At 69.2% G+C, this 54,601-nt stretch carries 60 protein-coding genes and 1 pseudogene (1 of these 61 cut by a window edge); 39 read left to right on the top strand and 22 right to left on the bottom strand.

The annotated features are described in order from the left end of the window. A pseudogene (locus ABD378_RS13440) lies at window positions 1–327 on the bottom strand (mycothiol synthase); the annotation flags it as partial. A gap of 249 nt (window positions 328–576) precedes the next feature. On the opposite strand from ABD378_RS13440, the gene ABD378_RS13445 reads away from it, so the two are divergent. Together ABD378_RS13445 and ABD378_RS13450 are read left to right on the top strand one after the other, a co-directional pair. Beyond that, window positions 577–2,400: a bifunctional metallophosphatase/5'-nucleotidase gene (locus tag ABD378_RS13445; RefSeq protein WP_344520945.1), complete on the top strand. Its 1,824-nt coding sequence runs from the start codon at window positions 577–579 to the stop codon at window positions 2,398–2,400. Between the two features lie 97 nt (window positions 2,401–2,497). Beyond that, entirely contained in the window at window positions 2,498–3,805 is a 1,308-nt protein-coding gene (locus ABD378_RS13450) for an LmeA family phospholipid-binding protein (RefSeq protein ID WP_344520946.1), read from the top strand. A gap of 19 nt (window positions 3,806–3,824) precedes the next feature. Here the strand turns inward: ABD378_RS13450 and ABD378_RS13455 are convergent, their stop codons facing one another. The 6 genes from ABD378_RS13455 to ABD378_RS13480 form a co-directional block, all read right to left on the bottom strand. After that, entirely contained in the window at window positions 3,825–5,243 is a 1,419-nt protein-coding gene (locus ABD378_RS13455) for a sensor histidine kinase (RefSeq protein WP_344520947.1), read from the bottom strand. Then, complete coding sequence (locus ABD378_RS13460) at window positions 5,240–5,980, bottom strand: response regulator transcription factor (RefSeq protein WP_344520948.1); 741 nt, start codon at window positions 5,978–5,980, stop codon at window positions 5,240–5,242. Before ABD378_RS13460 ends, ABD378_RS13455 begins: the two co-directional genes overlap by 4 nt. A gap of 45 nt (window positions 5,981–6,025) precedes the next feature. Beyond that, window positions 6,026–6,250: a hypothetical protein gene (locus tag ABD378_RS13465; RefSeq protein WP_344520950.1), complete on the bottom strand. Its 225-nt coding sequence runs from the start codon at window positions 6,248–6,250 to the stop codon at window positions 6,026–6,028. Window positions 6,251–6,278: 28 nt separating this feature from the next. After that, window positions 6,279–7,295, bottom strand: coding sequence for a S1C family serine protease (locus tag ABD378_RS13470; protein WP_344520951.1), 1,017 nt, complete (start codon window positions 7,293–7,295; stop codon window positions 6,279–6,281). Between the two features lie 145 nt (window positions 7,296–7,440). After that, the gene (locus tag ABD378_RS13475) at window positions 7,441–8,463 is read right to left on the bottom strand and encodes a LacI family DNA-binding transcriptional regulator (RefSeq protein WP_344520953.1); all 1,023 of its coding nucleotides are present in this window, start codon (window positions 8,461–8,463) and stop codon (window positions 7,441–7,443) included. Between the two features lie 23 nt (window positions 8,464–8,486). Beyond that, complete coding sequence (locus ABD378_RS13480; protein WP_344520954.1) at window positions 8,487–9,299, bottom strand: winged helix-turn-helix transcriptional regulator; 813 nt, start codon at window positions 9,297–9,299, stop codon at window positions 8,487–8,489. 233 nt (window positions 9,300–9,532) lie between these two features. On the opposite strand from ABD378_RS13480, the gene ABD378_RS13485 reads away from it, so the two are divergent. From ABD378_RS13485 to ABD378_RS13520, 9 genes are all read left to right on the top strand, one after another. Beyond that, window positions 9,533–10,444, top strand: coding sequence for an alpha/beta hydrolase (locus tag ABD378_RS13485; RefSeq protein ID WP_344520955.1), 912 nt, complete (start codon window positions 9,533–9,535; stop codon window positions 10,442–10,444). After that, window positions 10,438–10,692 (top strand): MoaD/ThiS family protein, encoded by a 255-nt coding sequence (locus ABD378_RS13490; protein WP_160505846.1) that lies wholly within the window; start codon window positions 10,438–10,440, stop codon window positions 10,690–10,692. Before ABD378_RS13485 ends, ABD378_RS13490 begins: the two co-directional genes overlap by 7 nt. Window positions 10,693–10,700: 8 nt before the next feature. Beyond that, window positions 10,701–11,963: a hypothetical protein gene (locus ABD378_RS13495; RefSeq protein WP_344520956.1), complete on the top strand. Its 1,263-nt coding sequence runs from the start codon at window positions 10,701–10,703 to the stop codon at window positions 11,961–11,963. A 149-nt stretch (window positions 11,964–12,112) separates the two neighbouring features. Continuing rightward, window positions 12,113–12,865 carry an LmeA family phospholipid-binding protein gene (locus tag ABD378_RS13500; protein ID WP_344520957.1) on the top strand — a complete coding sequence of 251 codons (753 nt, stop codon included), beginning with the start codon at window positions 12,113–12,115 and terminating at the stop codon, window positions 12,863–12,865. Between the two features lie 229 nt (window positions 12,866–13,094). Further along, window positions 13,095–13,175 carry a putative leader peptide gene (locus ABD378_RS44180; protein ID WP_351007875.1) on the top strand — a complete coding sequence of 27 codons (81 nt, stop codon included), beginning with the start codon at window positions 13,095–13,097 and terminating at the stop codon, window positions 13,173–13,175. A 156-nt stretch (window positions 13,176–13,331) separates the two neighbouring features. Continuing rightward, window positions 13,332–14,177, top strand: a complete 846-nt coding sequence (locus tag ABD378_RS13505; protein ID WP_344520958.1) for a sulfurtransferase — start codon at window positions 13,332–13,334, stop codon at window positions 14,175–14,177. Between the two features lie 43 nt (window positions 14,178–14,220). Further along, window positions 14,221–14,508, top strand: coding sequence for a DUF1416 domain-containing protein (locus tag ABD378_RS13510; RefSeq protein ID WP_160505842.1), 288 nt, complete (start codon window positions 14,221–14,223; stop codon window positions 14,506–14,508). Between the two features lie 235 nt (window positions 14,509–14,743). After that, complete coding sequence (locus tag ABD378_RS13515; RefSeq protein ID WP_344520959.1) at window positions 14,744–16,393, top strand: IS200/IS605 family accessory protein TnpB-related protein; 1,650 nt, start codon at window positions 14,744–14,746, stop codon at window positions 16,391–16,393. A 61-nt stretch (window positions 16,394–16,454) separates the two neighbouring features. Further along, window positions 16,455–16,718, top strand: a complete 264-nt coding sequence (locus ABD378_RS13520; RefSeq protein WP_245238742.1) for a DUF3099 domain-containing protein — start codon at window positions 16,455–16,457, stop codon at window positions 16,716–16,718. Here the strand turns inward: ABD378_RS13520 and ABD378_RS13525 are convergent. Then, on the bottom strand, window positions 16,712–17,074 hold the full coding sequence (locus tag ABD378_RS13525; RefSeq protein WP_344520960.1) for a DsrE family protein: 363 nt from the start codon (window positions 17,072–17,074) through the stop codon (window positions 16,712–16,714). The two genes, ABD378_RS13520 and ABD378_RS13525, sit on opposite strands and share 7 nt — an antisense overlap. Before the next feature lie 271 nt (window positions 17,075–17,345). Between ABD378_RS13525 and ABD378_RS13530 the strand changes: the two genes are divergently transcribed. The 3 genes from ABD378_RS13530 to ygfZ are packed head-to-tail and all read left to right on the top strand — an operon-like array spanning window position 17,346 to window position 19,397. Continuing rightward, on the top strand, window positions 17,346–17,918 hold the full coding sequence (locus ABD378_RS13530) for a heme-binding beta-barrel domain-containing protein (RefSeq protein WP_344520961.1): 573 nt from the start codon (window positions 17,346–17,348) through the stop codon (window positions 17,916–17,918). Between the two features lie 32 nt (window positions 17,919–17,950). Then, complete coding sequence (locus ABD378_RS13535; protein ID WP_344520962.1) at window positions 17,951–18,397, top strand: Fur family transcriptional regulator; 447 nt, start codon at window positions 17,951–17,953, stop codon at window positions 18,395–18,397. Window positions 18,398–18,431: 34 nt separating this feature from the next. Next, window positions 18,432–19,397, top strand: a complete 966-nt coding sequence (gene ygfZ / locus ABD378_RS13540) for a CAF17-like 4Fe-4S cluster assembly/insertion protein YgfZ (protein ID WP_344520963.1) — start codon at window positions 18,432–18,434, stop codon at window positions 19,395–19,397. A 21-nt stretch (window positions 19,398–19,418) separates the two neighbouring features. On the opposite strand, the gene dtd is transcribed toward ygfZ, so the two are convergent. After that, on the bottom strand, window positions 19,419–19,856 hold the full coding sequence (gene dtd / locus ABD378_RS13545; RefSeq protein ID WP_344520964.1) for a D-aminoacyl-tRNA deacylase: 438 nt from the start codon (window positions 19,854–19,856) through the stop codon (window positions 19,419–19,421). Between the two features lie 186 nt (window positions 19,857–20,042). On the opposite strand from dtd, the gene ABD378_RS13550 reads away from it, so the two are divergent. The 3 genes from ABD378_RS13550 to ABD378_RS13560 all read left to right on the top strand — a co-directional run bounded on the left by ABD378_RS13550 (window position 20,043) and on the right by ABD378_RS13560 (window position 23,069). Then, window positions 20,043–20,678, top strand: coding sequence for an RsiG family protein (locus ABD378_RS13550; RefSeq protein WP_344520965.1), 636 nt, complete (start codon window positions 20,043–20,045; stop codon window positions 20,676–20,678). A 60-nt stretch (window positions 20,679–20,738) separates the two neighbouring features. After that, window positions 20,739–21,716: an asparaginase gene (locus ABD378_RS13555; RefSeq protein WP_344520966.1), complete on the top strand. Its 978-nt coding sequence runs from the start codon at window positions 20,739–20,741 to the stop codon at window positions 21,714–21,716. A gap of 72 nt (window positions 21,717–21,788) precedes the next feature. Continuing rightward, complete coding sequence (locus tag ABD378_RS13560; RefSeq protein WP_344520967.1) at window positions 21,789–23,069, top strand: GNAT family N-acetyltransferase; 1,281 nt, start codon at window positions 21,789–21,791, stop codon at window positions 23,067–23,069. Window positions 23,070–23,145: 76 nt separating this feature from the next. Here the strand turns inward: ABD378_RS13560 and ABD378_RS13565 are convergent, their stop codons facing one another. Then, window positions 23,146–23,331: a hypothetical protein gene (locus ABD378_RS13565; RefSeq protein WP_344520968.1), complete on the bottom strand. Its 186-nt coding sequence runs from the start codon at window positions 23,329–23,331 to the stop codon at window positions 23,146–23,148. Window positions 23,332–23,538: 207 nt separating this feature from the next. Between ABD378_RS13565 and ABD378_RS13570 the strand changes: the two genes are divergently transcribed. Beyond that, entirely contained in the window at window positions 23,539–24,450 is a 912-nt protein-coding gene (locus ABD378_RS13570) for a FadR/GntR family transcriptional regulator (RefSeq protein ID WP_344520969.1), read from the top strand. On the opposite strand, the gene ABD378_RS13575 is transcribed toward ABD378_RS13570, so the two are convergent. Next, window positions 24,447–24,635 carry a hypothetical protein gene (locus ABD378_RS13575; protein ID WP_344520970.1) on the bottom strand — a complete coding sequence of 63 codons (189 nt, stop codon included), beginning with the start codon at window positions 24,633–24,635 and terminating at the stop codon, window positions 24,447–24,449. The two genes, ABD378_RS13570 and ABD378_RS13575, sit on opposite strands and share 4 nt — an antisense overlap. A 125-nt stretch (window positions 24,636–24,760) precedes the next feature. On the opposite strand from ABD378_RS13575, the gene ABD378_RS13580 reads away from it, so the two are divergent. The 7 genes from ABD378_RS13580 to ABD378_RS13610 all read left to right on the top strand — a co-directional run bounded on the left by ABD378_RS13580 (window position 24,761) and on the right by ABD378_RS13610 (window position 32,149). Then, on the top strand, window positions 24,761–25,651 hold the full coding sequence (locus tag ABD378_RS13580; RefSeq protein WP_344521015.1) for a GntR family transcriptional regulator: 891 nt from the start codon (window positions 24,761–24,763) through the stop codon (window positions 25,649–25,651). A 29-nt stretch (window positions 25,652–25,680) separates the two neighbouring features. After that, window positions 25,681–26,406, top strand: a complete 726-nt coding sequence (locus ABD378_RS13585; protein ID WP_344520971.1) for an HAD family hydrolase — start codon at window positions 25,681–25,683, stop codon at window positions 26,404–26,406. Window positions 26,407–26,571: 165 nt separating this feature from the next. Further along, window positions 26,572–27,435 (top strand): GntR family transcriptional regulator, encoded by an 864-nt coding sequence (locus tag ABD378_RS13590; protein ID WP_344520973.1) that lies wholly within the window; start codon window positions 26,572–26,574, stop codon window positions 27,433–27,435. Between the two features lie 226 nt (window positions 27,436–27,661). Beyond that, on the top strand, window positions 27,662–28,555 hold the full coding sequence (locus ABD378_RS13595) for a winged helix-turn-helix domain-containing protein (RefSeq protein WP_344520974.1): 894 nt from the start codon (window positions 27,662–27,664) through the stop codon (window positions 28,553–28,555). Beyond that, window positions 28,504–29,292 carry an HAD family hydrolase gene (locus ABD378_RS13600; RefSeq protein WP_344520975.1) on the top strand — a complete coding sequence of 263 codons (789 nt, stop codon included), beginning with the start codon at window positions 28,504–28,506 and terminating at the stop codon, window positions 29,290–29,292. The genes ABD378_RS13595 and ABD378_RS13600 overlap by 52 nt, the downstream gene beginning before the upstream one ends. A 94-nt stretch (window positions 29,293–29,386) precedes the next feature. Further along, window positions 29,387–31,234: an HAD-IA family hydrolase gene (locus ABD378_RS13605; RefSeq protein ID WP_344520976.1), complete on the top strand. Its 1,848-nt coding sequence runs from the start codon at window positions 29,387–29,389 to the stop codon at window positions 31,232–31,234. Between the two features lie 126 nt (window positions 31,235–31,360). Next, window positions 31,361–32,149: an ATP/GTP-binding protein gene (locus tag ABD378_RS13610; RefSeq protein WP_344520977.1), complete on the top strand. Its 789-nt coding sequence runs from the start codon at window positions 31,361–31,363 to the stop codon at window positions 32,147–32,149. Here ABD378_RS13610 and ABD378_RS13615 read toward each other — a convergent pair. After that, complete coding sequence (locus ABD378_RS13615; RefSeq protein WP_344520978.1) at window positions 32,130–32,876, bottom strand: ABC transporter permease; 747 nt, start codon at window positions 32,874–32,876, stop codon at window positions 32,130–32,132. The genes ABD378_RS13610 and ABD378_RS13615 overlap by 20 nt on opposite strands. Continuing rightward, window positions 32,869–33,891 (bottom strand): ABC transporter ATP-binding protein, encoded by a 1,023-nt coding sequence (locus ABD378_RS13620; protein WP_344520979.1) that lies wholly within the window; start codon window positions 33,889–33,891, stop codon window positions 32,869–32,871. The genes ABD378_RS13615 and ABD378_RS13620 overlap by 8 nt, the downstream gene beginning before the upstream one ends. A gap of 203 nt (window positions 33,892–34,094) precedes the next feature. Here ABD378_RS13620 and ABD378_RS13625 point away from each other — a divergent pair, with 203 nt between their 5' ends. Next, complete coding sequence (locus ABD378_RS13625; protein ID WP_425583838.1) at window positions 34,095–34,817, top strand: TetR/AcrR family transcriptional regulator; 723 nt, start codon at window positions 34,095–34,097, stop codon at window positions 34,815–34,817. Between the two features lie 284 nt (window positions 34,818–35,101). Here ABD378_RS13625 and ABD378_RS13630 read toward each other — a convergent pair whose 3' ends face one another. Then, entirely contained in the window at window positions 35,102–35,758 is a 657-nt protein-coding gene (locus tag ABD378_RS13630; RefSeq protein ID WP_344520981.1) for a TetR/AcrR family transcriptional regulator, read from the bottom strand. A gap of 67 nt (window positions 35,759–35,825) precedes the next feature. Here ABD378_RS13630 and ABD378_RS13635 point away from each other — a divergent pair, with 67 nt between their 5' ends. The 3 genes from ABD378_RS13635 to ABD378_RS13645 are packed head-to-tail and all read left to right on the top strand — an operon-like array spanning window position 35,826 to window position 39,118. Next, window positions 35,826–37,877 carry a HelD family protein gene (locus ABD378_RS13635; RefSeq protein ID WP_344520982.1) on the top strand — a complete coding sequence of 684 codons (2,052 nt, stop codon included), beginning with the start codon at window positions 35,826–35,828 and terminating at the stop codon, window positions 37,875–37,877. A gap of 52 nt (window positions 37,878–37,929) precedes the next feature. Next, window positions 37,930–38,244 carry an ArsR/SmtB family transcription factor gene (locus tag ABD378_RS13640; RefSeq protein WP_344520983.1) on the top strand — a complete coding sequence of 105 codons (315 nt, stop codon included), beginning with the start codon at window positions 37,930–37,932 and terminating at the stop codon, window positions 38,242–38,244. 22 nt (window positions 38,245–38,266) lie between these two features. After that, entirely contained in the window at window positions 38,267–39,118 is an 852-nt protein-coding gene (locus ABD378_RS13645) for an SRPBCC family protein (RefSeq protein ID WP_344520984.1), read from the top strand. Between the two features lie 22 nt (window positions 39,119–39,140). Here ABD378_RS13645 and ABD378_RS13650 read toward each other — a convergent pair whose 3' ends face one another. Together ABD378_RS13650 and ABD378_RS13655 are read right to left on the bottom strand one after the other, a co-directional pair. Continuing rightward, the gene (locus ABD378_RS13650) at window positions 39,141–40,616 is read right to left on the bottom strand and encodes a peptidoglycan D,D-transpeptidase FtsI family protein (RefSeq protein ID WP_344520985.1); all 1,476 of its coding nucleotides are present in this window, start codon (window positions 40,614–40,616) and stop codon (window positions 39,141–39,143) included. 109 nt (window positions 40,617–40,725) lie between these two features. Next, entirely contained in the window at window positions 40,726–41,652 is a 927-nt protein-coding gene (locus ABD378_RS13655) for an NAD(P)-dependent oxidoreductase (protein ID WP_344520986.1), read from the bottom strand. 141 nt (window positions 41,653–41,793) lie between these two features. Between ABD378_RS13655 and ABD378_RS13660 the strand changes: the two genes are divergently transcribed. Further along, window positions 41,794–42,780 (top strand): GlxA family transcriptional regulator, encoded by a 987-nt coding sequence (locus tag ABD378_RS13660; protein ID WP_425583840.1) that lies wholly within the window; start codon window positions 41,794–41,796, stop codon window positions 42,778–42,780. Window positions 42,781–42,829: 49 nt separating this feature from the next. After that, window positions 42,830–43,291, top strand: a complete 462-nt coding sequence (locus tag ABD378_RS13665) for a pyridoxamine 5'-phosphate oxidase family protein (protein WP_344520988.1) — start codon at window positions 42,830–42,832, stop codon at window positions 43,289–43,291. 53 nt (window positions 43,292–43,344) lie between these two features. Here ABD378_RS13665 and ABD378_RS13670 read toward each other — a convergent pair whose 3' ends face one another. Both ABD378_RS13670 and ABD378_RS13675 read right to left on the bottom strand, forming a co-directional pair. After that, the gene (locus tag ABD378_RS13670; RefSeq protein ID WP_344520989.1) at window positions 43,345–43,761 is read right to left on the bottom strand and encodes a VOC family protein; all 417 of its coding nucleotides are present in this window, start codon (window positions 43,759–43,761) and stop codon (window positions 43,345–43,347) included. A gap of 10 nt (window positions 43,762–43,771) precedes the next feature. Continuing rightward, window positions 43,772–44,146: a helix-turn-helix transcriptional regulator gene (locus ABD378_RS13675; protein ID WP_344521017.1), complete on the bottom strand. Its 375-nt coding sequence runs from the start codon at window positions 44,144–44,146 to the stop codon at window positions 43,772–43,774. Between the two features lie 170 nt (window positions 44,147–44,316). Between ABD378_RS13675 and ABD378_RS13680 the strand changes: the two genes are divergently transcribed. The 3 genes from ABD378_RS13680 (at window position 44,317) to ABD378_RS13690 (ending at window position 45,931) form a co-directional block, all read left to right on the top strand. Next, window positions 44,317–44,805, top strand: a complete 489-nt coding sequence (locus ABD378_RS13680; protein WP_344520990.1) for a helix-turn-helix domain-containing protein — start codon at window positions 44,317–44,319, stop codon at window positions 44,803–44,805. Between the two features lie 25 nt (window positions 44,806–44,830). Beyond that, window positions 44,831–45,430 (top strand): hypothetical protein, encoded by a 600-nt coding sequence (locus tag ABD378_RS13685; RefSeq protein ID WP_344520991.1) that lies wholly within the window; start codon window positions 44,831–44,833, stop codon window positions 45,428–45,430. 162 nt (window positions 45,431–45,592) lie between these two features. Then, window positions 45,593–45,931 carry a DUF2516 family protein gene (locus ABD378_RS13690; RefSeq protein WP_344520993.1) on the top strand — a complete coding sequence of 113 codons (339 nt, stop codon included), beginning with the start codon at window positions 45,593–45,595 and terminating at the stop codon, window positions 45,929–45,931. A 35-nt stretch (window positions 45,932–45,966) separates the two neighbouring features. Here the strand turns inward: ABD378_RS13690 and ABD378_RS13695 are convergent, their stop codons facing one another. From ABD378_RS13695 to ABD378_RS13705, 3 genes are all read right to left on the bottom strand, one after another. Continuing rightward, window positions 45,967–47,166, bottom strand: coding sequence for a PP2C family protein-serine/threonine phosphatase (locus ABD378_RS13695; protein ID WP_425583839.1), 1,200 nt, complete (start codon window positions 47,164–47,166; stop codon window positions 45,967–45,969). Between the two features lie 422 nt (window positions 47,167–47,588). Then, a complete protein-coding gene (locus tag ABD378_RS13700) occupies window positions 47,589–48,638 on the bottom strand; it encodes a C40 family peptidase (RefSeq protein WP_344520995.1) in 1,050 nt (349 codons plus the stop codon). Window positions 48,639–48,888: 250 nt separating this feature from the next. Beyond that, window positions 48,889–49,689, bottom strand: coding sequence for a class I SAM-dependent methyltransferase (locus tag ABD378_RS13705; protein WP_344520996.1), 801 nt, complete (start codon window positions 49,687–49,689; stop codon window positions 48,889–48,891). A 223-nt stretch (window positions 49,690–49,912) separates the two neighbouring features. On the opposite strand from ABD378_RS13705, the gene mshA reads away from it, so the two are divergent. From mshA to ABD378_RS13730, 5 genes are all read left to right on the top strand, one after another. Beyond that, entirely contained in the window at window positions 49,913–51,259 is a 1,347-nt protein-coding gene (gene mshA / locus ABD378_RS13710; protein WP_344520997.1) for a D-inositol-3-phosphate glycosyltransferase, read from the top strand. Further along, on the top strand, window positions 51,252–51,755 hold the full coding sequence (locus ABD378_RS13715; RefSeq protein ID WP_344520998.1) for a type III secretion system chaperone family protein: 504 nt from the start codon (window positions 51,252–51,254) through the stop codon (window positions 51,753–51,755). Before mshA ends, ABD378_RS13715 begins: the two co-directional genes overlap by 8 nt. 124 nt (window positions 51,756–51,879) lie before the next feature. Next, window positions 51,880–53,532: a glycosyl hydrolase family 28-related protein gene (locus ABD378_RS13720; RefSeq protein WP_344520999.1), complete on the top strand. Its 1,653-nt coding sequence runs from the start codon at window positions 51,880–51,882 to the stop codon at window positions 53,530–53,532. 147 nt (window positions 53,533–53,679) lie between these two features. Further along, window positions 53,680–53,889, top strand: a complete 210-nt coding sequence (locus tag ABD378_RS13725) for a hypothetical protein (RefSeq protein WP_344521000.1) — start codon at window positions 53,680–53,682, stop codon at window positions 53,887–53,889. A gap of 75 nt (window positions 53,890–53,964) precedes the next feature. Beyond that, on the top strand, window positions 53,965–54,327 hold the full coding sequence (locus ABD378_RS13730; protein ID WP_344521001.1) for a hypothetical protein: 363 nt from the start codon (window positions 53,965–53,967) through the stop codon (window positions 54,325–54,327). Window positions 54,328–54,407: 80 nt separating this feature from the next. On the opposite strand, the gene ABD378_RS13735 is transcribed toward ABD378_RS13730, so the two are convergent. After that, on the bottom strand, window positions 54,408–54,601 hold the end of the coding sequence (locus tag ABD378_RS13735; protein WP_344521002.1) for a phosphoglyceromutase. The gene runs 568 nt beyond the window's last position; only the last 194 of its 762 coding nucleotides appear in the window; its start codon lies off the right edge, out of view; its stop codon occupies window positions 54,408–54,410.

The following is a 54,601-nucleotide window of genomic DNA, read 5'->3' on the forward strand; positions in this document are numbered from 1 at the left end:
CAGCGCCGTGCCGAGCCCGCGGCCGTGCCCGCCGCCGCGGCGCGCGGGGTGCACGACGAGTTCGGCCGCGGGGGCCTCGATGGGGTCGGTGTCCTCCAGCTGCGCGTACCCGACGAGCTCGTCGCCGACGCCGAGCAGCAGATGCCGCACCCCGGTCCGCGCACCTCCCCGCAGCTGCAGCCGCCCCTGCTCGGACACGGCCTGCTGGCCGTCCGCGCGGGCCGCTTCCGCGATGAGTCCGAGCACGGCGTCGGCCTGGTCGGATGTGAGGGCGGCGACGGTGTCGATCTGCCGCAGGTTGGCGGGAGGCTGCTGCTCGTCAGTCATGGAGTCGAGGGTACGGCGGCGACCGGTCGAGGAGCAGATCACGGACGTACTCGCGGCTCGCGGGAGAGCGCACCACGGCGTACGTGTGGTCGTTCCCGTGCGCCGTCACGCTTGTCCCAAGTGTCCGTGACGCCCTGGACGGCAACCGTCCCGTAACCCGTAACCCCCTGTCGCGCTACGCGCGTTGACTCTAGGCTGCGCACCGAGTGTCACCGCCTCAGCCGCCTCATACCTCTCCCAGGGGGACTCGTGTCAGCCACTCCTCAGCCACGTCGGCCCAGACGCCGCGCCGCCCGTGTGCTCGCCGCCGCGGCCGGTCTCGCCACGCTCGGTGCGCTGGCCGCCGCGCTGCCCGCGAACGCCGGGCAGTCCGCCGGGCAGGACACAGCGGGCGCGGCGGGCAAGAAGCGCACCGTCGACGTGCAGCTGCTGTCCTTCAACGACTTCCACGGCAATCTGCAGCCGCCTGCCGGATCGTCGGGCCAGGTGACGGAGAAGCAGCCCGACGGGACCGAGAAGAAGATCGACGCGGGCGGTGCCGAGTACCTCGCCACGTCGCTTCGTACGGCCCGCGAGGGCAACCCCTACAGCGTCACGGCCGCGGCCGGTGACCTCATAGGCGCCAGCCCGCTCCTGTCCGGCCTGTTCCACGACGAGCCGACCATCGAGGCGATGAACAAGCTCGGCCTCGACGTCACCAGCGTCGGGAACCACGAGTTCGACGAGGGGGCCAAGGAGCTGGCCCGCATGCAGAAGGGCGGCTGTCACCCCAAGGACGGCTGCTTCGAGAAGGGCAAGAAGTTCAAGGGGGCCGACTACCCCTACCTCGCGGCCAACGTGACCGACGAGAAGACGGACAAGCCCATCCTCAAGCCGTACTGGGTGTGGAAGCACAAGGGCGTGAAGGTCGGCTTCATCGGCGTGACCCTGGAGGGCACGCCCGACATCGTCTCCGCCGACGGCGTCAAGGGCCTGAAGTTCCACGACGAGATCGAGACGGTCAACAAGTACGCCAAGATCCTCGACAAGCAGGGCGTGAAGTCGATCGTCACGCTCCTCCACGAGGGCGGCGCCCCCGCGAGCCAGGCGTACAACTACGACTGTGACTCCCCAGGCGCGGGCGACGGCATCTCGGGGCCCATCACGGACATCGCCAAGGGCATCACGCCCAAGGTCGACGCCCTGGTCACCGGGCACACGCACTCCGCGTACGTCTGCACCATCCCGGACCCGTCGGGCAAGCCCCGCATGGTCACGTCCGCATCGTCCTTCGGGAAGCTCTACACGGACACGACGCTCACGTACGACCGCAAGACCAAGGACATCGTCCGTACGAGCGTGAAGTCGGCGAACCACGTGGTCAGCCGGGACCAGGCGAAGGCCCCCGACATGACCTCGCTCATCTCGCGCTGGGACAAGCTGGCCGCCCCGGTCGCCAACAAGCCCGTCGGCTTCATCTCCGCCGACATCCCGGGCCGCGGCGCCGGCGTCCCCGAGGCGCCGCTCGGCGACCTGATCGCGGACGCGCAGCTCGCGCACGGCAAGTCGCTCGACCCCGAGACGGATCTGGCGCTGATGAACCCCGGCGGCATCCGCTCCGACCTCGTCCACAAGGCGAGCGGGAGCGAGGGTGACGGCGTCGTGACGTACGGCGAGGGCTTCACCGTGCAGCCGTTCAGCAACACGGTCAATCTCGTCGACCTGACCGGCGCGCAGCTGATCACCGGGCTCAAGCAGCAGGTGAGCGGGTCGAACCAGGCATCCCCGAAGATTCTGCAGATCTCGGACGGCCTGACGTACACGCTCGACATGACGAAGTCCGGCGCCGACCGCGTCGTCACCGACTCGATCAAGCTGGGCGGCAAGGCGATAGATCCGGCCACCACCTATCGTGTGGCGATGAACTCCTTCCTGGCGGGCGGCGGCGACGGCTTCGCCGAGCTCGGCAAGGGCACGAAGCCGCTGGTCGGCAGTGACGACCTGAAGGCGTTCAACGACTATCTGACCGCCAACTCCTCGGCGGACAAGCCGATCGCGCCGCCCAAGGCGGACAGGATCACCATCGTGAAGTGAATGACGCGTTAACAGATGCGCTCAGAAGGTGGCCTAAATCGGCGGTTACTGGGCGTAAGGCTTGGGGTGGGGTGTGAACGTATGGTGAAATCAGCTGATGCGTTCCCCCCACCGCATAGCCACGCTTCCGCCCGATCACAACCAGGCCTATCCGTCTGATGGTTGGCACGCCGAATCGGTTCCCCCAGAAGCAACTCCAGAGGCGGTAGAGACCACCGCTCCGCTCAATCCGTACGACGAGCTCGGCGCCCTCGCCTCCCCGAATCCGCTGGAGGACTTCCTCCACGAGACGGACGACGACGACAACGCAGATGAAGCCGGCAAGCCGGACGCCCCCTGGCAGCCTCCGAACCACCGCCGCGGCAGCCGCCGCCGCAACCGGTTCGCCGGGCTCCCACTCGCTGCGAAGGCCGTCGTCGCCCTCGTCGTGCTCGCCGCCTTCCTCGCCCTCGGCGACCGCTGGGCCCTGCTCTACGCCGAGCACGAAGCCGCGGAGAAGCTCAAGGACTCCATGCACCTGAGCGCCGCCCCCGAGGTCGAGATCGAGGGCTTCCCCTTCCTGACCCAGGTCTTCGACAAGCGCGTGGACAAGGTCAAGGTCACCGTCCCGGACGTCGCGGCCGACCGGATCTCGCTCGCCCAGGTCTCCGCCACCGCCACGGACGTCAAGATCACCGGCGACGGGCCCACCGACATCAAGGGCGCCCTCATCCGTGAGATGAAGGGCGAGGTGCTGCTCTCCTTCGACGACCTGAACCGTGAACTGGGCGCGTCCCAGGTCACGTTCACCGGCCACGGCCGCGACCAGGTGCTCGCGCGCGGCACACTGCCCGTCGCGGGCCACGACCTGAAGCTGCGCGCCGACGCCCGCATCCAGCGCAACGGCGACCGCGGCATCTCCACCGACATCGGCAGGATGAGCCTGCAGATCGGCGACCTGGCGACCTACCGTCCCGGCACCCGCGAGTCCGAGGGCCTGCACCTCAGCAAGGCCTCCGCGGACCGCCTCGGCGAGGAGACGGCCAAGGCGAAGGCGCTGCTCTCCGTGCCGTCGATCGTCAAGCGGCTCGGCGTCCCGGACTCCGTGGTCAGCGGCGCCCTGAAGAGCGACACCAAGCTGAACGAGCTCGTCGGCTCCCCGCGCTTCGTGAACGACGTGATGGGCCTGAACCTCATCGACGTGGCGATGGGCCACCCCGAGCTCCTGAAGAAGCTGGGCCTGGACCCGGCGCTCCTGAAGGGCCTCTCCCAGCTCACCCGCCCCGTGCTCGCCGACCGCCTGACGCTCGCCTTCCAGCTGCCGAAGCTGCCGGGTACGGGGAACGTGTGGCTGCAGGACGTGAGTGTGCGCAAGGACGGGATCCGGGTGCTGCTTTCGGGGTCGGGGCTCGGCATCGGCAAGTAGCAGGCGACGGCCAGGGGGCTCACGCCGTGGCGGGGGGCGGGGTAGGCGCTCCCGGCAGGCGGACCGTCGCCACCGTCCCGCCGCCCTCGGCGTGCCGGAGGTCGACCCGGCCGCCGGACTGGTGCACGGTGCGGGCCACGATGGACAGGCCCAGGCCCGACCCCGGCAGGCTGCGGGCCGACGGGGAGCGCCAGAACCGGTCGAAGACGTGCGGGAGTTCGTCGGTGGGGATGCCGGGGCCGTGATCGCGGACGGTCAGCGCGCCGCCCTTCAGGGCGACCTCGACGGTGGAGCCCGATGGCCCGAATTTCACCGCATTGTCCAGGATGTTCACGACGGCCCGCTCAAGGGCCGCGGGCTCCGCGCGTACGTACCAGGGGGCGAGGTCCGCGGCGAACGCCAGCTCTGGCCCGCGCAGGCGCGCCCGCTCCAGGGCGGTCTCCACGACGTCGTGCAGGGCGATGACCTGCACCTTGCCGCCGTGCCCGCCGTCGTCGGTGCGCGACAGCTCCTGCAGGTCGCCGATCAGCGCGGCCAGTTCGGTCATCTGCGCCGTGACGGAGGCGAGCAGGGCCTTGCGGTCGTCCGGCGGGATCGCGCGGCCCGTCTCCTCGCTGCGGGCGAGCAGCTCGATGTTCGTACGCAGTGAGGTGAGGGGGGTGCGCAGCTCGTGGCCCGCGTCGGCGATGAGCTGCTGCTGCAGGTCGCGGGACGATGCGAGGGAGGCGGTCATGGAGTTGAAGGACCGCGAGAGGCGGGCGATCTCGTCGTCGCCTTCGGCGGGGATCCTCAGATCCAGGTCCTCCGTACGGGCCACGTGCTCGACCGCCGCGGTGAGCTCGTCGACGGGGCGCAGACCGGTGCGGGCCACCCAGAGGCCGGCGGCGCCGGCTCCGATGACTCCGATTCCGGCGACGACGGCCAGTACGAGGACGAGGTTGCCGAGGGTGTCGTCGACCTCGCTGAGGGGGCGTGCGACGGTGACGGCGAGGCCCTGGGGGCCCTCCAGCGGGTAGGTGAGGACCCGGTACTTGGCGCCGTTCGACGCGGTCACCGTGTGGTAGACCTCGCCGGACTCGCGCTTGGCGACCGCGGTGTCCTCGTCGGTGACCTTGACGGACTGTGTGCCGACGATGACGCAGTGGCCGCCGTGCTGGTCGACGACCTGGATCGTCTGCTTGAACAGATCCGGATCGTCCTTGTCACGGATGACGGAGCGCTGGCAGTTCCCCTCCAGGTCGATCCGGCTGACCACCTCGGGGGTACCGGCCCGGTTGGTGCTCAGCGCGTCGTCCAGCGAGTTCATCAGCGCTTTCCGCACCACGAACCAGCAGGCCACCGCCGCCACCGCGACGGCGACCGCCACCGCGACGGTCACCAGCATCGCCAGGCGCGAGCGGAGCGGCATGGTGCGGTACCGGCGGACCAGCCCCTTCACTCGACGCCCCCGCCGGAACCCGGCCGCAACACGTACCCCACACCCCGCACCGTATGAACAAGGCGAGGCTCGCCCCCCGCCTCCGTCTTGCGGCGCAGGTACATCACGTACACGTCGAGGGAGTTGGAGGAGGGCTCGAAGTCGAAGCCCCACACGGCCTTGAGGATCTGCTCCCGCGTAAGCACCTGCCGGGGATGCGCGAGGAACATCTCCAGCAAGGTGAACTCCGTGCGGGTCAGCTCCACCGTGCGCGCCCCGCGAGTGACCTCACGCGTCGCGAGGTCCATCCGCAGGTCGGCGAAGGCGAGCATGTCGCCTTCCTCGGCCTGCCCGGCGGTGGTGGCGTACGAACTGCGGCGCAGGAGCGCCCGGATCCGGGCGAAGAGCTCGTCCAGCTCGAACGGCTTGACCAGATAGTCGTCGGCTCCGGCGTCGAGCCCCGTGACGCGGTCGCCCACGGTGTCGCGCGCGGTGAGCATCAAGATGGGCGTCAGAGACCCGGTCGAGCGGAGCCGGCGCGCGGCGGTGAGGCCGTCCATGCGGGGCATCTGGATGTCGAGCACGACGAGGTCGGGGCGGTAGGCCGCCGCCTTCTCAAGCGCGTCGGCGCCGTCGACGGCGACCTCCGTGCCGTACCCCTCGAAGGCGAGGCTGCGCTGCAGCGCCTCCCGCACGGCGGGCTCGTCGTCGACGATCAGGATGCGCAGCTGTTCGCGGTCGCCTTCGGCGGGGCTCATCGGCTTGGTACTTCCTCGGGTACGGGGCGGTGGACGGGGCCGGTATCAGCCTCGCACGCGCGCGCGGGGCTTGCGGCGTGCGGCGGGGCGGGACGACGGAGGGGCCGTGGCCACCTCCGGGGCACGGGCCGCGGAGGCGCCGTGCAGTTCCCCGGCCACGGCGAGGGGGAGGCCGAGCCCCGCCGGATCGGTGTCGGGCAGGCTGCCCCAGCCGACGGTGACGGCGAGGGCGTGCCGGGCGCGGTTGACGGTGATCAGGGTTCCGGACATGGCGGCCTCCAAGGGAGCGTGGTCGGGGTCAGTCGGTGGAGCCGGCCCGCAGGGTGTCGAGGTCGGCCTTGACCGTGTTGATCGGGATGCTGAAGCCGAGGCCGACGCTGCCCGAGCTCGACCCGGTGCCGCTCTGCGACGAACTGGGCGAGTACATCGCGGAGTTGATGCCGATGATGTTGCCGTTCATGTCGATGAGCGCGCCGCCGGAGTTGCCCGGGTTGAGCGAGGCATCGGTCTGCATGGCCTTGTACGTGGTCTTCGACGACCCGGTGTCGCCGTTGAACTGCTCGCCGCCGTACTCGAACGGCCAGCCGCCACCGCCCTGCTGTTGCTGCTGACCCTGGTCCTCGTCCGTCGAGACGGTGACGTCCCGGTCGAGGGCGGAGATGATGCCGCTGGTGACGGTGCCGGTCAGGCCCTCGGGGGAGCCGATCGCCACGACGTCGTCGCCGATCTTGACGTTGTCGGAGTTGCCGAGGCTCGCGGCCTTGAGCCCGGATGCGCCCTCGACCTTGATCAGCGCCAGGTCCTTCTTGCTGTCGGTGCCGACGACCTTGGCGTCGTACGACTTCCCGTCGTTCGTCGTCACCTTGACCGACGAGGCACCGGAGATCACGTGGTTGTTGGTGATGATCTCGCCGTCGCCCGTGATGATCACGCCGGATCCGGTGGCCTCGCCCGAGCTGGACTTCGCGCTGATCTCCACGATGCTGGGGCTGACCGCCTCGGCGACCCCGGAGACGGTGCCCTTCTGGCTGGTGGGCACGACGTTCGTGTTGGTGGCGCTGCTGGACGTGCCGTCCTTGCCGGTCAGCTCCTGGAAGGCGTAGGCGGTGCCGCCGCCTACCGCTGCGGCCGCGATGGCGACGGCGGCGAGCAGGGCCAGGGGGCCCTTGGCCCGCCGGCGCGGGGGCTTCGGAGGCTTCGGGGGCTCTTCCGGTGCGAAAGCGGGCGGGGGCGGGTAGGCGCCGCCTTGCGTACCGCCCTGATGAACAGGCGCTGACGACTGCTGCTGCTGGGGGTACTCGCCGCTGTTTGTCATGGAATCTAGGCTGCGGGGTGTTCATGAGAGGCGGCTGAGTGTGCCCTGAGAACACCGGTAGAACCTCGTATGCCCCATATAAAGCCGCCGCTTCGCGGCGATTCTTTCCCGCCCACCCACCCGATCACCCCGCCGCGGGCAGGTGTCAGTTACAGCCGCAGGACTGGCGGACCACAAGACGGGACGGGAACAGCTTCAACCGCTCCCGGCGCGAACCCGCGACCCGGAGTCCGTCGTCCAGGACCAGGTCAACCGCCGCGCGCGCCATCGCAGGCCGGTCCGACGCCACCGTCGTCAGCGGCGGATCCGTCAGACCCGCCTCCTTGACGTCGTCGAACCCGGCGACAGCCAACTGCCCCGGCACATCGATCCGGAGCTCGCGCGCGGCGCGCAGAATGCCGATCGCCTGGTCGTCCGTGGAGCAGAAGATGGCCGTCGGCCGATCCGGCCGGGCAAGCAGCTCAAGCGCCATCTGGTACGCGTCGTACCGGTTGTACGGGGCTTCGAAGAGCCGCCCCTCCACCGAACGCCCGGCCTCCCGCATGGCCCGCCGCCACCCCTCGACATGGTCGGAGACGGGGTCACCGACGGTCGGGGTCTCAGCGGTGCCTCCGACGCAGGCGACGTACTCGTGCCCGTGCTCGAGAAGGTGCCGGGTGGCCAGCTGCGCGCCGCCCAGGTCGTCCGTGACGACGGCGACGTCGTCGATCGCCTCGGGCCGCTCGTGAAGCAGCACGACCCGCGCGTCCCACGCGTCGATCTCGGCGGCGGCCGAATCCGTCAGGCCGTGGCTGACGAGGATGAGCCCGGAGACCCGCATGCCGAGGAAGGCCCGCAGATAGTGGGCCTCACGCTCGTCCACGTAGTCCGTGTTGCCGACGAGCACCATTTTTCCGCGCTCGGACGCCGCCTGCTCCACGGCATGCGTCATCTCCGCGAAGAAGGGCTGACGCGCGTCCGGCACGATCATGCCTATGAGGTCGGTACGCCGCGACGCCATGGCCTGGGCGACCCGGTCGGGCCGGTACCCCAGCTCTTTGATCGCGGCGAGTACACGCTCGCGCGTGGCCGGGGCAACCGGCCGGGGTCCGTTGTTGATGACGTAGCTGACGACGGCGGTGGAAGTACCCGCAAGTCGCGCCACGTCATCCCGAGTCACCTTGGCCACGCGCGGAGTCTACGCGGATGGAACTACCGCTGGGCAGGGCGTACGACAGCTTCCTTCGGCGGGGACACGGCGGGCGCCGCGTCCCGCTTCGGGATCTCCCTGTGTTCGCCCTCGGCCGGCGGCCGCGCCGCCTTCGCCTTCTCCCCGTCGGCCGCACGTTCGACCTTCTCCGGAGTGACGAAGCGATAGCCGACATTCCGGACGGTGCCGATGAGTGACTCGTGCTCGACACCGAGCTTCGCGCGAAGGCGCCGTACGTGTACGTCGACCGTCCGCGTGCCACCGAAGTAGTCGTAGCCCCAGACCTCCTGGAGCAGCTGGGCTCGCGTGAACACGCGCCCGGGGTGCTGCGCCAGGTACTTGAGGAGCTCGAACTCCTTGAAGGTCAGGTCCAGGACCCGGCCCTTCAGCTTCGCGCTGTACGTCGCCTCGTCCACGGAGAGATCGCCGTTGCGGATCTCCATGGGGGAGTCGTCGGCGGTGATCGACTGGCGGCCCATCGCGAGGCGCAGACGCGCCTCGACCTCGGCGGGCCCCGCGGTGTCGAGGAGTACGTCGTCGATGCCCCAGTCGGCGGTGACGGCCGCGAGGCCGCCCTCCGTGACGACGAGGACGAGTGGACAGCCGGGTCCCGTGGAGCGGAGGAGCTGGCAGAGGCTGCGGACCTGCGGCAGGTCACGCCTGCCGTCGATCAGGATGACGTCGGCACCAGGGGTGTCGACGAGGGCCGGGCCTTCGGCGGGGGCCACCCGCACGTTGTGCAGCAGCAGGCCGAGGGCGGGAAGCACCTCCGTCGACGGCTGAAGGGCATTGGTGAGGAGCAGCAGAGAACTCATCGCCGCCCACCTGCCTGGGTCGTCTTACGGTTGTGCACGGTTCGCTCGCCCATAACGTCGGTTCCTCCTCGGTCCCTGCGAGGACGTTTACGGCACTGCTTCGTACTGCGGTACTGCGTACTGCGGTCGTGCGTCGGGGAGCCCGCGCCCTGGGTCCCCACGTGCGGTTCAGAAAGCACGAAAGGACCCGGGGGCGTCGCTGCCCGGATCCTCTGCCAAGGAGAATAGCCCACATGAACTCCGGTCCGGCAGGTCAAGCGGCGGGATCTTCTGTGCCGCCGATCACTCGCACTCCCTCTCACGTTCAACGGCGCGCAACGCTCCGTACACAGGACGGAGTCGATATCGACGCCGCGTACGACCCCGGGCCCGACCCCGCGGGGGAGCTCGCGATCGTGCTCGCGCACGGCTTCACGGGCGGCATCGACCGGCCGCACGTGCGCCGCGCCGCGGGTGTCTTCGCGCAGCGTGCGGCCGTGATCACGTTCTCCTTCCGGGGCCACGGGGCGTCCGGCGGGCTCTCCACGGTCGGCGACCGCGAGGTGCTCGATCTGGCGGCCGCGGTGGAGTGGGCGCGCTCCTTCGGCCATGCGCGGGTGGTGACGGTGGGCTTCTCGATGGGCGGTTCCGTGGTGCTCCGGCACGCGGCGCTCGCCGGTGCCGCGCATGGGGGGCGCACGGAAGCGCGGGTTGACGCGGTGATCGCCGTGAGCGCTCCGGCCCGTTGGTTCTACCGGGGGACGGCGCCGATGCGGCGGCTGCACTGGGTGGTGACGCGGCCCATGGGGCGCGTGGTGGGCCGGGTGGGCCTGCGCACGCGAATCCACCCGCACGAGTGGGACCCCGTCCCGCTGTCACCGGTGGAATCGGTCCCGCTGATCGCGCCCACGCCACTGCTGTTCGTGCACGGCGACCGTGACCCGTACTTCCCCGTGGACCACCCCCGGATGCTGGCCGCCGCCGCCGAGGGCGGGGCGGAGCTCTGGCTCGAGGCGGGGATGGGGCACGCGGAGAACGCGGCGGACGACGCGCTGCTCGGTCGGATCGCCGAGTGGGCCACGGCATCATGGACGTCGGCAACCGCCGAAGGATCGGCATCCGCCGAAGGATCGGCAATCGCCGAAGGAGAGGAGCTGACGTGGTGAACGGCACCATTCGTTACTGGGCCGCGGCCAAAGCGGCCGCAGGCGTCGCCGAGGAGCCGTACGCCGCGACGACACTCGCCGAGGCGTTGGACGCGGCGCGCGAGCGACACCCCGGTGAGCTGGTCCGTGTACTGCGGCGATGCTCGTTCCTCATCGACGGTGATCCCGTGGGTACCCGTGGGCATGAGACGGTACGGCTGGCCGAGGGCGGCACGGTCGAGGTGCTCCCGCCGTTCGCAGGAGGGTGAGCAGCGATATGAGCGATCCGCGATATGAGGGGTACGAGGGGTACGGGGACTACGACCCGTACCGGCAGGGGTATCCCCCTGCCGCTGCCCCTGCGCCCGCGCCTGAGCAGCAGCCCTACGCCGCCCCTGAGCCGCAGCAGGGCTACTCCTCCGAGCAGCCGTACGCACAGCAGCAGTACCAGTACCCACAGCAGCAGGCGTACGCCCAGGACGCGTACACCCAGCAGTGGGAGGGGCAGACCTGGGACACCCAGATCCAGCCATCGCCTGTGGTGGACGTGACGGAGACGGCTTATCTGCCCCCGCAGGCTTACGGCCAGCCGGTGCCTTCGGAACCGCCCGGCTATTCGGAACCCGGCAGCTTCGGTGGCCATGCCCACCCGTCCCGCCCTGCGGGACGCCTGCCCATGGCCGGGGCGGCGGCCGGCCACATGGCCGGGGCGGCAGACCCTGAGCCCGCGCCCGAGACTGACTCCTCCACCTACGGCCCCGCCACCACCACCGGCAACCCCCGTGTCACCGACGCCCAGCGTGCTCGGGCCGAAGGGCGGTCGCCGGTCATAGAGCCGGGGATTCAGCCCGCCGCGCTGACCGCCGTCCTCGGGCTGCTGCTCGCAGGGACCGCGGCCGTCGGGCAGTACGCACTCCTCGTACCGCTGATCCTGCTGCAGGCCGTCACCGCCGCCGGATGGTTCCGGCTCAACGGGATGTGGCCCGCCCGGCAGGGCATCGCGCTCGCCTTCATGGGCGGCGTCGTCGCCGACATCGCGCTGCTCGTCACCGGCAAGGAGAACGCGCCCGCCGCGATCCTCGGCACCCTGGGCGTGTGGGTGCTGCTCGTGCTCGTCCTGCAGCTGCGCAGCCGCGCCTCCGCCGACGAGCGGATGGCCGGTCTCATGGCCACCGTCGCCTCCGCCGCGCTCGCGATCATCGCGACCGGGCATCTCGCGGCGTCGGACGATGCCGTGACGGTGGGCGGCATCGCCGTCGCGGTCGCCGTGATCGCCCGTGCGCTGCCCCTGCCGACGCCCGCCTCCGTCGTCGTCGCGCTGCTCGCCGCCACCGGAGCCGGGATCGCCGTCGGCGGTACGACGGACTTCGGCACCAAGGGCGCGCTGCTCGGCCTCGGCGCCGGTGTCTGCGCGCTGATCGGCCACCGGGTCGCGAGCTACGACTATCCGTCCCGCTTCGTGCACATGACGGCGGGCGTCGCCCTGCCGCTCGCCGCCGCGGCTCCGGCCGTCTACCTCCTCGGCCGGGCCATCGGCTGATCCCGGAAGCCGAACGTCACGGCTGAACGTCCCAGCTGATCGTCACAGCTGATCGACAGGTCCCCGGTCGGGCTCTCCCGCCGGGGACCTGTCCTTTAGGCTCGCGGCAAACGACAGTTGTCGGGGGACAAGGTGGGGGAACACCGGACATGAGCAAGCGGGCCGTACGAATACTTCTGACCGTCGTCGTGATCCTGGGCGGCCTCTTCGTGGGTGCCGACCGCCTCGCGGTGGGTTTCGCGGAGGACGAGGCGGCGGAGAAGCTGCGTACCAGCGAGGGGCTCGGCGAGACCCCCGACGTCTCCATCAAGGGCTTTCCCTTCCTGACCCAGGTCGCGGGCGGCACGCTCGACGACGTCGAGATCGGCATCGAGAACTACGACGCCACCTCCGGCTCCGACAAGATCCGCATCGCCGATCTGAACGCCCGGATGCAGGGCGTCGAGTTCTCCGGCGACTACAGCTCCGCCACCGCGCAGACAGCCACCGGCACGGCCCGGATCTCGTACGACGAGCTGCTCAAGGAGGCGCAGGGCGAGCCGGTCGAGCTGCCCCTCGGCGCCACCGGCAAGGTCGTCGGGCTCTCGGACGGCGGCGACGGCAAGATCAAGGTCGAGGTCGAGGTGAGCAAGGGCGGCACGAAGCTGCCCAAGCCGGTGCACGTGCTCAGCTCGGTCCGGGTCGAGGGCGACACGATCAAGGTGAACGCCGACGAGATCCCGAAGAAGTTCGAGGTCATGGGCATCTCGATCCCCCTCCCCGAGGGCCTGGTCCGCGACGTGACCGACTTCGAGGAGAAGGTCAGCGGACTGCCGGGCGGCATCAAGATCGACGAGGTGAAGGCGGCGCAGGACGGCGTGGACATCTCGGTCAAGGGCACGAACGTGAAGCTCGCGGGCTGAGGCGCACGGGCTGAGGCGCGCGGGCGAAGGCCCGGGGGGCCGCCTGGAGCGGCCGTTCCGCAGTACGAGACAGAGCCGTCCGCGCGATGGATGCGGCGAGGGTGCAGACCGGCCCCCGCCCCCGCGCGGGCGGCTTCGGCGTTCAACGAATCCCAGTATGCGGATGATCGTGTCTCATCATCCGACACGCCGGTGACACGGCCACCCTTGCGTCCTTACGATCGGACGCATGCAGCGACAGGCGGACCTCACGAAGCGGCGGGCAGTAGACCTGTGCCGCGTCGCCGCCATGCTCTGTCGCACCTTCTGAGCGGGAGCTCCGACTCCCGTATCCCCCCGGCCCGTTGACCTCGTCAGGGCCACCCCGTGCCGCGTACGACGCGCCACCGCGCAATCACAGCCCGTACCCGGCATCCCCTCGCACAGCACCGCAGCCCCGCCGCAACTGCCCCGGAGGAGAAGAAGTATGAGCCGCAGCGACGTCCTGGTAGACGCCGACTGGGTCGAGGCCCACATCGACGACCCGAAGGTCGCCATCGTCGAGGTCGACGAAGACACCTCCGCGTACGACAAGAACCACATCAAGAACGCGATCCGCATCGACTGGACCGACGACCTCCAGGACCCGGTCCGCCGCGACTTCGTCGACCAGGAGGGCTTCGAGAAGCTCCTGTCCGGCAAGGGCATCGCGAACGACACCACCGTCGTCCTCTACGGCGGCAACAACAACTGGTTCGCGTCCTACGCCTTCTGGTACTTCAAGCTCTACGGCCACCAGGACGTGAAGCTCCTCGACGGCGGCCGCAAGAAGTGGGAGCTCGACTCCCGCGACCTGGTCGACGGCGACCAGGTCCCGCAGCGCCCGGCCACCTCCTACAAGGCCAAGCCCCAGGACACCTCGATCCGCGCCTTCCGCGACGACGTCGTGGCCGCGATCGGCGCGCAGAACCTGGTCGACGTCCGTTCGCCCGACGAGTTCAGCGGCAAGCTGCTCGCCCCGGCGCACCTGCCGCAGGAGCAGTCGCAGCGTCCGGGCCACGTCCCGTCCGCGCGCAACATCCCGTGGTCGAAGAACGCCAACGACGACGGCACCTTCAAGTCGGACGACGAGCTCAAGGCCCTCTACGAGGACGAGCAGGTCGACCTCGCCAAGGACACCATCGCGTACTGCCGCATCGGTGAGCGCTCGGCGCTCACCTGGTTCGTCCTGCACCAGCTGCTCGGCCAGACCAACGTCAAGAACTACGACGGCTCCTGGACCGAGTACGGCTCCCTCGTCGGCGTCCCGATCGAACTCGGCGCCAACAAGTAACCCTCCCCGAACCCCCGCAGTGACCAGTTAAGGACGAACGCATATGTGTGGAGCGAAGGCCGGCGGACCCGACGCCTCGACGATCAAGCCCGGCGAGACCACCATCCAGGGCCAGGTGACCCGCGACGGCGAACCCGTCAGCGGCTACGTGCGCCTGCTCGACTCGACCGGCGAGTTCACCGCCGAGGTCCCGACCTCGGCGACCGGCCAGTTCCGCTTCTACGCGGCCGAGGGCACGTGGACGCTGCGCGCCCTGATCCCGGGCGGCACGGCCGACCGCACGGTCGTGGCGCAGACGGGCGGCCTCGCGGAGGTCGCGATCGCCGTCTAGTTCTTGACGCACCTGAACGGCCGGAGGGCCGCATCCCTGGGGGTTGGACGCCTTTCCAGAATCGGGATGCGGTCCTTCGTGCCGTTCGACGCCAGAATTCGCTGGGCCAAAAGAGTGACCTCCCTTCTCGCGCTTCGTTGAGCTGTTCGATGGGCGTACACAGGAGGGGGAGGGCGTGGTGGAGCGGTCTCCCTCCGGCCTGCGTGTTCTTACTCCGCCCCGCTTGACTGCTCCCTTGCCCGGACTGGCGGTGCAGACCCGGTTGCGGCTCTCAGAGCGTGACGAGTTGATCCTGCGTGAACTCGGAGGTCTGCTGTCGGAGCTGGCCGTGCGAGATCTGGCTCAGCGGGCGTTCTTGGGCGAAGACCAATCGGCTGCGGATTTCGCACGTCGTAAGCGAGAGCTGACTGCCCTGACCTCCTCTCGCTGGGCGGGGACGATCGTCCGGCGCTCCAACGAACAGTGGGAATTGTCGCGCCGTGGTCAGACCGCCCACCTGCACCAGCTCACCACAGCGATCGCTGCGATCGAGGGGCGTCTCGCGGTTCCGGTGGCGTCCTGTGATGTGCCTACCCGTACGCGGGGGTACCCGACTCAGCAGGTAAGAGCTGCCAAGCAGCGGCGTCTCCAGCATCTGAGCGCAGTTGCCGCACGGGTCGCCGCCGATCTCGCGGCGGGGAGAGTGCGCGTGGTGCGCGGCGGGAAGGATCTGTTGCGCAACCGTCTGCACCTGGATGAGTCCGGGGTGGACTTGGTCCGGTGGAGGCGGCGTTGGAGTGATGCACGGACTCGGATCGAGGCCGACGGGGAGTCGGGCAAGACCTTCGGTAACCAGTCGATCCAGATCAGCCCGCAGGGGTCGGTACTGATCAAGCTGCCTCCCGAGCTCGCAACCCGCCATACCGCGTCCTGTGATCGTTTCGGTCGCTATCGACTGGACGCCACCTGCGCGTTCGCGTATCGGGATGCCGATTGGCGCTCACACGTCGCCGCGCACCGGAGTGTGGGCTACACGATTCGCTTCGATGCCGATCGCTGCATTCTCACCGCCGCTTTCACGCCTCTCCGTGCCCAACTGCCGGCCGGAATGGACGACGAGCAGTTGATGAAGTCGGCTCTGGCCGGTGGGGTGGTCGGCGTCGATCACAATGCCGACCATCTTGCCGCTTGGCGTCTTGACGCACATGGCAATCCCGTGGGGCGTCCCGAACGCGTCATGGTCGACTACCACGGCTCCGCCTCGAGGCGCGACGCCCAGATTCGGCATGCCTGCAGCACTCTGATTCGCCATGCCAAGAACGTCGGGGCCACCGCTCTGGTCATTGAGGATCTGGGATTCGACACCGCCCGTGAAACGTGCGGTTGGACGGGGCGCGGCGGGCGGCGTTTCCGGGCTCTTGTGGCGGGGATGCCAACGGCGAGGTTCGCTGCCCGGCTGGTTGCGATGGCGCACCGGGCGGGCCTGGCCGTGATCGTGGTGGATCCGGCCTATTCCAGTCGTTGGGGAGCCCAGCACTGGCGCGGGGCCACCAGTACGAAGTCGAACAAGACGTCCCGACATGACGCTGCGGCGATCGTGCTCGGGAGGCGTGGCCAGGGCTTGGGCGCGCGGCGCAGGGCAGAGAAGACCGTACTCCGCAAGAAGACGGAAGCCGCCCGCAGTGGGTGCGTGGGAGCGCATTCCGGGGCCGGTACGGAAGACCATCGCCCGCCCGTGTCAGTACTCCAGCCTGCCTCGGTCGCGCGCTCAGGGCCCAAGTTCGCCCCGAGGACGGCGTACACGATGCGCCTCGCCGACGGCGCCGGACAGAGGTCCAGCCCGCCCAAGACCGTTCGGGGCGGGCCATCGAGTGGGGTCCCGTATCCGGTACCTCGCAGCACTTGATGATCAGGAACGGTTGGACGCCACTGGAACGGGGTGCGGTTCTTCGGCTTACGCTGGACGTATGTACGCGCGAAGGCGGCACGCCTACTTCGCCATGATGGGGACGTGCATCGCGCTCTTCGTCCTGGCGTGGGGCGTCGTACGGCTCTGGTCCATCCCTGTCGCCGTCGGGATGTGCGTCGTGGCGATGGTGATCCCGCCGGTCGCCGCCATGGTGGCCAACCGGCGAGGTCCTGATGACCGCTGGTGGGACGACCCCTCGGGGGACTCGAAGTCCGACGAGTGGTGGGACGAGCTGGACGGGAAGCGGCGGCCCCGTCAGTAGACGAGCGCCTGCGTGCCCTCGGACATGGCCTCCTGGACGAACACCTGCGCGCCCGCGATCCGCACCCCGTCGATCACGTCCTTCTCGGTGATCTCGCGGCGCGCCGCGCACTGCGTGCAGAGCGTGATCCGGCCGGCGGCCACGATCGAGTCGATCAGGTCGGGGAGCGGCGCCGCGTGCGGCAGTTCGAACTCCGCCGCGCGGCCCGGCAGTGCGAACCATGCGGACTCACCGGTCAGCCAGAGGGAGACCTCGACGCCGCTGGCCACGGCCACGGCCGCCACCGTGAACGCCTGCGAGCAGCGCTCGGGGGCATCTGCGCCTGCGGTCACCTTGATCACGAGCTTCTTCGCCATGGCCGCATCGTATGGCCATCCACGCGGTCACCCGTAAGGCCACCTCGCAGAGAGGGGCGGGGCGCGCACGACTAGAGTGGGAGCGGCTCTGATACCTGCCCCAATAGCTCACCGAGGAGCACCCCGTGCTTGAGGCCTTCTTCTCCGCCCTGCTGGTTCTGGTCTGCGTCGGCGTCATCGCCTTCACCGGACTGTCCGTGAAGAAGCTGTACCAGGGTCAGCGCTGAGCCCCGTACGCCCGTACGTCACCTAGAGATCGCCTGAGCTTCCCATGATCGAGATTCCGTCCGACCTGCACCCCGACCTCGTGCCCCTCGTTTGGCTCCTCGGCAACTGGGCCGGCGCGGGTGTCACCGACTTTCCCGGCGCCGAGAAGGCGAATTTCGGCCAGGAAGTGTCCTTCACCCATGACGGGCGGGACTTCATCGAGTACCACTCGCACACGTGGGTGCTCGACGCCGAGGGCAACAAGGTCAAGCCCCTGGAGTCCGAGTCGGGCTTCTGGCGCATCGACAAGGACCGCAAGGTCGAGACCGTGATGGTCCGCGACGACGGCGTCGTCGAGGTCTGGTACGGCGAGCTCGCCGACCAGAAGCCGCAGATCGACCTGGTCACGGACGCGGTCGCCCGTACGGCCGCCTCCGGCCCGTACACCGGCGGCAAGCGTCTGTACGGGTATGTGAAGGGCGACCTCATGTGGGTCGGCGAGAAGCAGACCCCCGAGGTGCCGCTGCGGCCGTACATGTCCGCGCAGCTGAAGAAGGTCGTCTCGCCCGAGGACGTCGCCGAGATGGCCAGGGGCCTTGGCGATCTGCCGGACGACGGCATCGCCTTCTTCAAGTAGGCCACCGGCCGGGTGGGCCTAGACTGGCCGGTGTGGCGAGCACCGATTCCGACTGGAAGAGCGACCTGCGACAGCGCGGCTACCGCCTGACGCCGCAGCGTCAGCTTGTCCTCGAAGCCGTCGACACCCTTGAGCACGCGACCCCCGACGACATCCTCTGCGAAGTGCGGAAGACGGCGTCGGGGATCAACATTTCCACGGTGTACCGCACCTTGGAGCTCCTGGAGGAGCTGGCCCTTGTCAGCCACGCGCACCTGGGGCACGGTGCGCCGACGTACCACCTCGCGGACCGCCACCACCACATCCACCTGGTGTGCAGGGACTGCACGGACGTCATCGAGGCGGATGTCTCGGTGGCCGCGGAGTTCACCGCGAAACTGCGGGACACCTTCGGTTTCGACACGGATCTGAAGCACTTCGCGATCTTCGGGCGCTGCCAGAAGTGCTCCGCGGGGCCGAACGCCCCCGGTAAGGAATAAGAACGCTCCCTACCGGGTCGTAGTGTGGGTGAACATGAAGAGCCCCCTCCTGTCCCTGCCCGGCGCCGTCCCCGCCGAGGGCGTGGACGAAGGCGTCGCCGCCCACTACGGCGATCTGTTCCGTGAGCAGCGCGCCCTCGCCGACGGCACCGGTTTCGTCGACCTCTCGCACCGCGGTGTCGTCACCGTCTCCGGACCCGACCGGCTGAGCTGGCTGCATCTACTGCTCACCCAGCACGTGACCGAGCTGCCCGTCGGTCAGGCCACCGAGGCGCTGATCCTCTCCGCGCACGGCCACATCGAGCACGCCCTCTATCTCGTCGACGACGGCGAGACGGCGTGGGCGCACGTCGAGCCCGGCACGCAGGACGCGCTGGTGGCGTACCTGGAGAGCATGAAGTTCTTCAACCGCGTCGAAGTCGCCGACCGCACCGAGGAGTTCGGGGTCGTGTACCTCCCGGCCGGTTCGATCGCCGCGGTGCCTGACGGCGCCGTCGTACGCGAGACGGCGCACGGCCGCGACCTGTTCCTGCCGCGGGCCTCTCTCGAGTCGTACGCCGCCGAGAGCGGCCCCGCGATCGGCCTCCTCGCCTACGAGGCGCTGCGCGTGGAGGCGCACAGGCCGCGGCTCGGCTTCGAGACGGATCACCGCACGATCCCGCACGAGCTGGGCTGGATCGGCACGGCGGTGCATCTGCAGAAGGGCTGCTACCGCGGCCAGGAGACGGTCGCCCGCGTCCAGAACCTGGGCAAGCCGCCGCGTCGCCTGGTCTTCCTGCACCTGGACGGCAGCGAGGTGCACCTGCCGGTGCAGGGCACACCGCTGTACCTCGCGAGCGAGGGCGAGGAAGGACGCAAGCTGGGCTTCATCACCACGGCGGTACGCCACCACGAGCTGGGCCCGATCGCCCTGGCCCTCATCAAACGCAACGTACCGCTGGACGCGGAGCTGGTCGCGGGCACGACGGCGGCGGCGCAGGAGGTCGTGGTCGAGCCGTAGCCCTGGCCCCGTCACACCCCGTCACATCTCCAGAAGCACCGTGAACGGGCCGTCGTTCGTCAAGGACACCCGCATCTGCGCGCCGAAGCGCCCGGTCGCCACGGTGGCGCCCAGCGAAAGGAGTTGGGCGACGACCTCGTCGACCAGGGGCTCGGCGACATTGCCGGGCGCGGCGGCGTTCCAGGTGGGCCTGCGGCCCTTCCTCGCGTCGCCGTACAGCGTGAACTGGCTGATGACCAGCAGCGGGGCGTCGATGTCCGAGCAGGACTTCTCGTCGGCAAGCATCCGAACGGACCAGAGTTTGCGGGCCAGTTGGGCCGCCTTCTCCTTGGTGTCCTCGTGGGTCACCCCCACCAGGACGCACAGTCCCTCGCCGTTGATCTCGCCGACCGTCTCGGGCCCGTTCTCGCCCTGGACGACGACGCTCGCTCCGTCCACCCTCTGCACCACAGCACGCATATGGCCCATCATGCCGTGCTCCATACGGCCCGGATGCGCCGGATGCGCCGGATGCGCCGCCCATGAGGTTGGCCTGAACCCCCCATCTGGGGCCGATTGGGGGCACTCGCTCACATAGCGGCCACGGGTGGTGGCACGATGCTCACACGCGGTGTACCGCGCCGGTCGAGGGGACGGTAGAGCCACATGAGCACACCAAGTACGGGGCAGCCGCCCGGACCTGTGTCGCTGACCCGCATGAGCGCTGCGCGACGTACGAACGTGCCGCGCCCGCCCACGCAGCGCACGGGCAGTGCGGTGCTGCCCGAGCAGCCCGCGCACGACCTGGCCGCGCTGCTCCTGCGCGAGCTGCGTGAGCTGCGCAGGGACGCCCAGCAGAACGAGGCGGACCTGAGCTATGTCCGGCGCCTCCTCCAGGGGCGGATCGACATCCTGCGGGCGGAGGTCGCGCGCCGTAAGGACCCGGCGGCGCCGGGTCCCGAGGGGCCGGGTCCTGAGGGGTCGGTCGTGCACCGGCTCTCGGAGATCCTCACGGACGCCCCGGCCCGGCACCGCTCGTCGGCCCGGCATGTGACGCTCGGCACGCCGCACAGCGCGGAGTACGGCCTCCTGGCCACGGAGATGCTCGCCGAGGTCGAGCTCTCCGACCTGGACGCCCGTACGGACGACGAGCTGCACACGGCCATGGGGCGGCTCATCCGCTACGAACAGCAGGTTTCCCGGCGCCGCCAGCAGCTGCAGCGCACGGCGGACGATTGCAGCGCGGAGATCGCCCGCAGGTACCGTGAAGGCGAAGCACAAGTAGACGACCTGCTCGCGTGACCCGGTGATCCCGGCCTCCGCGGGCGGCAGCCACGCCACCCCCGCCCCGGAAGGCCGAAGATGACCTCGACGTCCGCCGAGTCCGCCGCCACCCCTGTCATATCCCCGGTCCTCGCCGAGGTCGTACGTTCCGGCTTCGTAGAGGGCCGTCACAGGGGAAGCCTGGTGCTGCTCGCGGCGGACGGCAGTGTGGAGCTCGCGATGGGGGACGTGACGGCTCCCGTCTTCCCGAGGTCCGCCAACAAGCCGATGCAGGCGGCGGCGGTGCTGCGGGCGGGGCTCGACCTGTCGGGCGAGCGGCTCGCGCTGACCGCGGCGAGCCACTCCGGGGAGGTTTTCCACCGGGATCTCGTCCAGAAGATGCTGGCGGAGTACAGCCTGACGGCGGCGGACCTGCAGTGCCCGCCCGACCTCCCGCTGGACGCGGTCGAGGCCGAGACATATCTGGCGGCGGGTGCCGTTCGTGACCGGGTCACGATGAACTGCTCCGGCAAGCACGCGTCGATGCTGGCGGTGTGCGAGCTCAACGGCTGGCCCACGGATTCCTATCTGGACCCGCTCCACCCCCTCCAGCAGCTGATCCTCCAGGTGGTCGAGGAAGCCGCGGGGGAGAAGGTGGCGGCCGTCGGTACGGACGGCTGCGGCGCCCCCCTGATGGCGATCTCCCTGACCGGCCTGGCCCGCGCCTTCCGTCACTTCGTCCTCGCCGCCGATGGCACGGCCGAGCGCCGGGTCGCGGACGCGATGCGCGCCCACCCCGAGTACGTCGCCGGCACCCGCCGCCCCGACACCTGGCTCATGCGGGAGATCCCCGGCGCCCTCTCCAAGATGGGCGCCGAGGCGGTCCAGGCCTTCGCGCTGCCGGACGGCCGCGCGCTGGCCTTCAAGGTGGACGACGGAGGGATACGGGCCCTTGGTCCCGTCCTGGCCCGTGCGCTGCGGCTGGCGGGCGTGGAGGCGGACGTACTCGCCCGCGTCGGACACACGCCGCTGCTGGGCGGCGCCGCCGAGGTGGGGGAGATCCGGGCGGCGTTCTAGGCCCTGCGGGGCTTGAGCGGCCCCTGGTATATCCGGGTGCGCCGCCTGCCCCGGCGGTTTTAGCGTGGGCGTATGAGCGATCTTGATGTCAGGGCCATCACCGAGGACGAACTGCCGGAGTGGATCAGGGCCGTCAACGCCGGGTTCCTGCGGCCGTTGGCGAAGGTCTCCGACGAGGTGGTCGCCAACCGCAGGGAGAGCTTCGACTTCGGCCGCAACCAGGCCGCCTTCGACGGCGAGCGTGCCGTCGCGACCTTCAGGTCCTTCCCGCAGCAGCTCACCGCCGTGGGCGGCGCCGCCGTCCCCGCCGACGCCATCGCGAACGTCACCGTCTCCCCGACACTCCCCCAAGCTCTTAAGGAGCAGGGGGACCCCCATCGCCGCGGCCTCCTCAGCCGCATGATGGCCGCCGACCTCACCGCGGCCAAGGAGCGCGGTGACGTCGTCGCCACGTTGATCGCCGCCGAGTACCCGATCTACGGGCGCTACGGCTTCGGGCCCGCCACCACCAGCGCCGAGTGGACCATCGACGTACCGCGGGCCGGGCTCGATCCCCGCTGGGCGGGTCCGGAGGACGGTGCCCGCATCGACCTCGTGGACGGCGGCGACGTACGCAAGGAGGGCCCACCTCTGCACGACCGGCTGCGCGCCTTGCGGCACGGCGTCATCAACCGCGACGAACGCTGGTGGCTGGAGAACACCGGGCAGCGCGTGACCCCGGAGAATCCGTGGACCGAGCCCTTCTACGCGCTCTACCGCTCCCCGTCGGGCGAAGTGGAAGGCCTGGTCACCTACTCGGCGGAGGACAGCTGGAGCGACGGCGCCCAGCCGCAGAACACGGTGAGCGTGCAGCGGCTGATCGCCACCACGCCCGCGGCCGAACGCGCCCTGTGGCACTACCTCTGCTCGATCGACTGGGTCACCGTCGTCAAGTCGGGCAGCCGCGCCCCCGACGATCTGCTCCCGCTCTTCCTGCCCGATCCGCGCGCAGCCCGCCTCAGCAGGCAGGCGGACTGGCTCTGGGTGCGGATCCTGGATGTCGTACGGGCCTTGGAAGCGCGTACGTACGAGGCGTCGGCGTCCCTCGTCCTGGAGATCGGCGACCGTGCGGGCCTCGCGGGTGGCCGCTACCGCCTGGACGCGTCGCCGGGCGGGGCGGTCTGTGCGCCGACCGCGGAACCGGCCGAACTGTCCCTGGGTGTGGGTGAGTTGGGGACGCTGTGGCTGGGTGACGAGTCCGCCGTGCGGCTTGCGGAGGCGGGGCGGGTGACGGAGGAGCGGGTGGGCTCCGCCGCTGTCGCCGACGCCTTGTTCCGTACGTCCCGGCGTCCGTGGTGCCCGGACGTCTTCTGATCTGTCCACGTGATGTGCTGATGGCTGACCGGACTCCCGGCTCCCCTCCGGATGGGAGCCCGGTCAGCCAGCTCTGTCAGCCCGACTGGGCGAGCAGCAGGACGAGGATCGCAGCCCCGACGCCGCTGATTTTGGTGTTCTTGGCCTTGATGCCCACGGTCAGCAGGACGAAGGCGACGATGCCCATCGGTCCGTACTTCCACTGGATGAGCTGCTCGAATCCGATGGCGAGGGCGGCGATGACGATGGCGATGAGCGGCATGACGTTCCCCCTTTTCGGGATGGGGCGGCGGGCCCCGTCCCATCAGGTCGGTCGCCGTCCGGTGGGCAACCACTGGAGGCCAACCCCTCGGGGGTCCTGCCAGGTTGCCTAAGTTGGCGACCAACTTCATCTGAGTTATCTCCGCGATGGCGCGATTCATAACCACCTTCCGAGCAACTCCCCAAAGATGGCGCGAAGTTGTACTGTTTGGTTGTGACCCCGGAACCTGCCCCCGTCAACGGGATGAAGAGGCCGCACAGGTCTCACCAAGAGGTGGCCGACGAGCTGCGCGACCGGATCAGGTCCGGGGCGCTGCGGCCGGGTCAACGCATGCCGACCCAGGCGGAGTTGGCCGACGAGTTCGGTGTGGAGCGCGGCGCGATACGTGAGGCGCTGCGTACCCTGCAGGGCGAGAACCTGCTGGCGAACGTGTCCAAGGGGAGCCCCGCCACGGTCGCCGATGCCTCCAGGCAGGCGCTGTCCGGGCACGGCGGGGTGACGCCGCAGCCCACCATGGTCGGCCTGGCCCCGCGCATCGCCGCCGCGTTCCAGGCCGACCACGTGGAGATCGACGCGCTCTGTCTGACCTCCATCTCGCTCACGATGGCGATCGGGGAACCGCTCCGTCAGATTCACGCCGGACAGCGGAAACCGGCCAAGGTCACCGTCCGGGTGCTGCTGCCGAGCCGCAGCATCGACCTCGCCTTCCCGGCGCCGGTGGACAGCGGGGACGACGAGGGCGGGCAGGTGCACAGGCGCTGGCTGGACCAGCGGAACGCGCAGGGGCAGGTGCTGCGCCACAACCTCAGGGCGCTGCGGGCCTCGCACGGCATCGACGTGCAAGTCTCGTTCCGTGCGCTGCCGTTCACGCCGCCGGTGAAGCTGTACCTCATCAATGGTTCCGAGGCGCTCTTCGCGTACTACACCCTGACCAAGCAGAGCGAGCAGATCGACCACGAGCCCTTGGAGATGTACGACGCCCAGGGCGCGCAGTCGATGCTCTTCCCCTTCCATCAGGGCGACGGCCTGCGGGACACGACGTTCGTGGAACAGTCCCATCTGTGGTTCAACGCGCTCTGGGGCACGATCAGCCAGGACCTGGAGCTGGCGGGCGGCTAGCCCGCGGGCCCGGTCATCATCAGTGCGAGAACGACGGCGCCGATGGAGCTGCAGGTGGGGCTCTTCGCCTTGATCCCGACGGTCAGCAGCAGAAGTCCGATGAGGCCGGTGGCCCCGTACTGCCACTGCACGAACTGTTCGAGGGTGATGGCGGACACGGCTGCGAGGAGGGCGAGGACGGCCATGGTGGTTCCCCCTTCTGCCATCTCGGGTGAGTTGGCAACCAACTTCACTTGAGTTGTCCCCACTTGGTCCTATGTCATAAACAACTTCAAGACAACTGCCCTGAGATGGTGCTGAGTTGTATCGTCTGGTCGTGACCCAGGAGAACGTTGCAGTGAACGGCAGCAGAAAACTCACCCCCCAGGACATCGCCGACACCCTCCGCGACCGCATCCGCTCCGGCGACCTCAAACCGGGCGACCGCCTCCCCACGCAAGCGGTGCTCGCGGAGGAGTTCGGCGTGGAACGGGGGACGGTGCGGCAGGCGCTGAAGACACTGCAGGGCGACGGACTACTGGCCAACGTGAGCAAGGGGAGCCCGCCACGGATCGCGGCGGATCCGCCGGGGGCGACGTCGGCGGGGGTGGAACCGCAGGCCTCGATGGTCGGCCTCGCGCCACGGCTCGCGGAGGCGTTCTCGGAGCCGCAGGTGCGGATAGATGTGGTGTCGTACACGGCGGAGACGCTGATGATCGCGCTGGGGGAGCCGGTGCGTCTCATCCACGAAGACCGTATCCGCCCCGACTCCATCAACGTACGCATCCTGCTGCCCAGCAGCGACATCAGGCTCGCCTTCCCCCGGCCGACCGAGGGGCAGGACGACGAGGGCCGCGTGCACCAGCGATGGCTGACGCAGCGCAACGCTCAGGGGCAGGTACTGCGCCATAACCTGCGTGCGCTGCGGGTGTCGCACGGAATCGACGTGGACGTGTCGTTCCGAGCGCTGCCGTTCACGCCGCCGGTAAAGCTGTACCTCCTGAACCAGAGGGAGGCGCTCCTCGCCTACTACACGGTCGAGCGCAGCACGCTGGATATCGGCAGCACAGAGATGGAAGCGTTCGACGTCTCCGGGCTGAAGTCACCCCTCTTTTCCTTCGAGAAGAACGCGGCCCCCCGAGACGCCGCGTTCGTCGAAGAGTCCCAGAAATGGTTCGACGCGCTCTGGGCAACGATCGCGACGGAGCTGACCCTCTCTTAGGGACTGCTGTTATGAGGCAGGCTGAGTCAATGGCAGAGGACACCGAGAATCTGCGAGAACTGATCGTACGGGCCCGCTTCGTACTCTTCGACTTCGACGGCCCCATCTGCCGGCTGTTCGCCAGGCATTCGGCGGAGCGGATCGCCGCGGGCATGGTGCGCGGGTTCGAGGAGCGCGGTCTGCGCGGGCTGCCGCCGGAAGAGGTGCTGGAGCAGGCGGACCCCCAGGTCGTCATGCGTGCCGTCGCCGCCAGGCATCCCGGAAGCGATCTGATCACCGAGATCGAGGAGCAGCTCACCCAGGAGGAACTGAAGGCGACGGCCACCGCGTATCCCACGCCGTACGCCGATCCGGTGATCCAGACCTGGGTCAGCGTCGACGCCCGGCTCGCCGTCACCACCAACAACTCCGCACGTGCGGTGACGAAGTACCTGGAGTCGCGCAACCTCGTGCACTGCTTCGCCCCGCACATCTACGGCCGGACCCAGAACCTCGACCTGCTCAAGCCCGACCCGTACTGCGTCAACCGCGCCCTGGGGGCCATGGGCGCCGCCCCTGCCGCCGCGCTGAGCATCGGCGACGCCCCGACGGACTACGAGGCCGCGATGCGGGCCGGAGTGAGCTTCCTCGGCTACGCACGCAACGCTCGCAAGGAGGAGCTGCTGCGGAACGCCGGGGTCAAGCGCGAGTACATCGTGAGCTCGCTCGCACCCGTGCTCAAGATCCTGCGCAGCCCGACCGACAGCCGCCGCTGAATAGGCCTGCACCATCAGAAGCAGGAAGCCGACCGCGCCCAGGGACATCCAGTTGGTGTTGCGCGAAGCCAGCGCCCAGCAGCACGAGACACAAGAGCCCCACCACTCCGCACCATAGTTGACTGAAACTGGTCTGCTTGTCGGCCGCGGCGGTACGGTCGCTGTGTGAGTGGCGAGCGGCTGGGTGCGGGCGCCAAGGAGTTCCAGCGCGTCCTCGATCAGCTGCGCGAGCGGCTGTCCAACGGCACGTACGGCGTCGGGACCCGCCTGGCCCCCCAGCGCGGTCTCGCCGAGGAGTTCGGCGTTTCGCGTGACACCATCCAGCGGGTGCTGCGTGTCCTCACCCGCGAGGGCTGGATCCAGACCAGGCAAGGCAGCGGCGCACACGTCGTCAAGGTGCCGAGGGTGCACTCGGCGGGCCCCGCGGCGGAACGGGTCCACCTCGGGAAGCTCATCGACCAGACCTTCGAGCACCGCGAGGTCACGCTCGACGTCGCCATGCTGACCTCGGAATCGCTCGACGCCCATATTCGGCTGCAGGCGGCGCGCATCCAGTCCGGGGAGATCCACCCGGAGCGGATCGCCGTCCGGATGCTGCTTCCGTCCGATTCGATCCCGCTGCCCTACCCGCGGGCGAAGAACGACCCGGAGGACCCCCGGCCGCTGGATCGCCAGCGCTCCATCACCCGGGCGCACACACAGTCGCTGCGCCGCGTGCTGAGAGAACTGCAGACCGAGGGCCTGGTGCCTTCCGTGACGGTGGAGCTGCGCCGGGTTCCACTGACACCGACGTTCAAGCTCTACCTCCTGAACGGCGTCGTGGCGCTCTTCGGCCCGTACGAGGTCGTGGAGCGCCACATCCTCATGGACGACGGCGACGAGGTCGAAGCCGTGGATGTTCCCGGCCTCGGTTCCGATCTGATCCACTACGTGAAGGATGAGGCTCCCGGGCCGGAGTCGCAGGGGTCGCTGTTCGTCCGCTCGATGGAGTCCTGGTTCAACTCCTGCTGGGAACTGCTCGCCGAGTGATGCTTGCTGCCGCAAGCCTTGATTCCGACGGTCAGGAGCAGCAGTCCGCGACTATGCCCACGGGCCCCGTACTGCGGCTGGTCGAACTGCTCGAGGGGGGGGTGACGGCGAACGCTGCTGCTAGGAGGGCGAGGGTGGCCATGATGGTTTCCCCTTTCTGCCGTCTCGGGCGAGTTGGCAACCAAATATCGGGCAACTACCTTGCAGCGGCGCGGGGTTGTGGAGCGTGGTCGTGACCCAGGAGAACGTTGCAGTGAACGGCAGCAGAAAACTCACCCCCCAGGACATCGCCGACACCCTCCGCGACCGCATCCGCTCCGGCGACCTCAAACCGGGCGACCGCCTCCCCACGCAAGCGGTGCTCGCGGAGGAGTTCGGCGTGGAACGGGGGACGGTGCGGCAGGCGCTGAAGACGCTGCAGGGCGACGGACTGCTCGACAACGTGAGCAAGGCCAGCCCGCCACGGATCGCGGCGGAGCCACCGGGACCGGCGTCGGCGGGCGTGGGGCCCCAAGCCTCGATGGTGGGCCTGGCACCAAGGCTGGCCGATGCGTTCTCGGAGCCGCAGGTGCGGATAGATGTGGTGTCGTACACGGCGGAGACGCTGATACTGGCGCTCGGTGATCCGCTGCGCCGCATCCACGAGGGACGCATCCGCCCCGAGTCGATCGACGTCCGCATCCTGCTGCCCAGCAGCGACATCAATCTGGCCTTTCCCAGGCCGGTCAACGGGGAGCGCGACGTGGACGGCAGGGTCCACGAGCGCTGGCTCGCGCTGCGCAACACCCAGGGACAGGTACTGCGCCATAACCTCCGCGCGCTGGGGTCCTCGCACGGAATCGACGTGGACGTGTCGTTCCGAGCGCTGCCGTTCACGCCGCCGGTGAAGCTGTATCTCCTGAACCAGAGGGAGGCGCTCCTCGCCTACTACACGGTCGAGCGGGGCACGCTGGACTTCGGCAGCGCGGAGATGGAGGCGTTCGACGTAACCGGGCTGAAGTCGCCCCTGTTCTCCTTCGAGAAGAGCGGGGCCCCCCGGGACGGCGCGTTCGTGGAAGAGTCCCAGAAATGGTTCGACGCGCTCTGGGCAACCATCGCGACGGAGCTGACACTCTCTTAGTGACTCCTGATACGACGCAGACTGAGCGGATGGCAGAAGAGACCGAGAAGCTGCGGGAACTGATCGAACGGGCCCGCTTCGTACTCTTCGACTTCGACGGCCCCATCTGCCGGCTGTTCGCCGGCCACTCGGCCGAGTGGATCGCGAGTGAGCAGGTCCGCTGGCTGGAGGAGCGGGGGCTGCACGGCCTGCTGACCAAGGAGGAGCGGGCACGGCCTGACCCTCATGCCGTCCTGCGCGCGGTCGACCGCAGGCGTCGGGGCAGCGATCTGATGACCGAGCTGGAGGAACGGCTCACCCAGCAGGAGCTCACGGCGGTGACCACTGCGTGGCCCACCCAGTTCGCGGACCCTCTGATCATGACGTGGCACGCCATGGGCGCTCGGCTGGCCGTCACCACGAACAACTCGCCACTGGCGGTCACCAACTACCTGGAAACCCGCGGCATCGACCACTGCTTCACCCCACACATCTACGGCCGAACCAAGGACCTGCACCTCCTCAAGCCCCACCCGCACTGCCTGAACCGCGCCCTCAACGCGATGGGTGCGGAACCCTCCACCGCGCTGATGATCGGCGATGCCCCCACGGACTGCGAAGCGGCCGAGCAGGCCGGAGTGGCCTTCTTGGGCTACGCGCATAACGAGAGAAATGCGAAGCTTCTGAAGGAGTCGGGGGCGGAGTATGTGGTGAGCTCGCTGGAGCCGTTGCTCAGGGTGCTGCGGGGACAAAGCTGATACGTCCCGACCGAGGGATATCCATACTGTTTCGGCAGGGTCCAGAATGTGGCGTGTGGTAAGGGAGAGGTGCTGTAGGCGATAACCTCTCCGGATGTCGTCACCTCTGCCTCGCAGAGCCCATCAGGCACTGGTTCGCCGTCTCGCCGACTCCTATCGGGATCGTCCTGATGGTCGAGTTACGAACGGGCATCACAATGTCAATTACGTCGTCCCGCTCGGCTGGACGCTGGCCCTCCTCCTGTTGATGCCTTTCCGGACGCAGGTCAAGTGCCGGACACCGCTCGCCGGGGTGGAGGTGGTGCCACGAATCTGGCGCAGCGAGGCGCAGCTGCTTTCGGTGGTGACCCGCTACCTCCGTGAAGTACCGCGGTGTGTAGCGGACTTCGGGGACTGGTCGATGCACGCCTACCGCGCGGGGCAGGCTTTGTCCGAGGTGAACCCCGATGGGCCTGTCGATGACGATCTCATGCGGTCTTTCGCAGAGTTCTTCGCCCGGACGGCAGGGATCCCGGAGGAGGAGCTGCCGCCACGGCCTGAGGGCTGGCCCAAGTCCGGTGAGAGCCAGAGCTTCCTCGACTGGCTCATCGATTTCACCGAGGAGCAGGTGCACCGCCCCAACCGGGGACGATTTGAGATGCTCTTCGAGGCCGTGGGTGTCCGGTCCGACGCCGTGACGAAGTTCAAGAGCGATCCCGATCGCCCTGCTCTCACGTCACGCCCTTTCTGCTTGCTGCACACCGACGTCCACCGGGCCAATGTCGTCATCGACAGAGGTGAAGTCATCGTCATCGACTGGGAATTGGCTATATACGGCGATCCTCTCCACGACCTTGCCACCCATCTCGTGCGAATGGGCTACGACAAGGACGAGCAGAAGCGGATGACGAGACTGTGGTCCGAGGCCATGGTGCGCGCGGGCCGCGAGGATATGACGGCGTGCCTTGACGCCGACCTTGGCCTCTATCTGGACTTCGAGTACGCCCAGTCGGTGTTCCCGGACGTCATGAGAGCAGCTTTGGACTTGCCCGCGGATTCTGACGAGAACGACTTCAATGCCGCCGCCCTGAAGGTCTGCAGGGCCTTGCGGCGTGCTACTGAGCCCTTGAAGCTGGCAGACGTACCGGACGAGCGGCAGGTGGCGCGAGCGCTGCGGGACTGGCATGCCACCGACTCCACCGACGGAAGGGGCACTGTGGAAGACGATCAGGTGCGCGAGCCCATCGGAACCGATGAGTTCACAGCACTCGCCGACTGGCTCACACGTACGGCCGACCGTTGTGTGCTCTTCGACTTCGACGGCCCCGTCTGTCGTCTGTTCCCGCACGGATCCTCGGAGAGTGTCGCCCAGAACCTCAGGGACCTGGTTTCCGAGCACGGTTTGGGGGACCGGCTCACGGATGAGGTGAGGAAGACCATCGACCCGCACGACGTACTGCGGGCCATGGATCAAGACCCTCTCGGGCAGAGCCTGGTCGCCGCGCTCGAAGTCCTCCTCACGGAAGGTGAGGTGGCGGCGGCGAGTACGGCCCTGCCCACCCCTGGGGCAGCCGCGCTCATCCTCGCTCTGAAGGCGAGGGGGTGCCGGATCGCCGTGGTGACGAACAATTCACCGAAGGCCGTTGCCGCCTATCTCGCGAGGGAGAGGCTGCTGGATGCGTTCGGGCCGCACGTCTACGGGCGGACGGACCAGCCCAGCCTTCTGAAACCGGACCCGGACTCGCTGAGCCGAGCCCTGGAGGCCCTGGGTTCCGGGGCCGACGATGCGCTGATGATCGGTGACACAGTGACTGACCTGGAGGCCGCCGAGAAGGCAGGGGTCCGCTTCGTCGGCTACGCACGCGACGAGCGCAAGGCAGTGCCTCTGCGTGCCGCTGGAGCCGAGGTGGTCATCACCACGCTTCAGCCTCTGATCGACCTGGTGGAGACGGGCCCTTCCTGACCGGCCACGAACCGGGCACCATGAGCCCCTCCGGATCAACACCTGGGACGCGAGGGGGACTTGGTGGCACGGAGTCGTTCTGTTCGTGAGCGCGCCGTGGAAGGGTGGACGCAGTCGGAGAGCATCGTGACCAGGGTGCTGCTCCTGTCCATCTTCGGCCTTGGACTGGTTGCCCAGTTCGTGCAACCGGTCGGTGACGCACTGGAGGGCAAGGCGTATCTCGGTGGTGCTGTTCTGAGCCTGGTGGGCTACGTGTTGTACAGCGAGGTCCAGAGGCTGAACGCCGCGATGCTTCCCGCCGTCAGAGAGACGGTCCTTACACGTGACCTCCGCCAGCATTTCGACAGAGCGCTGCGGCTGGGCGAAGCTCGCATAGATGCCATCGGATTCACGGGCGAGACCGTGGTCTACCAGATCAGCAGGAGTCTGGAGGACCTCCACGGCGGTGTACGGCCGCGTGTGAGGATGCGCATTCTTGTGCCGGACTTCACCAAGCCGATGGAGATACCCGGCATGCTCAACGGAGAGGGGAAGGCGGAGGACGACGAGGGGTTCCGGGCGGAGTTGCTCGCAAAGGTGCGCGAGTACGAACGCAACATGACGGCCCTTGCCAGAAGGCTGGAAAACGTAGCGGAACTCGACCCGCAGTTCCGCGTCCTGCACATCTCCCCTTTTCTTAAGTTCTGCCTGATCAATGACGAGCAGCTTTTCGACGGGATCTACGACAAAGTGGAGAAGCGTCCCGCGAACGAGCCACCGGACCGACAGGTGCTCGATCTCATGGGCTACCACACGTCTTTGACGCGCTGGCACATCGACGCGGGGCCCGCCGCCAGGGAGAAGTGCACGCAGCGCAAGGAGCTCTTCGAGACGCTCTGGGGCGTAGCGCGTCCCCTCACGCCGTCCGCCTCCTGAACAGCGTGCCCGACGCCGCCACCGAAGCGGCCAGGATTCCCGCGCACCAGGCCAGGGCTATCCAAGGGGTCGCGCCTACCGGCTGGTTGAGGAGTAGGCCTCTCAGGGATTCGATCACCTGCGTCACCGGTTGGTTGTCGGCGAAGCCCTGGAGCCAGCCCGGCATGGTGTTCGTGGGGACGAAGGCGCTGCTCGGGTAGGGGAGGAAGCTCACGAAGAAGGTGAAGCCGCCTGCCGCTTCCGGGGACTTGGCCAGGAGGCCCACCGTTGCCGAAAGCCAGGACAGGGCCAGGATGAAGGCCAGGAGGATGGCTGTTGCGGCCAGCCAGCCCGCGGGAGTCGCCGACGGGCGGAAGCCGATCGCGAAGGCGAGGGCCAGGACCAGGGTCGTGGCGATGAGGTTGCGGGCCACCGAGGCGAAGACGTGGCCCGCCAGGATCTGCGTTCCGCCGATGTCCAGGGAGCGGAAGCGGTCGATGATGCCGCCCTTCAGGTCCTCCGTCACCGCTATCGCCGTGTTCGACGAGCCGAAGCCGGCGCAGAGGAGCAGGACTCCGGGGACCACGTACGTGACGTACGACTGCGTGTCCGTCTTGATCGCGCCGCCGAAGAAGTAGACGAAGATCAGGAGCAGCATCACCGGGAGCGCCATGGAGGTGATCAGGGCGTCCACGTTGCGGCGGCTGATGCGGATCGCTCGGCCGGTCATGATCAGGGCCTCAGGCATGGGTCAGCCCCTTTGACGGGCTCGTGAGGGCCAGGAAGACGTCGTCCAGGCTCGCTGTGCGGACTGTGAAGGTCTCCAACTCCGTGTGGGTCGGGTCCAGTTCGTCCAGCAGGTTTCGTACGTTGCTTGCCTTGCCGTCCGTCGGGAAGCCGAGCGTCAGGGTCTCGGGGGAGTGGTGCGTGGCCCTCGGGGAGAGGCGGAGGTAGGCCTCCTTGGTGATGACCGTCGTGTCCAGGCGGTGGCCCGACAGCAGGGACTTGAGGGTCGATGGCGAGCCCTGCGCCGCGATGACCCCTTCGTGCAATACCGCTATGTGGTCCGCCAGTTGGTCCGCCTCCTCCAGGTACTGAGTGGTCAGGAAGACCGTTGTGCCTTGTGCCGTCAGGTCGCGTACCACCTCCCACATCTCCTGGCGGCTTCGCGGGTCCAGGCCCGTCGTCGGCTCGTCCAGGAAGATGACCTCGGGGTCGCCCACCAGGCCCGCCGCCAGGTCGACGCGGCGGCGCATGCCTCCTGAGTACGTGCGGACCAGGCGGTCGCCCGCTTCCGTGAGGCCGAAGCGGGCCAGGAGTTCGGCTGCCCGGGCGCGGGCCGCCGGGCGGGGCAGGCCCGCGAGCCTCGCCATCATGCGGAGGTTCTCCGCGCCGGTCTGCGTCTCGTCGACCGCCGCGAACTGGCCGGTGAGGCTGATCGCGCGGCGGACCTCGCGGCGCCCCGTACGGATGTCGTGGCCCGCCACCCGTGCCGTGCCCGAGTCGGGCGTGGTGAGCGTGCTGAGGATGCGGACGGCCGTCGTCTTGCCGGCGCCGTTCGGGCCTAGGAGGGCGAAGACCGTGCCGGGCGGGACGTGTAGGTCGATGCCGCGCAGGACGGGTACGGCGCGGCTGTCGGTTCCTGAAGCGGAGGCGTGCTTCTTTCCGTACGTCTTGGTGAGGGCTGTCGCCTCGATGGCCGGAGGCCTTGTGGTGGGTGTGGGTGTGGGTGTGGGCGTGGGTGTGGGTGGCTTGGGTGGCATCTGTGTCCCCGGGGTGGGTGCGTGGGTGGTGTTTTGTCTATTGCGTATGGGCTACGCACTACCGAGTAAGGGTTACGCAGAACTACTATGTGCGTCAAGCACGGCAGCTCAGGAGCAGGAGGCGGCGGCGGACCATGGCGGCAGATGGTGAAGGTGCGCGGGGCGAGGGAACCGCGCGGGGCGAAGGGGGTACGGGGCTGTCCGTGAGCCTCGAGACCGCCTGGGGGCTGCGCGAGCGCCCGTCCAAGGGGCCCAAGCCCGGCCTGAGCCTCGATCGCATCGTTGACGCGGGCGTCGCCATCGCGGCCTCGGAGGGGATCGGCGCGGTCACCATGGGGCGGGTCGCCAAGGCGCTCGGCGTCTCGCCGATGTCCCTCTACCGGTACGTCTCCGCCAGGGATGAGCTGTACGTCCTGATGCAGGACGCGGCTACCGGGACTCCGCCCGAGATGCCCGCCGACGTCACGGGGTGGCGGGCGCGCCTGGAGTGGTGGGCGCGGGCTCAGCGCGAGGTCTTCCGGCGCAATCTGTGGCTCGTGCGCATGCCCATCACCTCACCGCCCGCGTCGCCCCACTACCTGGAGTGGATGGAGCAGGGCCTCGCGGCGCTGGACGACAGCGGTCTGGAGGAGGGCCGGAAGCTTTCCGTGCTGATGCTGGTGGGCGGGTTCGTGCGGAACGAGGTCGTGCTCATGGCTGACCTGGATGCGGCCATGCGGGCGGGGGGCCAGGAGCCCGACGAGGTGATGCGGCGGTACGCGCGCACCATCGACGCGCTCACCTCGACCGAGCCCGGGCGGTTTCCGGCGCTGCGGCGGACTCTTGCTGCGGGAGTGCTCGATGTCGCGGACGCGGAGGACACGGAGTTCGAGTTCGGGATCGGGCGGGTGCTTGATGGGGTGGCGGTGTTGGTGGGGGAGCGGTAGGGCACGGTTCGCGGATTGTGGTTTGTGGTCTGTGGCTCGTCGGGGGGGCGAAAGGCCTGCGGCGCCTGTAGCTGTGGAGTGGGGGTTGCGGGCGCGGAGTTGCTCCTCGGGTGGCGACGGGGCCGCGCCGGTATGTCCGTACTCGCTATCTCGGTCCGAGCGTCCGGCTGCTTCGGTGGGGGAGTCCGGCGAACCGTGCTCCGTGCGGACATACCGGCACGTCCCCTCGCGTCTCGCCGCCGACTGCGGGCGCGTGGGTCAGGCCCTCTCGTGGACGGGGTGCCTCACGCGTATGGCGTCAATCCCGAACGGAGCTGGCCGAACGCCCGGTTCGCTGCCGTCGTCGCGTCCGGCCGCACCGCTTCCGCGGTCTCACCCGCGTCGATCCGGCGCCAGTTCTCCAGGGCGAGGATGCGTTGTACGGCGATGATCTGGCCGGCGGCCAGTCGGGCGGCGAGTGCGTCCCCGCCCGATGCCTCGCTCAGTGCCTTGCCCAGCGCCGCCTCTGACCGCTCCTGGTAGGCGTACAGCCGTGCCACCAGCGACGGCGTCCCGTACAGCAGTCGGTGGAAGGCGAGTACGTGGACGTTGTCGCACAGGCCGGTCACCGGGTCCTGGCGCTCCAGGCCGTCGAGGAAGTGGCGTTGCAGGGCGTCCAGGGGGGAGCGCTTCGTGGGGCGTGTGGCGACGACTCGGGATGCCTCGTCCACGTGGTCCGCGAAGCGGTGGAGTACGAGGTCCTCCTTGGTCGGGAAGTACCGGAAGAGAGTTGGCTTGGAGATGTCGGCGGCTGCAGCCACTTCCGCCACCGGCACCTTTTCGAAGCCCTTCTCCAGGAAGAGCGTGATCGCCGTCTCGGAGACCGCCTCGTACATCCGCTGCCGCTTGCGTTCGCGCAGGCCGGGGCCGCCGGTTTCGGTGACCACTTCTTCGTCCGTCATGGCTGGAGTCTACCGCAGGAGTGATACTCGGGAACAAAGTTAACTCGGTTACATTATTCTGAGTCGTATGACGCCTCTCGATGAAGCCCTGACTGAAGAACGCCGCTACCACGACAGCTGCCGCACCGCCCTCACCGGCATGGTCGACGGCGCCGAGGAGCAAGTCGTCAATGGAGCGGACGTCTCCGCCTCCGGCGCCGACGCCGAAGTCCTCGGCTATCAGTTCCGCAGCCATGCCAAAGCGATGCGTGAACTGCCCGATGCGCCCCTCTTTTTCGGTCGTCTCGACTTCGCTGCCGACGGGCCTGAAGCTGTCGAAGCCGGTGATCACTGCGGGCAGAGCTACCATGTTGGCCGTCTGCGCATCACCGAACATCCCTCGGCGCCGCCTCTTGTCGTCGACTGGCGTGCCCCTGTGTCCCGTGCCTTCTACCAGGCCGGAGCCCGTGATCCGCAAGGCGTCGCCGTCCGCCGCCGCTTCGGCTGGGCGCCCGGCAGCAAGGGGGACTCCGGCGATCTCACCGGGCTGGAGGACGAGCCGCTGGCAGACGGTACGTCCACACCCCCGCCGAGCCGCATCCTCGCCGGAGAGATCGAGCGTCCCCGCGTCGGGCCGATGCGTGACATCGCCGCCACCATCCAGCCCGAGCAGGACGACCTCGTCCGCGGTGAGCTGACCGCCTCTGTGTGTGTTCAGGGTGCCCCCGGCACCGGCAAGACCGCGGTCGGCCTGCACCGTGCCGCCTATCTCCTCTACACGCACCCCCAGCGCGTGCAGCGGGCCGGGCTCCTCATCCTCGGGCCCAACCGCACCTTCCTCCGCTACATCGCCGAGGTGCTCCCCTCTCTCGGCGAGACCGGCGTGCGGCAGTCCACCGTCGCGGACGAGATCGCCAGGCCCGCCGCTCCCGTGCGGGCCCGGGACGACGAGGCCGCGGCGGGTGTCAAGCACGACGCTCGGATGGCGGCCGTCCTGCGCCGCGCGCTCTACTCGCGCGTCGCGCCGCCCACCAACTCCATCGCGGTGCCCGACGGTTCGTACACCTGGCGGGTCGCGCTGGGCGACCTGGAGCGGATCATCGCGGACGTGCGTGCCGAGGAGCCCCCGTACGCCATCGGCCGCGAGCGCGTGCGCACCCGCGCCGTCCGGCACATCCAGGAGCAGGCCGAGCGCCGTGCGGGCACCGTGAACAACACCTGGCTGCAGAAGATCTCGCGTGCCCGCTCCGTATCCGCCTTCGTCGACGAGGCCTGGCCCAAGGTCAAGCCGGAGGAGGTGCTCGCGGATCTGCTCGCGGACCGGGAGGCGCTCGCCGCGGCGGCCGAGGGCATTCTCGACGCCGACGAGCAGTGGGCCATCCGCTGGGCCAAGCCTCCTCGCTCGTACAAGTCGGCGAAGTGGTCCGCCGCCGATCTCGTCCTGCTCGACGAGATCGCCGGGCTGCTCGAACGGCCCGACGGATACGGCCACATCGTTGTCGACGAGGCCCAGGATCTATCGCCGATGGAGGCCCGCGTGATCGCCCGCCGGGCGGACTTCGGCTCGCTCACCGTGCTCGGCGACCTCGCCCAGGGCACCACCCCGTGGGCCGCCCGCGGCTGGCCCGAACTCCTCGCCCACCTCGGGAAGCCGGATGCCTCCGTCACCCCTCTCACCATCGGGTTCCGCGTCCCGAAGGCGGTCGTGGGGCTCGCCAATCGCGTCCTCGCCTCGCTCGACGTCGACGTACCGCCCGCTCGATCGCTGCGTACGGACGGGGAGTTGAGGGTCCTGGAGGTGCGGGATGTGGTTGCCGCCGCCGTCGACGCTGTGCGCGCCGCGCTGTCCCGCGAGGGCTCGGTCGGCGTCATCGCCGTCGATGCCGAGACCGCCCGTCTGCGCGAGGCCCTCGCCGGGGCAGGCATCGACAGCGCGGGGCCTGACGACCTGGGCGCGCGTGTGACGGTGCTGCCCGCGTCCGTGGCGAAGGGGCTTGAGTACGACCACGTCGTGGCCGTCGAGCCCGCCGCCATCGCGGAGGCGGAGTGCCGCGGGCCGAGCCGCCTCTACGTCGTCCTGACCAGGGCGGTGTCCCGGCTCGACGTACTGCACAGCAGGCCGTTGCCCTGGGAGGGGTGAGCGAATGCAGCATGCCGTTGCGGTTATATAGCCGGGTGGGTATGTTCGGGGTATGCCCATACCGTTCGACGTTCTTGCCGAGCCGAGCCGCAGGAAGATCCTCGATCTGCTGCTCGAGCGTCCCCATCTGGTCGGTGAGATCACCGAGCGGCTGGGGCTGAGCCAGCCCGGCACGTCCAAGCATCTGCGGGTCCTGCGCGACGCGGGTCTCGTGCGGGTGCGGCAGGACGCGCAGCGCCGCTGGTACGAGCTGCGGCCCGAGCCCCTCGCCGAGCTCGACGCGTGGCTTGCGCACTATCGGCACCTCTGGACGGGCAGGCTCGACGCCCTCGAACGGCACCTCGACGTCATGGACGGTGAGTCCTGATGACCATGGACGGTGACTCCTCATGAATCCGCACTCCGACACCCTCAGCCCCGCCGGCGGCCGGAACGCCCTGCGCATGGAGCGCCGCCTCGCGCACCCGCCCGCCAAGGTCTGGGCCGCCATCACGCGGCCCGAGCACCTCGCCCAGTGGTTCCCCTCCGAGGTGACCCTTGAGCTGCGGCCCGGCGGTGCGATGGGCTTTCACTTCCCCGGCGACGAGGGCCCCGGCATGACCGGCGAGGTCACCGACGCCGACGAGCCCCGCCTCTTCGCCTTCAGCTGGGGCGACGACCACCTGCGCTGGGAGATCACCCCGGACGGCCCCGACGGCCGGGGCTCGCTCCTCACCCTCGTCCACACCTTCGGCGACCGCTTCGGCGCCCCGAGCTTCGCCGCGGGCTGGCAGCTGTGCATCTCGGCGCTCGGGCAGTTCCTCGACGGCGGGGAGGCCGAGGTGAGCCGGGACGCGGGCGAGCTGCACGAGGCGTATCTGGAGCAGTTCGACCTGGGCCACGGGCAGGTGACCGACGACGGCATCCGCTTCGAGCGTCAGCTGGTGCGGTCCGCGGACGCGGTGTGGGCCGAACTCTGCGCGGACGAGATCCCGTTGGAGGGCGACACGGCACCCGACGGGTTCCTGGCGGACGGCGTCTCCGCGGGGCCGGTCACCGCGCTGCGGGCCCCGGCGTCGCTCACGTACGCCGTGCATCCCAAGGGCGAGGTGCGCTGGGAGTTCGGCGAGGGGACGGGCTACGGCACCCGGCTCGTCCTCACCCAGACCGGGCCCTTCGACAGCCCGGCGGCCACGGACGAGGCGCTCGCCGCCTGGCATGCCCGCATCGAGCGGCTCGCGGGGCAGCTCCTGGAGGGCTGAACTGCCGAGCACCGACGCGCTCTCAGTCGTTGAGGACCGCTTCCATGACCGCCTTCGCGATCGGCGCCCCCAGCTTTCCGCCGGCGATCTCCGAGCGGGGGATGTTCATGTCCTTCGGGTCGACGAACACGGCGACCGCGACCGGTGACGAGCCGTCGTCCTGCTTGGCGTAGGAGACGAACCAGGCGTACGGACGCTCGTCGTTGACGTTCGAGCCGTGCTGGGCGGTGCCGGTCTTGCCGCCGACCGTGACACCGTCGATCCGCGCCTTGTTCGCCGTGCCCTTCTCGACGGTGTGCTCCATCATCTCCTGCACCTTGCCCGCGGTGTCCTCGGAGACGGCCTGGTTCAGGACCTGCGGGCTGCCCTTCTCGATCGTCGAGAGGTCAGGGCCGCGCAGCTCCTCGACCATGTACGGCTTCATCAGCTTGCCGTCGTTGGCGAGGCCCGCCGCGACCATCGCCATCTGCAGCGGCGTACTGGTCAGGCTGCCCTGGCCCATGCCGGTCAGCGCGGTCTGCGGCTTGTCGAGGTCGTCGGGGTAGCTGCTCGCGGACGAGCGGACGGGGATGAACTGTTGCTCGTTGAAGCCGAACTTCTCCGCCGTCTCGCGCATGTCGTCGTCGCCGACCTTCAGCGCGGTGTCGAGGAAGACGTTGTTGCAGGACCACTGCATGCCGACCTTCAGCGAGGCCTTGTCGCAGGGAGCGCCCGCCACGTCGTTGCCGATCGTGGTGGAGCTGAGCGGCAGCTTGTAGGGGGCCTTGGCGCCGGTCGGCTTGTCGATGTCGTCGACCACGCCGTGCTCCAGGGCGGCCGCCGCGGTGAGGATCTTGAAGGTGGATCCGGGCGGATAGATCTCGCGGAGCGCCCGGTTGGAGAGCGGCTTGTCCTTGTTCTTGCCGAGCCGCGTGAACTCCTTGCCCTCCTTCGCCGAGATCCCGGCGAATACGGAGGGGTCGTACGAGGGGGTGCTCGCCATCGCGAGGACCTTCCCGGAGCGCGGGTCGAGCGCGACGACCGCGCCCCGGGCGTCGAGGTCCACCAGGCCCTGATAGGCGGCCTTTTGGGCCTTGGGGTCGATGGTCGTGATGACGTCGCCGCCCTGGCGCTTCTCGCCGGTCAGCATGTCCAGGGTGCGGCGGATGAAGAGGCGGTCGTCGTCGCCGCTGAGCACGTCGTTCTCGACGCCCTCCAGGAAGGTCGCGCCCTGGGCCTGCGAGAAGTAACCGGTGACCGGCGCGTACATGGGGCCTTCCTTGAAGGTCCGCTGGTACTTGAAGTCGGTGCCGCTGACTTCCTTCGAGCCGGTGATCGGCTTGCCGCCGACGATGATGTCGCCGCGGGGGTGCGAGAAGGCCTCGATCTGGACGCGCCGGTTCTTCTCGTGCTTCGCAAGCGTCTCGCCCTCGGCGAACTGGACCCAGGTCGCGCGCAGCAGCAGGGCGAGCGTGAGCACACCGCAGAAGACGGCTATGTGGCGCAGCGGCTTGTTCATACGGCCCCCCAAAACCCATGACACCAAGGACGTGACGATGCTTCATCACGTGAAGACGCTTCATCATGCGCCCGGGTTCATGGTTCTCTTCGCCGTTGTTGCCGAATGGTCACACTCGAAGCGTGTCCCGCCGTTCCCCTCGGAGGACCTCGATCACGCTCGCGTAGCTGTCGGAGCCGTGCCCGGCGGCGCTAGCCCGCTCCATGGTGGCCTTCAGGAGTTCCGGCAGCGCGTTGTCGACGCCGCGATCGGCCGCCGCGTGGATGAGGTGTCCGATCGTCGCGATCTGTACGTCGACGGTGGCGTCGTCGCCCGGATAGCGCCCGGCGTCCACCTGGGGAGCGTAGGTGTCCAGGAAGCCGGCCACCGCGTGCGTCATCCAGCGGATGGCGACGGGCGTGAAGTCGGTGGCCTTGGTCGCGTCGGCGCCGACCAGGGCTGTGCCGTGCAGCCAGCCGGTGAACGTGGACCACATCAGGCCGAGCAGGGCGACGTCGTAGAGCGCGGCACGGCCCGGCTCCTGGCCCAGGTAGAGCGGGTCGCCCAGGGCGGCGAGGGTGGGGCGGTGCGCCTCGAACACCTGGGCGGAGCCGCTGTAGAGGAACATCATCTCCGGGTTCCCGACCCCCGGCGGCGTGGTCATGATCGCCCCGTCGAGGTGACCGAGCCCCAGCGAACCGGCCCACGCCGCCGCCTCGTCGGCTTGCTCCGGTGAGCCGGAGGTGAGGTTGACCAGGTCCTTTCCGGCGAGGGAACCGGCGATGGGATCCATGACGGCGTGCAAGGCGTCGAGGTCGAGCACGCAGGTGATGATCAACGGGCTTGCGGCGACTGCCTCTTCGGAGGTGGCGGCCAGGCGGGCGCCCCGGTCGACGAGGGGCTTGGCCTTGGCTGCGGAACGGTTCCAGACGGTGGTGGGGTGGCCGTTCTCCAGGAGGGTGGCGGCGAGGGCGGAGCCCATGTTGCCGAGGCCGATGACGGTGACCGGGGTCTTGGTGGTCTTGTCGGTCTTGTTCTCTGCGGTCTCTGAGTTCATGCGGACCACGCTCGCAGCGGGCGGCGGCGCCGGACAGTGGCAGGGGTGACGTCGCCCACCAAATTCCTGCCACGCCTTGGCTCGCCCCTCCACGCTTCCGCCGCGGCTTACGCTCGGCGCATGAGCGCTGGTTCCGTCGCGTTGGTCGTGACCGAGGAGATAGCGATCCCGTCGTGGGATCTGTACGAACTGAGCATCCCCTGCACGGTGTTCGGGAAGCCGCAGCCTGACCTGTCGGACCACTGGTACGACTTCCGGCTGTGCAGCGCGTACGAAGGCGAGGGCTCGGGCGGCTTCGAGTCCGGCCTGACGGTGCGCACGCCGCACGGCCTGGACGACATCGTCGGGGCGGACACGGTCATCGTCACGTCCGTGCCGGACGCCTGCGTGGAGGAGGGCCGCCCGCTGCCGGACGGCCTGGCAGGCACGCTGCGTCGCGCGTACGACGCGGGTGCCCGCATGGTCTCCCTGTGCACCGGCGCCTTCGCGCTGGCCGAGGCGGGGCTGCTCGACGGCCGCCGGGCCACCGCGCACTGGATGCACACGGCCCAACTGGCGGCGCGCTACCCGAAGGTGGAGGTCGACGACTCCGTCCTCTACGTGGACGACGGCGACGTACTGACCAGCGCGGGCGTGAGCGCCGGTCTCGACCTATGCCTGCACCTGGTCCGCCGCGACCTGGGCGCGCACGTCGCCAACCAGCTGGCCCGCCGCATGGTCGTGCCCGCCCACCGCCCCGGCGGCCAGGCCCAGTTCATTGACCTCTCCGTCCCGGCGACGGACGACGAGGGCCTTGGCCCGGTGCTCGAGTGGGCGCGCGCCCGCCTTGACCGGCCCCTGACGGTCGACGACCTGGCCCGCCGCGCGGCGATGAGCCCGCGCACCCTCTACCGCCGTCTCCAGGCGGCCACCGGCACGACCCCGCTCCAGTGGCTGCTCAACCAGCGCCTGGCCCGTGCCCAGAGCCTGCTCGAATCGACGGCCGCCCCGATCGACAAGATCGCCGAACTGAGCGGACTCGGCACGGCGAACAACCTCCGTCACCACTTCCTCAAGCAGGTGGGGGTGTCACCGGGGGACTACCGGCGGGCGTTCGGTGCTGGTGCCGGTGTCGGTCCTCGGGCGTAGGACCAGCGCCTCATGTGCCCTGCGAGGACGCTGACTAGGGTCGGCGTTCATGCAGACCACGGAGATCGCTCGACGTGAAGGCCCGGAGCGCAGGCGCGAGACGCTGGAGCGCCTCGACCGGGAACGGGACATTTGGCTGTCGACGGCTCATCCGGAGCACGGCCCGCACCAAGTGCCCCTGTGGTTCAGGTGGGACGGGCAGGCGCTGTGGATGTGCACCGGCGCGACCTCCGTGACGGCACGCAACGCTCGCGAGGAGCCCCGTGTGCGCCTCGCGCTGCCTGACACCTCCGACGTGGTGCTCGTGCACGGCGAGGCGGAGTGCTTCCCGGCCCGCGACGTCCCGCAGGACGCCGCGGACGGGTTCACCGCCAAGTTCGGCTGGGACCCACGCAAGGAGGAAGGCCCCTTCGTGTATCTGCGCGTGACACCGCGAACGGTGCGTGCCTGGCGCGGCGAGCACGAGCTGCGCGGCAGGCTCCTCATGCGTGACGGGGCATGGGTGGTGTAGCCGCGCTCCTGGGAGACACACCCGTAGGCACCACGTCCGTAGGAGCCGCGCCCCTACTTCTTGCGAGGCTGGTTGAACCGCAGCATGTTCCCCGCCGGGTCACGGAAGGCGCAGTCGCGGACGCCGTACGGCTGGTCCATCGGCTCCTGGAGCACCTCGCCGCCCGCGGCGCGGATCCGCTCGAAGGCGGCGTCGACGTCATCGGTCCGGAAGATGACGCCGCGCAGCAGGCCCTTGGCCATCAGCTCGGCCACGGCCTGCCGGTCGGCGTCGGAGGCGTTCGGGTCCGCGAGCGGCGGCTCGATGACGATCTCGACGTCCGGCTGCGACGGCGAGCCGAGGGTCACCCAGCGCATCCCCTCGAAGCCGACGTCATTGCGTACTTCGAGACCGAGCGCGTCGCGGTAGAAGGCGAGCGCCTTGTCGTGGTCGTCGACGGCGATGAAACACTGTGCGAGGTTGATTTCCATGCGTTTCACGCTACGGAGCGGCCGGGGGTTTCGCTTCTCCGTTCCTGATCGGACGGGTGCGGATCTTGGCGATGCAGGCCGGGATGACGGCGCTGTCGCCGTGGTCGCGGGCCCGGTACGCGCTCGGGCTCTCGCCGACCAGCTCGGTGAAGCGCGAGCTGAAGGACCCCAGTGACGTACAGCCCACCTCCATGCAGACCTCCGTCACCGACAGGTCGCCGCGCCGCAGCAGCGCCTTGGCACGCTCGATCCTGCGGGTCATGAGATAGCTGTACGGCGTCTCTCCGTAGGCGGCGCGGAAGCTGCGCGAGAAGTGCCCCGACGACATGAGGGCGGCCCGGGCGAGGGCCGGGACGTCCAGGGGCTCCGCGTAGTCGCGGTCCATGCGGTCACGGGCCCGGCGCAGCAGGACGAGGTCGGAGAGAGACGCGGACACACGGGTCAGGTTACCGATCGCTCGCGAACGCGGCGTGTTCGACGGGGTGTTCAGTGGCGTAGCGCACTTTTGCAAGCAGGCGCTTGCAATAGTTAGCAAGGGGCGTGCAGTATCGACGCATGGCATCACTCAACGTCGGCAATCTCGGTGAGTATCTGCGTGAGCAGCGGCGCAACGCGCAGCTCTCGCTCAGGCAGCTCGCCGACGCCGCCGGGGTGTCCAATCCGTATCTGAGCCAGATCGAGCGCGGCCTGCGCAAGCCGAGCGCCGAAGTGCTGCAACAGGTGGCCAAGGCGCTGCGGATCTCCGCCGAGACGCTGTATGTCCGGGCCGGGATCCTCGACGAGAAGGAGCGGGACGAGCTGGAGACGCGCGCCGTCATCCTCGCCGACCCCTCCATCAACGAGCGGCAGAAGCAGGTTCTGTTGCAGATCTACGAGTCGTTCAGAAAAGAGAACGGCTTCGAGGTCTCGGAGTACGCGGATGACGCGGCGTACACGGACAAATCCTCGTACGTGGACGTCGCGGACGACATGGACGCCACCGCTGACGGCCCCCGCACGGCCGACGGCAGTGATGCCGGTTCCAAGGACCATCCCTCAAGCTGAACGCGAATCCGGGAGGACCATCACCATGGCCATCAAGGACGACCTGCGCAACACCCTCACCGACACCACCCCCGCCTACTTCGTCGTCGGCACCGCCGACCTGGCGTTCCAGCAGGCGAAGAAGGTGCCGGGCGCCATCGAGCAGCTGATCGCCGAGGCGCCGGCCCGTATCGACGCCGTGCGCAACACCGACACCAAGGCCGTCCAGGACAAGGCCGTCGCCCGCGCCAAGGAGGCGCAGGAGACGCTCCAGGCCAGGGTCACCGAGCTGCTCGGCACGCTCGACACGGACCTGAAGAAGCTGGGCGAGAGCGCCCAGGGCTTCGCCCTCAGCTCGGTCGGCGTGGCCGCCGAGTACGCGGTGAAGGCGCGCGAGAAGTACGAAGAGGTCGCCGAGCACGGCGAGCAGGCCGTGAAGGTCTGGCGCGGCGAGGCCGCCGAGGAGATCACCGAGCTTGCCGTGGCCGTCGAGCCGGACGCCGAGGAGAAGCAGGCCTCCGCCGGTTCGGGGACGTCGCAGTCCTCCGAGCCGAAGGCCGCCGCCGACACGGCGAAGAAGCCCGCCCCCAAGAAGGCCCCGGCCCGCAAGCCCGCGGCGAAGAAGACCACGCCGCCCGCCAAGTAGGCGCGCGGCAGGGCGGTTGTCACGAGGAGGGGCCGGGCACTCTCGGAGTGCCCGGCCCGTTCTCCCGGTAGCGGGTACGGTGTCCGCGTACTCAAGAGCTTCGATGCCTTGTATGGCTTGTAGTGGCTTCAAGAGCCGAGACTGGTGGTGGACGTTGTGCTGATGCAGGGGTTCGCAAACTTCATGTGGCTGCTGTCGTTGGCGCTGATCGTCTTCAGCGGCTTCGCGCTGGTCGACGCCGCCATTCGGCGTGAGGACGCCTATCGCGCGGCGGACAAGAAGACCAAGCCGTTCTGGCTGATCATCCTCGGGCTCGCCTTCATCGTGAACCTGATCTTCAACATCCTGTCGTTCCTGCCGATCATCGGGCTCATCGCGACCATCGTCTACATGGTGGACGTGCGGCCCGCGCTGCGGCAGATCACCGGCAAGGGTGGCGGCGGGCGCCGCGGCGGCTCAAGCAGCGACGGTCCGTACGGGCCGTACAACGGCGGCCGCTAGAAGTACGGCGCGGTGCCGGGCCCCGTCAGAGGGGCTCAGCGGTCCCGGTCGCGGTCGAGCAGCAGCACGGCAACATCGTCGGTCAGATCGCCGCCGTTGAGCTCCCGCACCTCGTTGACGGCGGCCTCGAGGAGTTCGTCGCCCCGCAGGCCCGCGGCGATCTGGCGGCGGAGCATCTCCACCATGCCGTCCTGGCCCAGACGCTGGTTGCCCTCGCCGATCCTGCCCTCGATCAGGCCGTCCGTGTAGAGCATCAGGCTCCACTTGGCGCCGAGCTCCACCTGACGGCGCGGCCAGCGGGCGTTCGGCAGGAGCCCCAGCGCGGGACCGTTGTTCTCGTACGGCAGCAGCTCGGCCAGGCGGCCGTCGCGGGCGATCAGCGGGGACGGGTGACCGGCCAGGCAGAGCCCGGCCCTGCGGCCGTCCGGGGCGATGTCGACCGTGCAGAGCGTCGCGAAGATTTCGTCGTCGGCCCGCTCGTGCTCCAGGACCTTCTGCAGTGTGGAGAGCAGCTCGTCGCCGCACAGGCCCGCGAAGGTCAGCGTCCGCCAGGCGATGCGCAGCTCGACGCCGAGCGCGGCCTCGTCCGGGCCGTGGCCGCAGACATCGCCGATCATGACGTGCACGGAGCCGTCGGGCGTGCGCACCGTGTCGTAGAAGTCGCCGCCGAGCAGCGCCCGCGAACGCCCCGGGCGGTAGCGCGCGGCGAACCGCAGCGGTGAGCCGTCCAGGAGCGGCGTCGGCAGCAGGCCGCGCTCCAGCCGGGCGTTCTCCTGGGCCCGAAGCCGCGACTCCGTGAGCTGGCGCTGGGCGGCGTCCGCGCGCTTGCGCTCCACGGCGTACCGGATGGCACGGCTGAGGAGACGCCCGTCCAGCTCGTCACGGAAGAGATAGTCCTGGGCGCCGACCCGCACGGCCTCCGCGCCGCCCTCGGTGTCGCCGCTCGCGGTGAGCGCGAGGACGGCGTGCCGGGGCGCGAGGCGCAGGACGTGCTTGAGCGTGGCGAGCTCGTCCTCGTCCTCTTCCGAGGCCGTGGGGACCGTGAGGGCCAGGTCGAGCAGGATGCAGTGCACGTCGTCGGTGAGCAGCCGCTCGGCCTCGGTGAGGTTGCGGGCGGTGCGGACCCTGATGGGCTTGCCCGCGGAGTCCAGCATCTGGGGGACGCTCAGCGAGCCCACCGGGTCGTCCTCGATCACCAGGAGGCTGAGGCCGGGGCCGCTCGCCTGCTGGTCCATGTCCCTGAGCGTGGGTACGGGCTCCAGGGAGGCGGGTACGGGCGTGGGCGACGGCGCGGGTGCAGGCGTCGGTGTCGGCAGAGCGTGAGCCTGACCGCCTTCCGCGGCCGGGATCGCCCTCTGCCGCGGTATGGGTACGGGCATGGCTTTGGTTTCCTTCCCTCCCCCCGAGGGCATGGTGGACCGACGGTCGAACGCTCCACCGACGGGGACCATAGCGTTAGCCGCGCCCCGATTGGAATGGCGCACGAAAAACAGCCACCGTCATATGCCGCATCAAGGACCGCAATTGGGCACGACAGGTCCTCACCGGAATGACGAACATCACGCCTGAGGGGTTGAGCGGCGGGCCGAGGGGTGCGGTGGGTCACATGACGTACGGCACAGACCGGCCGTTCACCTGACACACCGTACGGGAACGGTCACTTGTCGGGCCGTACGACCCCGAGGATCTTCATCGACCCCGCGCCCGCGACGGTGACATCGCGTCCAGGCCGCGGCGCGTGCACGATCGCGCCGTCGCCCACGTACATCCCGACATGGCTGGCGTCCGCGTGATAAATGATCAGGTCACCGGGGCGCATGTTCTTGATGTCGATGCGCGGCAGCTGCTTCCACTGCTCCTGTGACGTACGCGGAATTCCCTGGCCGGCGGCGGCCCAGGCCTTGGACGTGAGGCCGGAGCAGTCGTACGAGGACGGGCCCTCCGCGCCCCAGACGTACGGCTTGCCGAGCTGCGCGGTGGCGAACTCGACGGCCTTCTTGCCCGGCCCGGTCGCCTTGCCCTTGATGTCCTCCAGGACGCCCGAACTCACCCACGCCGACTGCTTCTTGAGCTGGGCCTCCTCCTCGAGCTTCCGGAGCCGCTCAAGCTCCTTCTTCTCGAGCTTGGCCTCCATCGCCTCGACGTCCGCGATCTTCTTCTTGATCTTCTTCTTCGACTCGGCCTTCGACTTGCGGTTGGCCTCGAGCTTCTTCCACTGGGCGGTGGCGTCCTTGGCGTAGATCCGCAGGTCTTCCTGCGTCCGCTCCAGCTCGGTCAGCATGCCCTTGGTGGCCTTCTGGCCCTCCCGCATCCGCCCTGCGCCCTCCAGGAACTGCTGCGGGTCGTCGCTCAGCATCAGCCGGGCCTCGGAGGACACCCCGCCGCTGCGGTACTGGGCGCGGGCGGCGGCGCCCGCGCGGGACTTGAGCTTGTCCAGCTTCTGCTGGCCCTTGGTGATGGAGCGCGCGAGCTTCACGATCTGCTTGGACTGCTTCTCGCTCTTCTCCTCCGCCGCGTTGTACGCGTCCGTGGCGACGCCCGCGTCGTGGTAGAGCTTCTCGATCTCCTTGCGCACGTCCTCAAGGGACTTGGTCTTGCCGGGCGTTGGCTTCGCCGGACTCGCGTGGGCCGCGCCCGGTGCGCTGAGCACCGCCGTCGCGCAGATCAGCGCCAGGCCAGCCACAGTCGAACTCCGCTTGCCGGTCACGTCCGCCTCCCCCAAAGCTGATTTACCGTCAGTAACTTACGGTTGCCGAGGGGATGGTGCCACGCCGACGCGCAATACGACAGAGCCCGACGGCAACTCCGATCCCCACCCGCCCCATGTGACGAGCGGCACTCGGAGATCGTTCCCCTCGCGGCGCGCAGCACGCGGAGTTCACCCGTCGTCGCCTCGCGAATTCACCCGTAGGCACCCCGCGCGTTCACCCCTGACGCGCTTGATGCACCTGACGCGCCTATTGCGCCTGACGCGGCGCCAATGCTCCCCACCGCACCGTCACTTCGCCCTGCCGCCACCGCGAGGGGCGGTCCGCCACCGGCCAGTCCGCGGCCAGGGCCCGCACCGTCCTGATCCACCGCTGCCGGGCGCCGTACGAGGCGTAGGGCGCGGCGGCGGCCCAGGCCCGGTCGAAGTCGCGCAGGAACGCGTGCACCGGCTCGCCCGGCACGTTCCGGTGGATCAGCGCCTTGGGCAGGCGCTCGGCGAGGTCGGACGGCCGGTCGAGCGATCCGACGCGGGTCGCGAAGGTCACCGTGCGCGGCCCCTCGGGTCCGAGCGCGACCCAGACGTGCCGCCGCCCGATCTCGTCGCACGTCCCCTCGACGAGCAGCCCGCCGGGCGCGAGCCGCCCGCACAGCCGCTCCCACACGGCGGCGACCTGCTCCTCGTCGTACTGCCGGAGCACGTTCGCGGCCCGGATCAGGGCGGGCCTGCCCGGCAGCGGGACCTCGAAGCCGCCGTGCCGGAAGGTGAGGCCTTCCCGCTCGTACGGCTTCGCGGCCGCGACCCGCGCCGGATCGATCTCGACGCCGACCACGCGCGCGTGCGGGGCGGCGGTCCTGAGCCGGGCGAGCAGCTCGACGGCCGTCCAGGGGGCGGCGCCGTAGCCGAGGTCGACGGCGACGGGGTCGGTGGAACGCCGCAGCTCGGCGCCGTGCGCGGCGGCGATCCAGCGGTCCATGCGGCGCAGGCGATTGGGGTTGGTGGTCCCGCGCGTCACCGTTCCCACGGGGCGGGAAGGGGTGCGGGAGGCCATGGGGGAAAGGGTATGCGCCGCGGCGGCAGGGGGACTCGCCGAGCTCCGCCCGATCATGTGCCCAGTCATGTGCCCGATCATGCGCCCGGTCATTGGTTGAGCCGAATCCAGTAATCATTTGGCAAAGAGGAAATGGAGTCGCCCCTTCCGATGTTCTCCCTCTGGAGGACCGTGCACGCCCTCCCTTAAGCCATGCCCGCGCGCGCACAAGGAGGACCGCCACGTGAGCCAGTACGTGACCAGGCTCGGTCGTCGCTCGCCGGCGGCGCCCGGCAGGCTCCGGCTCCCCGGCACAAACCGGCGTCCGCGCCGGGTGGCCATGCTCAGCGTGCACACGTCCCCGCTGCACCAGCCCGGCACGGGCGACGCGGGCGGCATGAACGTGTACATCGTGGAGCTGGCCAAGCGCCTCGCGGCGATCAACATCGAGGTCGAGATCTTCACGCGCTCGACGACAGGCGCGCTGCCGCCCGCCGTCGAACTCGCCCCGGGCGTCCTCGTACGTCATGTGGACGCGGGACCGTACGAAGGCCTGGCGAAGGAGGAGCTGCCCGCCCAGCTCTGCGCCTTCACCCACGGCGTGATGCAGGCGTGGGCGGGCAACCGCCCCGGCTACTACGACCTGGTCCACTCGCACTACTGGCTCAGCGGTCACGTCGGCTGGCTGGCCGCCGAGCGCTGGGGCGTGCCGCTGGTGCACGCCATGCACACGATGGCCAAGGTCAAGAACGCGGCGCTCGCGGACGGCGACACCCCGGAGCCGACGGCGCGCGTGATCGGCGAGACGCAGATCGTGCGGGCGGCCGACCGCCTGATCGCCAACACCTCCGAAGAGGCCGACGAGCTCGTACGTCACTACGAAGCGGACGCGGGCAAGGTCGCCGTCGTGCACCCCGGCGTGAACCTCGACCGCTTCCGCCCCGCCGACGGCCGCGCGGCGGCCCGGCACCGCCTCGGCCTCCCGCAGGACGCGCTCGTCCCGCTCTTCGCCGGCCGTATCCAGCCCCTCAAGGCGCCGGACGTCCTGCTCCGCGCGGTCGCTGTCCTCCTGGACCAGCGTCCCGAGCTCCGCTCGAACATCGTCGTCCCCGTGGTGGGCGGCCCCAGCGGCAGCGGCCTCGCGAAGCCCGAAGGACTGCAGAAGCTGGCCGCCAGGCTGGGCATCGCGGACGTGGTCCGCTTCCAGCCGCCGGTGGGCCAGGAGCAGCTCGCGGACTGGTTCAGGGCGGCCTCGGTCCTGGTGATGCCCTCGTACAGCGAGTCCTTCGGCCTGGTGGCCATAGAGGCACAGGCGGCGGGCACCCCGGTCCTCGCGGCGTCGGTGGGCGGTCTGCCGGTCGCCGTGCGCGACGGGGTGACGGGCTTCCTGATCGACGGCCACGAACCGGAGCACTACGCGCGCGTGCTGCGCGATTTCGCCGAGACCCCACACCTTGTGGACCGCATGGGAGAGGCGGCCGCGCGGCACGCGGAATCCTTCGGCTGGGACACGGCGGCGTCCGCCACGGCGGACGTGTACACGGCAGCGGTGCATGAGTACAGGCGTCGCGTACGCTCGCATCATGGCTGATCAGGCTGACACAGCGGCGATCGCGATCATCGAGCGGACGCTGGACGACGCGGAGCTGGAGTGGGAGAGCCCGCAGAGCGGCTCCTACGTGGTGACGCTCCCGGGCACCCGCAAGTTGTCGACGACGCTCTCACTCAGGATCGGCAAGCACGCCCTGTCCCTGACGGCGTTCGTGATCCGGCACCCCGACGAGAACCACGACGCGGTCCACCGCTGGCTCCTGGAGCGGAACCTGCGCCTGTACGGCGTGAGTTACGCGATCGACTCCCTCGGAGACATCTACCTCACCGGCAAGCTCCCGCTCTCGGCGGTCACCCCGGAAGAGCTGGACCGCCTGCTCGGCTCGGTCCTGGAGAACGCGGACGGCTCCTTCAACACGCTCCTGGAGCTGGGTTTCGCATCGGCGATCCGCAAGGAGTACGCGTGGCGGGTGTCGCGCGGCGAGTCCACGCGGAACCTGGACGCGTTCACTCATCTGACCCAGCCGCAAGACTAGCTCGACCAGCTCGGCCAAGCCAATCCGCACGTGCAGGACACCTTCCCCGGGAGGTGGGCCCGTGGCATGCTCGCGCCCATCGCAGACATGAACGGCGTTCACATCCATGGAAGGCGGCGGCAACATGGGCATGGAGCACCCGAGCAGACGCGGCGTACTGGGAGGGGCGATCGCGGTGGCGGCGGTCGCCGCGACCGGCGGCACGGCGTGGGCGAAGCCCGGTGAAACCCCCACCCTCTGGCGGGAGTTCAGGTCCACCCCGTACAAGCACCCCCACATCCCCTACATAGCCCGCGCGGGCGCCCGCTCCGGCACCCGTCACCTCCCTCGCCGCGAAGTGGTCGCGAACGTAAGGGACTACGGAGCGAAGCCGGACGGCACGCAGGACGCGGCACCGGCGATCAACCGCGCGCTGGCGGAAGCGGGCGCGAGGGGCGGCGGCACGGTCGTCGTCCCGCCCGGCACGTACCGCATCGACGACATCATCCGCATAGCCCACGACAACGTGGTGCTCCGTGGGGCAGGCAGCGCCCGCACCACACTCCACGCGACAAAGAACCTCACGGAGCTGATCGGCCCGTACGGCTCCCGCTACGGCGGCGACAAGTCGAGCTGGTCCTGGGCGGGCGGCCTCATCTGGCTCTGCCCGCAGTCCCGTTGGGAGTCCCTGACGTCGGCCGTCAAGGCGAAGGCGTGGCCCTTCGAGGGCTGGACGGGCAACAAGCGGGACGAGTGGCGGACCCTCACGACGACCGCCCCCGCGAAGCGAGGCGACCGCACCCTGAGGGTCGCGGACACCACACGCCTCCGCAAGGGCGACCTGGTGCTCCTGCGCCTGGCGGATGACGCCGACCACACGCTCCTGGAGCACATGGCGGGCGGGGGAGAGGGGCCGGAGGCGTACGTGTGGGACGACAAGACAAAGCTCACGTCGTACGTCCCCTACGAGTGGCCGGTCCGCATCACTTCAGTAAAGAAGAGCACGGTCACCCTGGAACGCCCGCTCCCCCTGGACGTACGCGAGGAGTGGGACCCACGCCTGACGACGCACGTAAAGGCGCTGACGGGCGCGGGAGTCGAAGCACTGACGCTGGAAGCAGGCGAGACACCCCAATCCCCCCACCTCCTGGACAAGGGCTACAACGGGGTCACGTTCCAGTGCGCGTACGACTGCTGGGCGGACGACATCGTGGTCCGTCACGTGGACAACGGCTTCGGTCTGGTGAGCGCGTCCGCCTGCACCCTGCGCCGCACCCGCGTGACGGGCCGGGGCTCGCACCACCCGTACTTCTGCCGGGAGGGCTCGCACGACAACCTCATCGAGGACTTCAGGATCGACGAACGCACGACCCCGGCCCCCTCGGGCACCCAGCTCCACGGCATCAACGTAGAGGGCCTGTCCTCCTACAACGTCTGGTCCCGGGGCCACATGGAGATGGGCACCTTCGACAGCCACAGAGGCATGCCCTTCGCGAACGTCCGCACGGACATCACGGTCGACAACAACGGCCGCCACGGAGGAGACGCCAGCGCGGGCCCTCTCTTCGGAGCCCGCTTCACCCACTGGAACATCCGCGTCACCAACGGGCGCGCGGGCCTGATGAAGATCGACGGACTGGCCCCGTACAGCGCCACGGTGGGCATCAACGAAGTCCGCGAGTTCGACCAGATCGACGTACCGGACTTCTCCGGAGACCTTCACTCGCGGATCGAGCTCTACGGGACCACGGATACGGTCCGCCCGCGGAACCTGTACGAGGCGCAGAGAGAGCTGTAGCCGTCCGCGCGCTGGCAAGTCCGCCGATTCGGCCCCGGATGGGCGCTTTGCCGCCAACCCCGCCCAACTGAGTGCCCCCATCACACGGTTCGGGCTACACAGGGGAACTGGAACGTTCTTGCCTGATGGGGGGATGGCCCAGTGGTGATGACGATCGACCTCGCGGTTCTGCTGGCTGTGGTCATCTTCGTGCTGCTGCGCAGACGCGTGGCGCCCAGGACCAAGCTCGACACGGGGATGACCATGGCGGTCGTGCTGGTCTTCGGCGTCCTGATCGCTCCGACCGCCTTCGGCCACTGGATCCTGGACGCCGTGGGCGAGCTCGCCCAGGGGGTCTCGGACACGGGCAGCCCGTGACCGACCGCTGTTGGCGAACTGTTGGTGCGGCTCCCTAGCGTTGTCCCCGTCCCACTCACACAGATACGGGGAATCATGCGCAAAAAGCTCACGAGTGTCCTGGGCGCCGCAGTACTGACCGGTGCTGTCTTCGCCTCGACTCCCGCGGTCGCTGCTTCGGCTGCTTCGTCTGCTTCACCTGCTTCCTCCGGCGGAAGCTTCGCGTCCGCCGCGTGCCACAAGCAGAAGGCCGAGGAGAGCGTCAAGATCCGTAAGACCAAGAGTGTCAACGGCACTGCTCTCGGACTCGTGCCGAAGGGCAAGATCGTGTGCAAGCTCAAGAACGAGAAGGCACGTAAGTGGTACGACAAGTGCGGCCAGGGCAGCGACCAGTGGAACTACATTAGCTACCGGGGCCTCAAGGGCTGGGTTCCCACCACTTGCGTGGTGAACGTCTAAAGACTCGCCCCGCACAGCAAAGAGCCCCCTGCCGACGGGAAAACCCGCGGGCAGGGGGCTCAGCTCACGAAAATGCGGGGCTACTTCTTCTTGCCCTGGTTCTTGACCGCCTCGATCGCGGCCTTCGCCGCGTCGGGGTCGAGGTAAGTCCCCCCGGCCTTCACGGGCTTGAAGTCCGCGTCCAGCTCGTACGCCAGCGGGATGCCCGTCGGGATGTTCAGGCCCGCGATGTCCTCGTCCGAGATGCCGTCCAGGTGCTTGACCAGGGCGCGCA

The organism is Streptomyces rectiviolaceus (assembly GCF_039533825.1).
Taxonomy (GTDB): Bacteria; Actinomycetota; Actinomycetes; order Streptomycetales; family Streptomycetaceae; genus Streptomyces; species Streptomyces rectiviolaceus.

Coding starts and splice junctions, on each gene's coding strand:
- ABD378_RS13555 (WP_344520966.1), top strand. CDS start 20,739: ATGACCTCGACGTCCGCCGAGTCCGCCGCCACCCCTGTCATATCCCCG.
- ABD378_RS13645 (WP_344520984.1), top strand. CDS start 38,267: ATGAATCCGCACTCCGACACCCTCAGCCCCGCCGGCGGCCGGAACGCC.
- ABD378_RS13675 (WP_344521017.1), bottom strand. CDS start 44,146: ATGGACCGCGACTACGCGGAGCCCCTGGACGTCCCGGCCCTCGCCCGG.
- ABD378_RS13520 (WP_245238742.1), top strand. CDS start 16,455: ATGTACGCGCGAAGGCGGCACGCCTACTTCGCCATGATGGGGACGTGC.
- ABD378_RS13650 (WP_344520985.1), bottom strand. CDS start 40,616: ATGAACAAGCCGCTGCGCCACATAGCCGTCTTCTGCGGTGTGCTCACG.
- ABD378_RS13565 (WP_344520968.1), bottom strand. CDS start 23,331: ATGCCGCTCATCGCCATCGTCATCGCCGCCCTCGCCATCGGATTCGAG.
- ABD378_RS13695 (WP_425583839.1), bottom strand. CDS start 47,166: ATGGACCAGCAGGCGAGCGGCCCCGGCCTCAGCCTCCTGGTGATCGAG.
- ABD378_RS13730 (WP_344521001.1), top strand. CDS start 53,965: ATGCGCAAAAAGCTCACGAGTGTCCTGGGCGCCGCAGTACTGACCGGT.
- ABD378_RS13655 (WP_344520986.1), bottom strand. CDS start 41,652: ATGAACTCAGAGACCGCAGAGAACAAGACCGACAAGACCACCAAGACC.
- ABD378_RS13705 (WP_344520996.1), bottom strand. CDS start 49,689: ATGGCCTCCCGCACCCCTTCCCGCCCCGTGGGAACGGTGACGCGCGGG.
- ABD378_RS13510 (WP_160505842.1), top strand. CDS start 14,221: ATGTGTGGAGCGAAGGCCGGCGGACCCGACGCCTCGACGATCAAGCCC.
- ABD378_RS13725 (WP_344521000.1), top strand. CDS start 53,680: ATGACGATCGACCTCGCGGTTCTGCTGGCTGTGGTCATCTTCGTGCTG.
- ABD378_RS13480 (WP_344520954.1), bottom strand. CDS start 9,299: ATGAGTTCTCTGCTGCTCCTCACCAATGCCCTTCAGCCGTCGACGGAG.
- ABD378_RS13525 (WP_344520960.1), bottom strand. CDS start 17,074: ATGGCGAAGAAGCTCGTGATCAAGGTGACCGCAGGCGCAGATGCCCCC.
- ABD378_RS13615 (WP_344520978.1), bottom strand. CDS start 32,876: ATGCCTGAGGCCCTGATCATGACCGGCCGAGCGATCCGCATCAGCCGC.
- ABD378_RS13500 (WP_344520957.1), top strand. CDS start 12,113: ATGAGCAAGCGGGCCGTACGAATACTTCTGACCGTCGTCGTGATCCTG.
- ABD378_RS13665 (WP_344520988.1), top strand. CDS start 42,830: ATGCAGACCACGGAGATCGCTCGACGTGAAGGCCCGGAGCGCAGGCGC.
- ABD378_RS13640 (WP_344520983.1), top strand. CDS start 37,930: ATGCCCATACCGTTCGACGTTCTTGCCGAGCCGAGCCGCAGGAAGATC.
- ABD378_RS13715 (WP_344520998.1), top strand. CDS start 51,252: ATGGCTGATCAGGCTGACACAGCGGCGATCGCGATCATCGAGCGGACG.
- ABD378_RS13505 (WP_344520958.1), top strand. CDS start 13,332: ATGAGCCGCAGCGACGTCCTGGTAGACGCCGACTGGGTCGAGGCCCAC.
- ABD378_RS13465 (WP_344520950.1), bottom strand. CDS start 6,250: ATGTCCGGAACCCTGATCACCGTCAACCGCGCCCGGCACGCCCTCGCC.
- ABD378_RS13685 (WP_344520991.1), top strand. CDS start 44,831: ATGGCCATCAAGGACGACCTGCGCAACACCCTCACCGACACCACCCCC.
- ABD378_RS13670 (WP_344520989.1), bottom strand. CDS start 43,761: ATGGAAATCAACCTCGCACAGTGTTTCATCGCCGTCGACGACCACGAC.
- ABD378_RS13575 (WP_344520970.1), bottom strand. CDS start 24,635: ATGGCCGTCCTCGCCCTCCTCGCAGCCGTGTCCGCCATCACCCTCGAA.
- ABD378_RS13450 (WP_344520946.1), top strand. CDS start 2,498: ATGCGTTCCCCCCACCGCATAGCCACGCTTCCGCCCGATCACAACCAG.
- ABD378_RS13605 (WP_344520976.1), top strand. CDS start 29,387: ATGTCGTCACCTCTGCCTCGCAGAGCCCATCAGGCACTGGTTCGCCGT.
- ABD378_RS44180 (WP_351007875.1), top strand. CDS start 13,095: ATGCAGCGACAGGCGGACCTCACGAAGCGGCGGGCAGTAGACCTGTGC.
- ABD378_RS13680 (WP_344520990.1), top strand. CDS start 44,317: ATGGCATCACTCAACGTCGGCAATCTCGGTGAGTATCTGCGTGAGCAG.
- ABD378_RS13635 (WP_344520982.1), top strand. CDS start 35,826: ATGACGCCTCTCGATGAAGCCCTGACTGAAGAACGCCGCTACCACGAC.
- ABD378_RS13530 (WP_344520961.1), top strand. CDS start 17,346: ATGATCGAGATTCCGTCCGACCTGCACCCCGACCTCGTGCCCCTCGTT.
- ABD378_RS13560 (WP_344520967.1), top strand. CDS start 21,789: ATGAGCGATCTTGATGTCAGGGCCATCACCGAGGACGAACTGCCGGAG.
- ABD378_RS13470 (WP_344520951.1), bottom strand. CDS start 7,295: ATGACAAACAGCGGCGAGTACCCCCAGCAGCAGCAGTCGTCAGCGCCT.
- ABD378_RS13495 (WP_344520956.1), top strand. CDS start 10,701: ATGAGCGATCCGCGATATGAGGGGTACGAGGGGTACGGGGACTACGAC.
- ABD378_RS13690 (WP_344520993.1), top strand. CDS start 45,593: ATGCAGGGGTTCGCAAACTTCATGTGGCTGCTGTCGTTGGCGCTGATC.
- ABD378_RS13620 (WP_344520979.1), bottom strand. CDS start 33,891: ATGCCACCCAAGCCACCCACACCCACGCCCACACCCACACCCACACCC.
- ABD378_RS13720 (WP_344520999.1), top strand. CDS start 51,880: ATGGGCATGGAGCACCCGAGCAGACGCGGCGTACTGGGAGGGGCGATC.
- ABD378_RS13600 (WP_344520975.1), top strand. CDS start 28,504: ATGGTTCGACGCGCTCTGGGCAACCATCGCGACGGAGCTGACACTCTC.
- ygfZ (WP_344520963.1), top strand. CDS start 18,432: ATGAAGAGCCCCCTCCTGTCCCTGCCCGGCGCCGTCCCCGCCGAGGGC.
- ABD378_RS13550 (WP_344520965.1), top strand. CDS start 20,043: ATGAGCACACCAAGTACGGGGCAGCCGCCCGGACCTGTGTCGCTGACC.
- dtd (WP_344520964.1), bottom strand. CDS start 19,856: ATGCGTGCTGTGGTGCAGAGGGTGGACGGAGCGAGCGTCGTCGTCCAG.
- ABD378_RS13460 (WP_344520948.1), bottom strand. CDS start 5,980: ATGAGCCCCGCCGAAGGCGACCGCGAACAGCTGCGCATCCTGATCGTC.
- ABD378_RS13585 (WP_344520971.1), top strand. CDS start 25,681: ATGGCAGAGGACACCGAGAATCTGCGAGAACTGATCGTACGGGCCCGC.
- ABD378_RS13630 (WP_344520981.1), bottom strand. CDS start 35,758: ATGACGGACGAAGAAGTGGTCACCGAAACCGGCGGCCCCGGCCTGCGC.
- ABD378_RS13485 (WP_344520955.1), top strand. CDS start 9,533: ATGAACTCCGGTCCGGCAGGTCAAGCGGCGGGATCTTCTGTGCCGCCG.